Source organism: Streptomyces panacea, assembly GCF_040560175.1.
GTDB lineage: Bacteria > Actinomycetota > Actinomycetes > Streptomycetales > Streptomycetaceae > Streptomyces > Streptomyces panacea.
On record NZ_JARJHW010000017.1, the window covers coordinates 1 to 57,420 of the forward strand.

The 57,420-nt window shown below is 70.2% G+C and carries 51 protein-coding genes (1 of these 51 only partly in view); 25 read left to right on the top strand and 26 right to left on the bottom strand.

Annotated features, from left to right (window positions below):
• Positions 1–155: 155 nt before the first annotated feature.
• A complete protein-coding gene (hutH, locus tag P3L51_RS06680; RefSeq protein ID WP_354604179.1) occupies positions 156–1,697 on the top strand; it encodes a histidine ammonia-lyase in 1,542 nt (513 codons plus the stop codon).
• Positions 1,698–1,786: 89 nt separating this feature from the next.
• On the opposite strand, the gene P3L51_RS06685 is transcribed toward hutH, so the two are convergent.
• Positions 1,787–1,945, bottom strand: coding sequence for a hypothetical protein (locus P3L51_RS06685; RefSeq protein WP_354604129.1), 159 nt, complete (start codon positions 1,943–1,945; stop codon positions 1,787–1,789).
• Between the two features lie 108 nt (positions 1,946–2,053).
• Here P3L51_RS06685 and P3L51_RS06690 point away from each other — a divergent pair, with 108 nt between their 5' ends.
• From P3L51_RS06690 to P3L51_RS06700, 3 genes are all read left to right on the top strand, one after another.
• Positions 2,054–2,452 (top strand): hypothetical protein, encoded by a 399-nt coding sequence (locus tag P3L51_RS06690; RefSeq protein WP_354604130.1) that lies wholly within the window; start codon positions 2,054–2,056, stop codon positions 2,450–2,452.
• A 178-nt stretch (positions 2,453–2,630) separates the two neighbouring features.
• Positions 2,631–3,899: a L,D-transpeptidase gene (locus tag P3L51_RS06695; protein ID WP_354604131.1), complete on the top strand. Its 1,269-nt coding sequence runs from the start codon at positions 2,631–2,633 to the stop codon at positions 3,897–3,899.
• A 210-nt stretch (positions 3,900–4,109) separates the two neighbouring features.
• Positions 4,110–5,108 carry a GNAT family N-acetyltransferase gene (locus P3L51_RS06700; RefSeq protein ID WP_354604132.1) on the top strand — a complete coding sequence of 333 codons (999 nt, stop codon included), beginning with the start codon at positions 4,110–4,112 and terminating at the stop codon, positions 5,106–5,108.
• Positions 5,109–5,133: 25 nt separating this feature from the next.
• Here P3L51_RS06700 and abc-f read toward each other — a convergent pair whose 3' ends face one another.
• The 3 genes from abc-f to P3L51_RS06715 form a co-directional block, all read right to left on the bottom strand.
• Positions 5,134–6,753, bottom strand: coding sequence for a ribosomal protection-like ABC-F family protein (abc-f, locus tag P3L51_RS06705; protein ID WP_354604133.1), 1,620 nt, complete (start codon positions 6,751–6,753; stop codon positions 5,134–5,136).
• Between the two features lie 294 nt (positions 6,754–7,047).
• Positions 7,048–7,758 carry a phosphotransferase gene (locus P3L51_RS06710; RefSeq protein ID WP_354604134.1) on the bottom strand — a complete coding sequence of 237 codons (711 nt, stop codon included), beginning with the start codon at positions 7,756–7,758 and terminating at the stop codon, positions 7,048–7,050.
• Positions 7,759–7,790: 32 nt separating this feature from the next.
• Positions 7,791–8,885 carry a hypothetical protein gene (locus P3L51_RS06715; protein WP_354604135.1) on the bottom strand — a complete coding sequence of 365 codons (1,095 nt, stop codon included), beginning with the start codon at positions 8,883–8,885 and terminating at the stop codon, positions 7,791–7,793.
• Positions 8,886–9,216: 331 nt separating this feature from the next.
• Here P3L51_RS06715 and P3L51_RS06720 point away from each other — a divergent pair, with 331 nt between their 5' ends.
• Positions 9,217–9,468: a hypothetical protein gene (locus P3L51_RS06720; RefSeq protein ID WP_354604136.1), complete on the top strand. Its 252-nt coding sequence runs from the start codon at positions 9,217–9,219 to the stop codon at positions 9,466–9,468.
• A gap of 103 nt (positions 9,469–9,571) precedes the next feature.
• Here the strand turns inward: P3L51_RS06720 and P3L51_RS06725 are convergent, their stop codons facing one another.
• The 4 genes from P3L51_RS06725 to P3L51_RS06740 form a co-directional block, all read right to left on the bottom strand.
• Entirely contained in the window at positions 9,572–10,264 is a 693-nt protein-coding gene (locus P3L51_RS06725) for a hypothetical protein (RefSeq protein ID WP_354604137.1), read from the bottom strand.
• A complete protein-coding gene (locus tag P3L51_RS06730; RefSeq protein ID WP_354604138.1) occupies positions 10,261–13,275 on the bottom strand; it encodes a hypothetical protein in 3,015 nt (1,004 codons plus the stop codon). Before P3L51_RS06730 ends, P3L51_RS06725 begins: the two co-directional genes overlap by 4 nt.
• Positions 13,276–13,277: 2 nt before the next feature.
• Positions 13,278–13,937, bottom strand: coding sequence for a DUF2690 domain-containing protein (locus P3L51_RS06735; protein ID WP_354604139.1), 660 nt, complete (start codon positions 13,935–13,937; stop codon positions 13,278–13,280).
• Between the two features lie 173 nt (positions 13,938–14,110).
• Positions 14,111–15,214, bottom strand: coding sequence for a tetratricopeptide repeat protein (locus P3L51_RS06740; protein WP_354604140.1), 1,104 nt, complete (start codon positions 15,212–15,214; stop codon positions 14,111–14,113).
• Between the two features lie 66 nt (positions 15,215–15,280).
• Between P3L51_RS06740 and P3L51_RS06745 the strand changes: the two genes are divergently transcribed.
• The gene (locus P3L51_RS06745; protein ID WP_354604141.1) at positions 15,281–16,426 is read left to right on the top strand and encodes a cystathionine gamma-synthase; all 1,146 of its coding nucleotides are present in this window, start codon (positions 15,281–15,283) and stop codon (positions 16,424–16,426) included.
• A gap of 24 nt (positions 16,427–16,450) precedes the next feature.
• On the opposite strand, the gene P3L51_RS06750 is transcribed toward P3L51_RS06745, so the two are convergent.
• The 3 genes from P3L51_RS06750 to P3L51_RS06760 are packed head-to-tail and all read right to left on the bottom strand — an operon-like array spanning position 16,451 to position 17,886.
• Positions 16,451–16,702 (bottom strand): hypothetical protein, encoded by a 252-nt coding sequence (locus P3L51_RS06750; RefSeq protein WP_354604142.1) that lies wholly within the window; start codon positions 16,700–16,702, stop codon positions 16,451–16,453.
• A complete protein-coding gene (locus tag P3L51_RS06755; protein WP_354604143.1) occupies positions 16,699–17,208 on the bottom strand; it encodes a sigma factor-like helix-turn-helix DNA-binding protein in 510 nt (169 codons plus the stop codon). Before P3L51_RS06755 ends, P3L51_RS06750 begins: the two co-directional genes overlap by 4 nt.
• A gap of 30 nt (positions 17,209–17,238) precedes the next feature.
• Entirely contained in the window at positions 17,239–17,886 is a 648-nt protein-coding gene (locus tag P3L51_RS06760) for a MarR family winged helix-turn-helix transcriptional regulator (protein ID WP_435594391.1), read from the bottom strand.
• 311 nt (positions 17,887–18,197) lie between these two features.
• Between P3L51_RS06760 and ilvA the strand changes: the two genes are divergently transcribed.
• The 3 genes from ilvA to P3L51_RS06775 all read left to right on the top strand — a co-directional run bounded on the left by ilvA (position 18,198) and on the right by P3L51_RS06775 (position 21,572).
• A complete protein-coding gene (gene ilvA / locus P3L51_RS06765) occupies positions 18,198–19,361 on the top strand; it encodes a threonine ammonia-lyase (protein ID WP_354604180.1) in 1,164 nt (387 codons plus the stop codon).
• Between the two features lie 211 nt (positions 19,362–19,572).
• Positions 19,573–20,703, top strand: coding sequence for an ATP-binding cassette domain-containing protein (locus tag P3L51_RS06770; protein ID WP_354604145.1), 1,131 nt, complete (start codon positions 19,573–19,575; stop codon positions 20,701–20,703).
• Positions 20,700–21,572 carry an ABC transporter permease gene (locus tag P3L51_RS06775; protein ID WP_354604146.1) on the top strand — a complete coding sequence of 291 codons (873 nt, stop codon included), beginning with the start codon at positions 20,700–20,702 and terminating at the stop codon, positions 21,570–21,572. Before P3L51_RS06770 ends, P3L51_RS06775 begins: the two co-directional genes overlap by 4 nt.
• A 67-nt stretch (positions 21,573–21,639) precedes the next feature.
• Here the strand turns inward: P3L51_RS06775 and greA are convergent, their stop codons facing one another.
• Positions 21,640–22,137, bottom strand: coding sequence for a transcription elongation factor GreA (gene greA / locus P3L51_RS06780; protein WP_354604147.1), 498 nt, complete (start codon positions 22,135–22,137; stop codon positions 21,640–21,642).
• A gap of 217 nt (positions 22,138–22,354) precedes the next feature.
• The gene (locus tag P3L51_RS06785) at positions 22,355–22,765 is read right to left on the bottom strand and encodes a DUF4307 domain-containing protein (RefSeq protein WP_354604148.1); all 411 of its coding nucleotides are present in this window, start codon (positions 22,763–22,765) and stop codon (positions 22,355–22,357) included.
• Between the two features lie 84 nt (positions 22,766–22,849).
• Here P3L51_RS06785 and mca point away from each other — a divergent pair, with 84 nt between their 5' ends.
• Together mca and P3L51_RS06795 are read left to right on the top strand one after the other, a co-directional pair.
• The gene (gene mca / locus P3L51_RS06790) at positions 22,850–23,731 is read left to right on the top strand and encodes a mycothiol conjugate amidase Mca (protein WP_354604149.1); all 882 of its coding nucleotides are present in this window, start codon (positions 22,850–22,852) and stop codon (positions 23,729–23,731) included.
• A gap of 1 nt (position 23,732) precedes the next feature.
• Positions 23,733–23,963, top strand: a complete 231-nt coding sequence (locus P3L51_RS06795; RefSeq protein ID WP_354604150.1) for a hypothetical protein — start codon at positions 23,733–23,735, stop codon at positions 23,961–23,963.
• A 331-nt stretch (positions 23,964–24,294) separates the two neighbouring features.
• Here the strand turns inward: P3L51_RS06795 and P3L51_RS06800 are convergent, their stop codons facing one another.
• A complete protein-coding gene (locus P3L51_RS06800) occupies positions 24,295–27,507 on the bottom strand; it encodes a tetratricopeptide repeat protein (RefSeq protein ID WP_354604151.1) in 3,213 nt (1,070 codons plus the stop codon).
• Positions 27,508–27,816: 309 nt separating this feature from the next.
• On the opposite strand from P3L51_RS06800, the gene P3L51_RS06805 reads away from it, so the two are divergent.
• The gene (locus P3L51_RS06805; protein ID WP_354604152.1) at positions 27,817–28,254 is read left to right on the top strand and encodes a helix-turn-helix domain-containing protein; all 438 of its coding nucleotides are present in this window, start codon (positions 27,817–27,819) and stop codon (positions 28,252–28,254) included.
• Between the two features lie 111 nt (positions 28,255–28,365).
• On the opposite strand, the gene P3L51_RS06810 is transcribed toward P3L51_RS06805, so the two are convergent.
• Complete coding sequence (locus P3L51_RS06810) at positions 28,366–28,977, bottom strand: ATP-dependent Clp protease proteolytic subunit (protein ID WP_354604153.1); 612 nt, start codon at positions 28,975–28,977, stop codon at positions 28,366–28,368.
• A complete protein-coding gene (locus tag P3L51_RS06815; RefSeq protein WP_354604154.1) occupies positions 28,974–29,654 on the bottom strand; it encodes a ClpP family protease in 681 nt (226 codons plus the stop codon). Before P3L51_RS06815 ends, P3L51_RS06810 begins: the two co-directional genes overlap by 4 nt.
• Before the next feature lie 336 nt (positions 29,655–29,990).
• On the opposite strand from P3L51_RS06815, the gene P3L51_RS06820 reads away from it, so the two are divergent.
• Entirely contained in the window at positions 29,991–30,509 is a 519-nt protein-coding gene (locus P3L51_RS06820; protein WP_435594394.1) for a hypothetical protein, read from the top strand.
• A gap of 103 nt (positions 30,510–30,612) precedes the next feature.
• On the opposite strand, the gene P3L51_RS06825 is transcribed toward P3L51_RS06820, so the two are convergent.
• Positions 30,613–31,947 carry a UDP-glucose dehydrogenase family protein gene (locus P3L51_RS06825; RefSeq protein WP_354604155.1) on the bottom strand — a complete coding sequence of 445 codons (1,335 nt, stop codon included), beginning with the start codon at positions 31,945–31,947 and terminating at the stop codon, positions 30,613–30,615.
• Here P3L51_RS06825 and P3L51_RS36095 point away from each other — a divergent pair.
• Positions 31,892–32,623 (top strand): NsdA family TPR-like regulatory protein, encoded by a 732-nt coding sequence (locus tag P3L51_RS36095; RefSeq protein WP_494338537.1) that lies wholly within the window; start codon positions 31,892–31,894, stop codon positions 32,621–32,623. The genes P3L51_RS06825 and P3L51_RS36095 overlap by 56 nt on opposite strands.
• Positions 32,624–32,704: 81 nt before the next feature.
• Here P3L51_RS36095 and P3L51_RS06835 read toward each other — a convergent pair whose 3' ends face one another.
• Together P3L51_RS06835 and P3L51_RS06840 are read right to left on the bottom strand one after the other, a co-directional pair.
• On the bottom strand, positions 32,705–33,271 hold the full coding sequence (locus P3L51_RS06835) for a Uma2 family endonuclease (RefSeq protein WP_354604157.1): 567 nt from the start codon (positions 33,269–33,271) through the stop codon (positions 32,705–32,707).
• A gap of 26 nt (positions 33,272–33,297) precedes the next feature.
• A complete protein-coding gene (locus P3L51_RS06840) occupies positions 33,298–34,770 on the bottom strand; it encodes a restriction system modified-DNA reader domain-containing protein (RefSeq protein WP_354604158.1) in 1,473 nt (490 codons plus the stop codon).
• Positions 34,771–34,933: 163 nt separating this feature from the next.
• On the opposite strand from P3L51_RS06840, the gene P3L51_RS06845 reads away from it, so the two are divergent.
• From P3L51_RS06845 to P3L51_RS06870, 6 genes are all read left to right on the top strand, one after another.
• Positions 34,934–36,985, top strand: a complete 2,052-nt coding sequence (locus tag P3L51_RS06845; protein WP_354604159.1) for a thioredoxin domain-containing protein — start codon at positions 34,934–34,936, stop codon at positions 36,983–36,985.
• A gap of 226 nt (positions 36,986–37,211) precedes the next feature.
• Positions 37,212–38,468, top strand: a complete 1,257-nt coding sequence (locus P3L51_RS06850) for a glycosyltransferase (RefSeq protein ID WP_354604160.1) — start codon at positions 37,212–37,214, stop codon at positions 38,466–38,468.
• The gene (locus tag P3L51_RS06855) at positions 38,465–40,168 is read left to right on the top strand and encodes an ArnT family glycosyltransferase (RefSeq protein ID WP_435594392.1); all 1,704 of its coding nucleotides are present in this window, start codon (positions 38,465–38,467) and stop codon (positions 40,166–40,168) included. Before P3L51_RS06850 ends, P3L51_RS06855 begins: the two co-directional genes overlap by 4 nt.
• On the top strand, positions 40,165–41,427 hold the full coding sequence (locus P3L51_RS06860; RefSeq protein WP_354604161.1) for a glycosyltransferase: 1,263 nt from the start codon (positions 40,165–40,167) through the stop codon (positions 41,425–41,427). The genes P3L51_RS06855 and P3L51_RS06860 overlap by 4 nt, the downstream gene beginning before the upstream one ends.
• 62 nt (positions 41,428–41,489) lie before the next feature.
• A complete protein-coding gene (locus P3L51_RS06865; RefSeq protein ID WP_354604183.1) occupies positions 41,490–43,889 on the top strand; it encodes a galactose oxidase early set domain-containing protein in 2,400 nt (799 codons plus the stop codon).
• Between the two features lie 114 nt (positions 43,890–44,003).
• Entirely contained in the window at positions 44,004–44,150 is a 147-nt protein-coding gene (locus P3L51_RS06870) for a hypothetical protein (protein ID WP_354604162.1), read from the top strand.
• 131 nt (positions 44,151–44,281) lie between these two features.
• Here the strand turns inward: P3L51_RS06870 and trhA are convergent, their stop codons facing one another.
• Entirely contained in the window at positions 44,282–44,905 is a 624-nt protein-coding gene (trhA, locus tag P3L51_RS06875) for a PAQR family membrane homeostasis protein TrhA (protein WP_354604184.1), read from the bottom strand.
• A gap of 327 nt (positions 44,906–45,232) precedes the next feature.
• On the opposite strand from trhA, the gene P3L51_RS06880 reads away from it, so the two are divergent.
• Positions 45,233–47,095: a phosphoenolpyruvate carboxykinase (GTP) gene (locus P3L51_RS06880; protein WP_354604163.1), complete on the top strand. Its 1,863-nt coding sequence runs from the start codon at positions 45,233–45,235 to the stop codon at positions 47,093–47,095.
• Positions 47,096–47,176: 81 nt separating this feature from the next.
• Here P3L51_RS06880 and P3L51_RS06885 read toward each other — a convergent pair whose 3' ends face one another.
• A complete protein-coding gene (locus tag P3L51_RS06885) occupies positions 47,177–49,585 on the bottom strand; it encodes a DUF8508 domain-containing protein (RefSeq protein ID WP_435594395.1) in 2,409 nt (802 codons plus the stop codon).
• 299 nt (positions 49,586–49,884) lie between these two features.
• On the opposite strand from P3L51_RS06885, the gene P3L51_RS06890 reads away from it, so the two are divergent.
• Both P3L51_RS06890 and P3L51_RS06895 read left to right on the top strand, forming a co-directional pair.
• A complete protein-coding gene (locus P3L51_RS06890) occupies positions 49,885–50,019 on the top strand; it encodes a hypothetical protein (RefSeq protein ID WP_354604164.1) in 135 nt (44 codons plus the stop codon).
• Positions 50,020–50,086: 67 nt separating this feature from the next.
• Complete coding sequence (locus tag P3L51_RS06895; RefSeq protein WP_354604165.1) at positions 50,087–50,449, top strand: iron chaperone; 363 nt, start codon at positions 50,087–50,089, stop codon at positions 50,447–50,449.
• Between the two features lie 114 nt (positions 50,450–50,563).
• Here the strand turns inward: P3L51_RS06895 and P3L51_RS06900 are convergent, their stop codons facing one another.
• Positions 50,564–50,974 (bottom strand): SCO4983 family protein, encoded by a 411-nt coding sequence (locus P3L51_RS06900; RefSeq protein ID WP_354604166.1) that lies wholly within the window; start codon positions 50,972–50,974, stop codon positions 50,564–50,566.
• An 80-nt stretch (positions 50,975–51,054) separates the two neighbouring features.
• On the bottom strand, positions 51,055–52,266 hold the full coding sequence (locus P3L51_RS06905) for a pyridoxal phosphate-dependent aminotransferase (RefSeq protein ID WP_354604167.1): 1,212 nt from the start codon (positions 52,264–52,266) through the stop codon (positions 51,055–51,057).
• A 183-nt stretch (positions 52,267–52,449) separates the two neighbouring features.
• Between P3L51_RS06905 and P3L51_RS06910 the strand changes: the two genes are divergently transcribed.
• Complete coding sequence (locus P3L51_RS06910) at positions 52,450–54,090, top strand: choice-of-anchor I family protein (protein ID WP_354604168.1); 1,641 nt, start codon at positions 52,450–52,452, stop codon at positions 54,088–54,090.
• A 52-nt stretch (positions 54,091–54,142) separates the two neighbouring features.
• Here the strand turns inward: P3L51_RS06910 and P3L51_RS06915 are convergent, their stop codons facing one another.
• A complete protein-coding gene (locus P3L51_RS06915; protein ID WP_354604169.1) occupies positions 54,143–55,003 on the bottom strand; it encodes a helix-turn-helix domain-containing protein in 861 nt (286 codons plus the stop codon).
• A 151-nt stretch (positions 55,004–55,154) separates the two neighbouring features.
• Between P3L51_RS06915 and P3L51_RS06920 the strand changes: the two genes are divergently transcribed.
• Positions 55,155–55,502, top strand: coding sequence for a DoxX family protein (locus P3L51_RS06920; protein ID WP_354604170.1), 348 nt, complete (start codon positions 55,155–55,157; stop codon positions 55,500–55,502).
• A gap of 68 nt (positions 55,503–55,570) precedes the next feature.
• Here the strand turns inward: P3L51_RS06920 and P3L51_RS06925 are convergent, their stop codons facing one another.
• Both P3L51_RS06925 and P3L51_RS06930 read right to left on the bottom strand, forming a co-directional pair.
• A complete protein-coding gene (locus P3L51_RS06925) occupies positions 55,571–57,196 on the bottom strand; it encodes an N-acyl-D-amino-acid deacylase family protein (protein ID WP_354604171.1) in 1,626 nt (541 codons plus the stop codon).
• A gap of 21 nt (positions 57,197–57,217) precedes the next feature.
• Positions 57,218–57,420, bottom strand: the 3' end of a protein-coding gene (locus P3L51_RS06930) for an amino acid deaminase (protein ID WP_354604172.1). Its footprint extends 1,087 nt past the window's final position; only the last 203 of its 1,290 coding nucleotides appear in the window; its start codon lies off the right edge, out of view — the gene reads right to left on this strand; it ends in the stop codon at positions 57,218–57,220.

The following is a 57,420-nucleotide window of genomic DNA, read 5'->3' on the forward strand; positions in this document are numbered from 1 at the left end:
ACAGCCTCGGAGCGGCACCTGGCCACCACCGCAACCACCCCGCGCCGCAGGTACAGCGATGCCCGCCCGGCGACCCCGCCACCACCGCACTCGACCCCGCCCCGCCGTCCCTAGTGACACGTTGAGTTTCAATACGTACGCTCCTGAATATGGATATGCACACTGTCGTCGTGGGGACGTCCGGTACCACCGCCGAAGACGTCGTCGCCGTCGCCCGCGGCAACGCCCGCGTCGAGCTCTCCGCCGACGCCCTCTCCGCGCTCGCCGCGGCCCGCGAGATCGTCGACGCGCTCGCCGCCAAGCCCGAGCCCGTGTACGGCGTCTCCACCGGCTTCGGCGCGCTCGCCAGCCGTGCCATCGGCCCGGACCTGCGGGGGCGGCTCCAGCGCAACATCGTGCGGTCGCACGCCGCCGGTATGGGCCCGCGCGTCGAGCGTGAGGTCGTGCGGGCGCTGATGTTCCTGCGGCTCAAGACCCTCGCGTCCGGGCACACCGGCGTACGCCCGCACGTCGCGCAGACCATCGCGGACGTTCTGAACGCGGGGATCACGCCCGTCGTCCACGAGTACGGCTCCCTCGGCTGCTCCGGCGACCTCGCGCCGCTCTCCCACTGCGCGCTGACGCTGATGGGCGAGGGCGACGCCGAGGGCCCGGACGGTGTCCTGAAGCCCGCCGGCGAGCTGCTCGCCGCCCACGGCATCGCGCCCGTCGAGCTGCGGGAGAAGGAGGGCCTCGCGCTCCTCAACGGCACCGACGGGATGCTCGGCATGCTGGTCATGGCCCTCGCCGACCTCCAGCGGCTCTACACCTCCGCCGACATCACCGCCGCGCTGACCCTGGAAGCACTGCTCGGTACGGACAAGGTCCTCGCCCCCGAGCTGCACGCCATCCGCCCGCACCCCGGCCAGGGAGTCAGCGCCGACAACATGCTGCGGGTGCTCGCCGGGTCCGGGCTGACCGGGCACTTCCAGGAGGACGCGGCGCCCCGGGTGCAGGACGCCTACTCCGTGCGCTGCGCCCCGCAGGTCGCCGGCGCGGGCCGGGACACCCTCGCGTACGCCCGGATCGTGGCCGACCGCGAACTGGCCTCCTCCGTCGACAACCCGGTCGTGCTGCCGGACGGGCGCGTGGAGTCCAACGGCAACTTCCACGGCGCCCCCGTCGCGTACGTTCTGGACTTCCTCGCGATCGTCGCCGCCGACCTCGGCTCCATCGCCGAGCGACGCACGGACCGGCTGCTCGACAAGAACCGTTCGCACGGTCTGCCCGCCTTCCTCGCGGACGACCCCGGTGTCGACTCGGGCCTGATGATCGCCCAGTACACGCAGGCCGCCCTGGTCAGCGAGATGAAGCGGCTGGCCGTCCCGGCGTCCGTCGACTCGATCCCGTCGTCGGCGATGCAGGAGGACCACGTGTCGATGGGCTGGTCGGCGGCGCGCAAGCTCCGTACGGCCGTCGCGCATCTGACGCGCATCGTCGCCGTCGAGATGTACGCGGCGACCCGCGCGATCGAGCTGCGTACGGGCCTGGTGCCCGCGCCGGCCTCGCGGGCCGCGATCGAGGCGGTGCGGGCGGCGGGGATCGAGGGGCCGGGTCCCGACCGGTTCCTGGCGCCGGATCTCGCCGCGGCCGACGCGTTCGTGCACGACGGGCGGCTGGTGGCGGCGGTGGAGCCGGTGACCGGTCCGCTGGCCTGATCGACCAGACACCTCCTAGGGAGACGTACGCGGAGGGGGCCGCCCGGCAGCCGGGCGGCCCCCTCCGTACTGCTGCCGATTCAGGAGGACTACTCGGCCGAGTCCTTCTGGGCGGTTGCGGCGGACTGCTGCTGACCGGCGTTCTGCTCGTTCGTGGCGTTCGCCGAGGGGACGAACCACATGAGGCAGAGCAGGATCCCGGCGGCTATGGCCGTGAGCAGCGGTCGGCGTACGACGGACACGTACACGTAATCGATCTCCCTTGGGAAAACGCCGAATTGGCTGGGTGCGCTGATGCTAGTGAAAGCAGCGGGTCGCGGGAAAGTCACCCGGGGGAAGAGGCCTACTCTCCGGTTATGAGCACTCCTGAGACCTCCCGTTTTGTCCGGCTGCACGTTGAATTGGTGCTGGAGATCAGTGATCCGGAACAGCTGACCGCCGCCGCCCTGACCCGCATCGCGTCGGACGATTCGATGCCGGAAGAGGAACGTGACCACGCCCGCTCGGCGGTGCGCGAGGACGAGGCGGAGGCCCTCGCGTATCTCGTCGAGCCGTCGGAGCTGGTCAGCGACGTGCCCGGGGTGGAACTCGCCCAGGCGTCGTGGAGCAGCGAGCAGATCGACTACGACCCGGAAGCCGTGGAATGGAATATGGACGAGGAGGACGAGGAGGACGAGGCGGACAGCGCGGAGGCCGAAATCGAGGACCGGGACGGCGTCCGTAGCGGGGACCGCGGGCGGCCCGGCGTGGTTTAGCTCACGAGCGTGACACCCTTGGCCCCGGGACGCCGTCGAAAGCGACCCGGGGCTTACAAACGCGCTGCCCGTGTCCATCCCGGAGTGCGAGTGGCGTTGCCCACATCTTCGTCCCAGGTGGAACCGGACGAACCGGTATGGGTGTTCTTAAAGGTCAGTAGGCAGGGAATCGGCAACGATGGAGAAGCGTGTGATGACGAACGGCAAGCGGCGCAAGGGCCTGACGGCCGCGTCCGCACTGCTCGGCGGGGTGCTGGTGCTCTCGGCCTGCAGCAGTGGCGACGGTGGCAAGGACTCCGGAGCCGAGCGTTCGAAGGATTCGCAGGCGCAGGTGGACGAGGCCGCGGCGAAGGACACCTCCGAGGCCCAGATAGCCATCTCGCCCAAGAACGGCGCCGACAACGCGGGCATCAACAACGACGCGAAGGTCACCGTCACCAAGGGCACGCTCACCAAGGTCGACATGACCACCGCCGACGGGGCCGCCGTCAAGGGCACGCTGGCCGCCGACGCGAAGAGCTGGAAGCCGGACGGCCAGCTGGAGCGCTCCACGTCGTACAAGATCACCGCGACGGCGAAGGACTCCAAGGACCGCGAGGCCCACGAGAACTCGTCCTTCACCACCGTCTCGCCGAAGAACAGCTTCATCGGCAACTTCACGCCCGAGGACGGCTCGACCGTCGGCGTCGGCATGCCGGTCTCGCTCAACTTCGACAAGGGGATCACCAACAAGGCCGCCGTGCAGGGCGGGATCACCGTCACGTCGAGCAGCGGCCAGGAAGTCGTCGGCCACTGGTTCAACTCCCAGCGCCTCGACTTCCGCCCCGAGCAGTACTGGCAGGGCGGCTCCACCGTCACGCTGAAGCTGGCGCTCGACGGCGTCGAGGGCGCGAACGGCGTCTTCGGGGTCCAGCAGAAGACGATCACCTTCAAGGTCGGCCGTAACCAGGTCTCCACGGTCGACACCAAGGCCAAGACCATGACCGTCCAGCAGGACGGCAAGACGATCAAGACGATCCCGATCTCCGCCGGCTCCCCGGACAACCCGACGTACAACGGTCAGATGGTGATCTCCGAGAAGTTCAAGGAGACCCGGATGAACGGTGCGACGGTCGGCTTCACGGACGACGACGGCAAGGGTGAGTACGACATCAAGGACGTGCCGCACGCCATGCGGCTGTCCACGTCGGGCACCTTCATCCACGGCAACTACTGGGGCGACGACTCGATCTTCGGTTCGTCCAACACGAGCCACGGCTGTGTCGGTCTGAACGACGCCAAGGGCGCGAACGACCCCAACCAGCCGGGCGCCTGGTTCTTCGACAATTCGATCGTCGGTGACGTGGTCATCGTCAAGAACTCCCCGGACAAGACCATCCAGGCCGACAACGGCCTCAACGGATGGAACCTGAGCTGGGCGGACTGGCAGGCCACCTCCGCCGCCTGATCCTCCTCCGTCCCGCGTCACGTCCTGTTCGCCACTGCGGCGGCACCCCGGTCGGGTGCCGCCGCAGTGCGTTCACCGGGGCCGCTCACCGGGGCTGGTGAGGATTGGGTGGCTTCCCGCGGAACCGACGGCGCCCGAAGGCTGTCTCACTGTCCGGAAAGCCCGCACAACTCGGGGGCGCGAGGCGGGTAGTGAGCGTAGGTTCGGATCATGCTGATGACTCTGGGAACCCCGCCGTCCGAGGCGGAGACAGACGCCTGGCATGACGTGATCGCGGCTGCCCATCTCCGGGACGTGCCCGCCTCCGTACCGGAGCGGGGCCGCACCGAGACCGCGGGGAAGCTGCGTGTGCAGTCGCCCACCGCGCGGATGCTCCATCTGGTGTGGGCCGCCCCCGACGGGTCGTACGACGGCGTGGCCACGCTGCTTCTGTTCACCGAGAAGAGCAATCGGCACATGGCCTTCCTCGACGCCCTGGTGGTTCGCCCCGAGGCGAGACGGCGCGGCGTGGGCGCACAGCTGTGGGGTGCCATCCGGGCCGAACTGACCGCCGACGGGCGCAGTTCGGTCTCCGCGATGCTCGAACTGGGCGGCGCCGGTGAGGCGTTCGTCGACGGGCTCGGCTTCGCCAAGGTGCTGCCGCTCGCCTGGTACGTCCAGCGCGTTCCGGAGGCGAACGCCGAACTGCCCGAGCCACGACTGCCCGACGGCTACCGCTTCGCGAGCTGGGACGGCGTCGTGCCCGACGCCCTCGCGGACGAGTTCGCGCGGGCGCACGAGGTGACGCGGGACGCTCCCGGTACGGGCGTGGACGAGCGGACGCCGAGATGGGACGCGGAGCGGGTACGGGGCGCGGCCCGCCTCGTCGACGACCGGGGCGGTGTCATCCTCACCTCGGTGGTGCTCGCGGAGGCCGGGGGCGCGGGCAAGGGCGTCGACCGGGTCGCCGCGTACACGGCACTCGTCCTGCGCGACCCGTCGCACACCCGGGCGCTCCAGTACGACACGGTGGTCGTCCCGGAGCACCGCGGGCGCGGACTCGGCCAGGCGGTCAAACGCCATCTGCTGGGCACACTCGCCGAACGCCACCCCGGAGTACGGGAGATCAGCACCAGCGTCGCCGACGACAACGCGCCGATGCTCGCCGTGAACGCGGCGCTCGGCTACCGGCGTGAGCGGCCGGCCGGGATCTTCCAGGCCAAGCTGTAGGACCCCGACCGGTGTTGAGCCCGCGTCAGCTCCCCGGCATCACCCGCCCTGCCCGCAACTCCAGCCGGGCGCCCGTGAATTCGCTCCGGAAGCGGCGGTCGTGCGAGACCACGACCAGGGCGCCCTCGTAACTGGCGAGCGCCCGTTCCAGCTCCTCCACCAGGCTCAGCGCCACATGGTTCGTCGGCTCGTCCAGGATCAGCAGATCGGCGGGGCGGGTCAGCAGCCGGGCCAGTTCGAGCCGGCGCCGCTGCCCCACCGAGAGTCCGGCGACGGGCACGGCCAGATCCTCCTCACGGAACAGCCCGAGAGCCAGCAGCTCGTCGGTGTGCTCCTCGGGCAGCCCCCGGCGGCCCACCGCGAAAGCCCCCAGCAGCGAGAGCCGTGAGCCCGCTGTCACGGTGGCCGACTCCTGGGCCAGATAGCCGACTTCGGCCGTACGGCGGGCGGTGCCCGCGTCCGGTGCGAGATCCCCGGCCAGCACCCGCAGCAGCGTCGACTTGCCCGCGCCGTTGGGCCCGTCGACCAGCAGCCGCGTCCCGGACTTCACCTGGAGCGAATCCAGCCGCAGCCGGTCCCCGATCACGATGCCGGACAACTCGGCCAGCAGGCCGTCGGCCCCGGTGGTGGCCGGGGTGCCGGCGAAGGCGAGCGGCTCCGGCGGGGCGGGGACCGGCTCCCGTTCCAGCCGCTCCAGCCGTACCCGCGCCGCCCTGACCTGCCCGGACAGCTTCGCCTCGTGCGAGCGGCGGTGCTTGCCGAAGCCCTGCCCCGGGTCCTTCCCGGTGGCCGCGAGCCGCTGCCCGGCGGCGGCGACCAGCTCCCTCGTGCGGGCCAGGTCGGCCAGCCACTCCTCGTGGTCCTGTTCCCAGCGGCGGCGGGCGGCGGCCTTGGCCGTGCGGTAGCCGGTCCAGCCGTCGCCGTACCGCGTCACGGCGCGGGTGTCCCGGTCGACCTCCAGGATCGTCGTCGCGACGCGCTCCAGGAACGCGCGGTCGTGGGTGACGGCGACCACCGTGCCGCGGTGCGCCCGGAGTTGCTCCTCCAGGTAGGTGGTGGCCCGCCGGTCGAGATGGTTGGTCGGCTCGTCGAGCAGCAGCAGTTCCGGCGCGGACGCCAGGACGCAGGCCAGCGCCACCCGGGACCGCTCGCCGCCGGAGAGCGACCCGAGCGGGCGGTCGCGGCCGATGTGGGCGAGGCCGAGTCCGTGCAGGGCGGCGTCGACGCGGGCGTCCGCCGCGTAGCCGTCGCGCTCCTCGTAGGCGGTCAACAGATCGCCGTACGAGGTCAGTTCGGCCTCCGTGGCGTCCGCGAGTGTCGCCTCGGCGGCGCGGATCCGGCTTTCGAGCTCCCGCAGATCCGCGAGGGCCGCGTCGACGGCGGCCTGAACGGTCGAGTGGAGGTCGAGCCCGAGGGTCTGGGCGAGATGCCCGATCCCGCCGGGGAACAGGACGGTGACCTCCCCGCCGTCCGGTGCCTCGGCCCCGGCCAGCAGCCGGAGCAGGGTGGACTTCCCGGAGCCGTTCTCCCCGATGACACCGGCCTTCTCGCCGGGCCGGACGGAGAGTGACACCTGATCGAGGACGGTCCGGTCGCCGTACGACTTGGAGACGTCTTTCATCGACAATTGGGCGCGTTCGCGCATGTTCTTTCCCTGAGAGTGACAGGCCCGCGAAAAGCGCGCGCGTCGGCGCGCGGCGGGGCGAGTTACGTGCGACGGGCGGCGAGAAGGGGACGCCGGCGGTCCGGGACAGGACCTACGCCGGGGCGTCCGCGCCCGGAATCAGCGAAAGTAGTAGTACGAGTACGAACCCATGGCGCCGAGTCTACCGAGGGTCACGGGAGGGCGCCCGCGAATTACCGCCCCCGTCGAGGCCCGCGCCCGTCGTGGCGCCCGCGCCCGCTCGCCACGGCCCGCACGCCACGGCCCGGCCGGCGGCTACAGCTTCGCGGCCAGCTCGAAGGCGTGGGCCGACACCCACGTGTACGCGGCCCGCACGTCGTCCACCACGCCCCGCTCGCGCAGCGCGGTCATCGCCGGGTCGCCCAGGTCGGCGGCCTCGTCGATATCGCGCGCGCAGCGGTCCTGCCACCAGAGGATCGTGCGGACGATGCCGTCCCGGTCGTCCAGGCCGTACGCGTCGCAGACCAGGGTGATCCGGCGGGCCGCGTCGGCGACGTCGGGGATACGGGGGCCGAGGTCCAGATACCGCCAGCAGATATGGGCGACATCGTGGATACGGTCGCCGGGAGCGGCCAGGTCCCAGTCGATGAGGGCCACGGGCAGCCCGTCGGCGTAGACCGTGTTCCTGGGCGACAGGTCGTTGTGGCACACCACTTCGCGCCCGTCGGCGAGCGGCGATCCGGCCGTCAGGTCGTGGAACTCCCGTACGAGCGCCGCGACCCGCGCCAGACGCGCGTCCGACACGGGCAGATCGACCTCTCCCTCGATGTGACCGAGCACCTCGCGTCCCTGCTCGTCCACACCCCGGTACCGGGGCGCCCCGCCCCAGCCCCGCTCCGCGAACAGCCCCAGCAACTCCCGTGTGTACGCGGCGTGTCGCGCCGACGACGTGGAGGAGCGCCGCACGGTGTCACCGACACGTACGACCTGATTGACGAACCCGCCGGACAGAGGAGTCTCTTCCATGCCCCCCACGATGCCAGGCCCCGGCCCGCGCGTCAGACGCCCCGGCGGATGCGGGTGCGGGCCTCCGCGCCGCGGATCGCCTTCGTACGGGTCGCGAGGAAGAACTCCACCGGATCGCGGCGGGAGCGCCAGGGCAGGGCGTTCACATACCCGTCGACCAGGCGGAACTGGTCCAGGGCCTCCTCGTGCCTGCCCTGCCGCGTCAGGAAGTACGCCAGCAGGTGCCGCACCTCGGGCAGACGGGGGTGGTCCGGGTGCGCCGTCCCGGCGTCCGCCAGGGCCGCGTCGACCAGGGCCGTCAGGTGCGGGTCCGTGTAGTCGCGGGCCGTCGCCGCGGCGTCGTGGTGGTCGAACCAGGCGATCAGCGGGAACGCGGTCATCAACGTGCCCCCCGGCGCGTCGGCGGTCGCCTGCGCGGCGAACTCGCGCGCCAGCTCCGCCGAGCCGTGCCAGCGCGCGCCCCAGTACTGGATCGCGGCCTCGTGCGCCCCGTACAGCGGCGCCGACGTGGGATGCGGGGTGCGGGCGGTGATCTCCGCCCACAGCTCGCGCATCTGGTCCGGGCCGTAGCCGACGCCCAGCGCGGTACGGATCTCGACGATGTACGGCGACGGGTCGTCCGGGCCGAGCGCCGCCGCTCGCGCGGTGTCGGCGCGGGCGTCCGGCAGCAGCTCGTGGAAGCGGTCCGCCTGCTCGGGTGTGGTGTGTTTGGCGTACGGGGAGCCCCGCAGCAGCCACGCGCGCGCGACGGTGGCCGACGCCTGGACCAGCTCGGCGTCCGGGTCGTGGGAGCCGTCGGGGCGGGAGGCGCGCCACGCCCGCAGCCAGGAGTCCTCCCGGGCGGCGGCCTCGCCCAGTACACGCGCGTAGAGCGCACGCCGCTCCCAGTCCCGCTCCTTGCCGGTGACGGCCATCAACTCGGCCACCTCCTCCCACCGCCCCGCCCGCGCCTCCCCCAGGACACGCTCGAGAGCGGCGTCGGACCCGGCCAGCTCCACATTCTGCCGGTCCCGGGGAAGCAGCCCCAGCTCCGCCTCCGTACCGACGAGCGAGGACACGCTCCGGCGGGCCTTCAGCCAGAACCAGATGCCGAACGCGAAGAGGACGAAAGGCAGAACGCGTGCCATGGGACGGCCCCCAGGGGTACGGAGAACAGGTGAAGAGAAGGTGTGGGGGATCTGCGGAGTATGCACCACCGCAGGTCAGCGCGGCAACGGTGCCTGGATGGCGGGGGCGGGTCCGGGATCCGCCGACCGGCCTCGTCGTGCATTTCTCCCGGTACCCACGGGGAGCCTTCAAGATATCTCTGTTCGGGTAATTCGCGCGTGCGAGCGGTATGTTATTCCCCTGGCGATCCGCACGGAAGAGGACATTGTGAAGAAAGCGCATATATGTCTCGTGGTGGTGGCGTGCACTCTCATGGCCGCCTCATGCGGGGAAAGCGACGAGCCCGTTGACATGTCCCGTCTCACGGATCGGGAAAAGGAATGGGTCGAGTTCTCCTACGCACACGAGAAGAAAGACGAGATCAAACGGTCCTGGGAAGAACTGACCGCTGAAGGCGTCAAGTCCTATCTTGATCGGCAGCGTCCGGACCTGTGCGGCGACACGGCGTCACTGATGGAGAGCCTGAAGGAAGCGGGCTACGAGGCAGGCGAGATGCAGGACTACAAGAACAAGAGCGAAGAACTCATCTGCTCGGCCCCGTAGAGCGAATTGCCTGGTAGGCGTTCCACGGACGGAACACGCATGTGCGGAGCGAAGGTCCCCCGGAGACAGCGGGGACCTTCGCTCCGCGCGCCGACTGATCGCCCTACGCCACCGCGCCGCCGAGGATCCTCAGCGAGTACGTGCCATACGCTCGGTGCAGAATCATCGTCACCGGCCCCGAGGTGAACACCCCGCTGACAACGTATTCCTTCTTATTTCCCGTCTCGGCAATTTTCTTCGCGTACAGGGAATCGGTCTCCCTCTTCGCCTGCTTGAGCCACGAAGAGGCCTTGCTGTGGTCGACTCCCGCCACGTCGAGTCCGGTGCAGGCGGCGAGGAAACCAAAACCAGCGGGTTTCTTCGTGCTCGTTCTGCACAGAAGAGATGACATGAGCGTGTGATCGGCGTATCCGGCCGAAACCGTCACCCCGTTCCCGTCGCGCCCGTTGACGTACGTTCTCTTCTTCCCGTCGGGCATCTCCTGCTCCACGGGCTCGTCCAGCTTCAGCTTCCATTTCTTCGAGAGCCCGGTGAGGAAATCCTTCCCGGTGTATCCGGTGGCCATCGTGTCCGCCGCGCCGAAACTCGGCCGCTTGTCACTGGTTACCGCGTGCTCCGGCAGATCGACGGCACGTGGCGCGGTCCGTGTCTTGGACGGCTCAGGGTGGGCCGATGCGGCCTTCGGGCGGTCGGGCCCCGTCGTCGCGGGGCTGCTCCGGTTACAGGAGACGGCTCCCGCCGTGCCGATGACGACGGCCATCAGCACGGCGGGAACGCGGAAGGCGGCGCGCGTCACGAGCCACCGTCGTTGAGGTTGCACGGGCCGGGAGTGGCGTAGTTGAACGGAACGAAGGCCATCGCGTCGAACACCACGTTGTCGTCTCCGGTGCCGGCGTCGTGGAGGTTGTCCGCCTCGATCCGGCCGCCCTTCCAGAAGGTGAAGCTGCCCATCTCGAACCAGGTGTCCTGGCCCGCGCTACGGGTTCCCTGATTGACCCGGCAGTAGTCGGCCTTGGCACCGGCCGTGTTGTCGCCCGGGATGAAGTTGTACCGGACGATCGCCTCCGCGCCGTGGCTCGGCAGGTGGACGAAGACTTTGTAGCGCTGGCCGGGCTGGTCTCCGGAGGGGAGCTTGGCCTGGTTGACCTGCCACCGGCCCGTGATCTTGTGGAAGTAGTCGGTGTCCGGGTAGCTGTGCGTGAAGTAGACGTGGTGGTCGTACCCCGCGCCGAGCTGGTGAAGGTCGATGGGAGCGAGGTAGGGGGTCGCGCGGTAAGTGCCGTCGTCCCTCAGCGTGGTGATGTTGTCACCGGCCTGGAGGGTGAACTTGCCGTCGTCGGCCGCCTCGAAGTCCCCGCATCCATAGGTGTCCTCGTGCTGGCCGAGGTCATCGACGATGATGGCGTTGGTGTAGACGCCCGGTTGCTTGATGCACGGGCCGTGACCGTACTTGCTCTTGAGCTCGGGCTCTCCCGAGCCGAGCGAATAGCTGAGCTTCTCGGTGCTGGAGTTGCCGGTGCTCTGCGAGCCCATCCAGTCCGCGCCGCGGTCCCAGTAGCAGTTCGCGTCCCAGCTCGGGCACGGGTCGGCCGCGTCCGGGTTGCACGCGTTGACGGACGGGTCGCAGAACAGCTTGTGCGGCGCGGGCTTGACGATGCCGAACGGCATGTCCGGCTCGGAGTACGACTCTTCTCCATTCCAGGTCATCTGCGGGACTTCCGCCCAGCCCAAGATCTTCTCCGAGTAGTTCCACTCGCCGGGGCGGGAGGCGTCGTCATAGCTGTTGCGCAGGAACGGCTGCCGGTCGGCCGGGTAGCTCGGGTTGATCGGGTTGTTGAAGAAGCCCAGGCCGACGGAGCCGGAGGTGTAGACGCCGGAGTTGTAGCCCCACAGCGCCATGTACCAGTTCTCGATGTAGGCCGGGTTGCCGCTGTTGGCGTTCATGCCCAGCGCCTTGAGCTGGTCCCACTTCTCGGCCAGGATGCCCAGACCGGCGGCGATGTTCGCCGCGTAGTCGGTGGTGATGGCGCCGGCGCGCAAAGTGTCGAACTGCTCGGCGTGCTCCTCGGACATACCGGTCGTCACCTGGGCGATGCCGTAGCCGCAGTCGGCCTTCTCCCGCTTGGGGTAGCCGTGGATGCCGTTCTCGTTCCCGTACCAGTCGGATTTGGTGACGTTGCCCGAGTCGCCGTTCATGGAGTGCCAGGACGCCTGCTTGAAGTTGGACTCCTGGGCGAGGATGCCCAGCATGACCTGTGCGGGGATATTGCCTCCGCCGCTCAGCGACGGCTTGGGGAACAGGCCCTGCGGGGTGTAGGCGCCCAGGCCGGTGTCGTGCCAGTTCTGTGGGCGGGAGACGGTCAGTCTGCCGTGAACAGCCTGGTCGACCGCCCATTCGACCATGTTCGCGCTGGCCTGGAGCGCCTGGCGCTTGGGGTCGTTGCGCTTGACGATGCAGGGGCTCTCCATCCCCCCGATCTTGCCCCAGACGGCCGCACCGGATCCCGTCAGGCACTGCGATTCCGGCATGCCCTCACCGCACGTGGCCGGGTCGTCGTCATCGTCGGTTGGCCCGGCCGCGACGGTGAACGCGGCCGGGTCCATCGGCGGCGAGGAATCCGGCTTCGGTCGATCGCGGTCGGCGTCCACGAGTGTGGTGGCCTTCGCACCGGTCTTGAGCGCGGTCGCCTTGACCGTCAGCGTTCCGACGCCCTCGTTCGAGGGCGAGCCGATGCCGCTGGTGATGCCCTTCATCTGCTCGGAGAACACCGAGTTGGTCACCAGATGGCCTTGCCGGGAGATTCCCGTCACCCGGCCGTCCACCGAGTGCTTCGAAAGCCCCGGGGCGTCGGTGGTGTCGATTCCCTTCACGTCGCCGACGACCGCGTCGCCGTCGGCCACGCGGAGGAGCTTGACCTTCCCCTTCGGGGCGCGGCCCAGTTCGGTGAAGTCCTTGCCGTCGAAACGGGAGATGACACTGCTCTGGCCGTCGACCGTGCCGACGTCCACGGCGCCGTTCTCCGAGGCGGTCAGCGCGAACATCGGGCCGGGCACCGGGGCGAGCTTGCGGGCCGACAGTGTCTTGCCGTTGCCTTTCAGGTCGACGAGGTTGCCGCCGAGCACGCCCACGGTGCGCTTCTGCGTGGGCGTGACGTGCGTCAGATAGCCGTCGACCGTGCGGCGGGAGGAGACCGATCCGGTGGCCGCGTCGACCGATGTCACCGTCGTCGCGCCGGCGGACTTGTCGGTGGCCGAACTGGAGGTGAAAGCCACCTCGTCGCCCGTTCCGCAGCCCGGAGTGAAGTACGCGAGCTGCACCCGGCCGGGAACCTCGGTGACCTTGCCGTCGGAGAGACGGATCACTGCGGCGAACGCGCCGTTCCCGTACGCGCCGGGCTCGTTGGACCAGGCCGACGGAGCGTAGACCGCTGCCGCGTAGTTCCCTGATCCCGTAGTGCAGACGTAGCCCGTCCATGGGCCGACTTCGGAGAGTTCCTTGCGGTTCAGGCGGGCGATCTCGTAGAAGGAGAACCCGTCGGTCTCCCTCGCCGCGAGGATGTGCAGTCCCTCCGCGTCGCCGGTGGCCTGCACGATCGCGTCCGGCGACGAGGCGTAGCCGGTTCCCAGGTCCTTGCCGGGCGCGGAGAACAGATGGGGCGTGGGGGCGTCCGAGGCGGCAGGAGCCGCCTGCGCCGGGGTGTCCGGGGAACCCTGCGGGATCAGGGTGGCGGATGCCGCCACCACGCTCAGGGCTATCAGTGGATTGATGGAGAATAATCTCCCAAGACCGCTTCTGCGCATCGTCATCCTCACAGCCAGTCCGTACACGAACCGTGGGTGCTCGGGAGGCTTGTGTCGTTGTTGTTTTTGACGTATCTCAGCGGGACGGGGTCGTACTGGGCGTTGACATCGTTCCAGCACGCCTTCGCGGTCGTGGTCTTCCAGTTCCGCATCGCGGTGTAGGCGCCTGCCACGCCGTCGGTGAGACGGCCCGTGGTGTCGTAGTCCTGGATGCCGCCGTCGGGAGCGCCCGTCGTCCAGAGCGTCCCGTACACGTAGTCAGGGGACGTGTCGAGATCGCGCGAGAACTTCGCCCATACCCCCTGGCAGTCCGGTGACCACATCAGCCGCACCGCGACCGACCCGTCCGGCTCGGTCACCTGCTGAAGAATCTCGGCATCGTTGTCACACCCCATCTGAATGGGGTCCTTGCCCGAACAGCTGGCTCGCCAGCAGTCGGCCGCGGTTGCCGAGGACGCCTGAACTCCCTGTAAGACTCCGGCCAGCAGGGTCAGGGCAGCTGCCACAAGCGCCCATCTTCGTATGCCGTCCACACGCATCGCCTCAGATCTCTCTTCTTCACGCCGCGTCAAGCGGAGCGTGTCTCGCGCTTCGTGTACCGGTGTGATGCCGAGTTCGGTGCACGATGCACGCTGCACTCGGTCACAGGCCGTCCACAGAATGCCCATCAAGATCCGATGTGAACACTTGTCGCAGATAAAGAGTTGATCAAGTCGGCCGGTCCGCGCCGGCCGCGCGGTTGACGCCTCGGACACCTGAAGTGGCAGCGGGCGGGCCGAAGTCGGCGGCGCCGGACGGGTCGCACACGCGGCCCTTCCGGCGCTTGAGGACGAAAGCCCCGCTACCGCGGCAGTGTCGCCGGATTGCCGCCGTTCGCCTCGTAACCCGCCACCGCCAGGGCCCGGTACGTCGCGTACTGCGCCGCCGGGTCCTCGGCGACCGTCCAGGGCAGCGCGCCGATGTAGCCGTCCACCAGCACGAGCTGGTGCATCGCCTCCGACCAGCGCCCGCCGCCCACCAGGAAGTGGATCAGCAGATGCCGTACGTGCGCGAGCATCGGGTCGTCGGGGCGCGCCGCGTGGACCGCGTAGAGCGCGCCCTCCATCGCCTTCGACACCACCGCGCTGCCGTAGAAGTCCCGCACCAGCGCGACCTCCGGCAGGTGTTCGTACACCGCGAACAGCGGCAGCGCGGCCAGCAGCGAGCCCTTCGGCGCCCGTGCCGCCGACGCCGTCGCGAACCGGTCGGCCTCCTCGCGTGAGCCGTGCCACTTCTCGCACCAGTAGTGCAGCGCCGCGAGATGCGCGCCCATGTGGTCCGGCGCGCGGTCGATGACCTTCGCCCACAGCTGGTCGAACCGCTCGTGCGGATAGCCGAGCCCGCGGGCCACGGCCAGCTCGATGATGTACGGGACGGGGTCGCCGGGCGCCAGCAGCGCCGCGCCGTCGCAGACCGAGCGCGCCTCCTCCAGGATGATCCGGAACTCGTCCGTGCCCGCCGCCGACGAGCGCCATGCCTGTTGGACCAAGAATTCCGCGTGAACCTGCGCGCCGCCCGCGTCCTTCGGCGAGTCCGCGCGCCACGCCCGCAGCCACGCGCCGCCGACGCCGGGCCTCTGCTGGAGTTCCAGCGACGCGGCGCCCGCGAACGCCTGCACGCGCTGCCAGCGCACCTCGCTCTCCTTGGCCGTCCCGGCGAGCAGCTGCGCCGCCGCCCGCCAGTCCTGGGTGCGCTGTACGACGTCCAGTACGTCGAGAAGGTCCTGGTCGGGCCCCGGAAGCCGGAGGTCGAGGTCCTCCTGCCGTACGAACTCGTACGCGTCCGGGTCGGCGGCGTCGGGCGAGCCGGGCGCGACCTGGCGTATGCCACCGCGGCGGCGCCGCACGGCCGGGCCGACGACGGCCGCGACCAGGCCCATCGCGATCAGGAACCAGAGAATCTCCATACGTTCCATTGTCCCGGACGCGGAAGGCGCTCTCCGCCGTGCCCCGGCCCGCTACCCTCGGGGCTCATGAGCGACCAGCACAACTTCGAGACCATCGCCATCCACGCGGGGAACACACCTGATTCCCTCACCGGCGCGGTCGTACCCCCCATCTATCAGGTGTCCACGTACAAGCAGGACGGCGTGGGCGGACTGCGCGGCGGCTACGAGTACAGCCGCAGCGCCAACCCCACGCGCTCCGCGCTGGAGGAGAATCTGGCGGCCCTGGAGGGCGGCCGGCGCGGGCTCGCCTTCGCGTCGGGCCTCGCCGCCGAGGACTGCCTGCTCCGTACGCTGCTGTCGCCGGGCGATCATGTCGTGATCCCCAACGACGCGTACGGCGGCACCTTCCGGCTCTTCGCGAAGGTCGTCTCGCGCTGGGGCGTGGAGTGGTCGGTGGCCGACACCTCGGACCCGGCGTCGGTACGGGCGGCTCTCCGGCCCCGTACGAAGGCGATCTGGGTCGAGACCCCGTCGAACCCGCTCCTCGGCATCAGCGACATCGCGGCCCTCGCCGAGGTGGCACGCGGCGCCGGCGCGAAGCTCGTCGTGGACAACACCTTCGCGAGCCCCTACCTCCAGCAGCCGCTCGCCCTGGGCGCCGACGTCGTCGTGCACTCGACGACCAAGTACATGGGCGGTCACTCGGACGTCGTGGGCGGCGCGCTGATCACCGCGGACGACACGCTCGGCGACGAACTCGCCTACCACCAGAACGCGATGGGCGCGATCTCCGGTCCCTTCGACGCCTGGCTGGTGCTGCGGGGAGTGAAGACGCTCGCCGTCCGGATGGACCGGCACAGCGAGAACGCGACGCGCGTCGCCGAGATGCTGGTCCGGCACCCGAGGGTCTCGAAGGTCTACTACCCGGGCCTGCCCGACCACGCCGGGCACGAGACCGCCGCCAAGCAGATGAAGTCCTTCGGCGGCATGGTGTCCTTCCAGGTCACCGACGGCGAGCAGGCGGCGATCGAGGTCTGCGGCAAGGCGAAGGTCTTCACGCTGGGGGAGTCCCTCGGCGGTGTCGAGTCGCTGATCGAGCACCCGGGCCGGATGACGCACGCGTCGGCGGCGGGCTCCGCGCTGGAGGTGCCGGGCGACCTGGTCAGGCTGTCGGTCGGCATCGAGTCCGGTGACGATCTGCTGATGGACCTTCAGCAGGCGCTCGCCTGAGGACAGTTGGAGCCCGGCGGGCGCTCACCAGCCCTCCAGTGGCGGGGTCTTGTCGGACGGCGGGACCGTCCACGGCTCCGCCACCGACGCCCACACCGCGAAGGCGATCACGGCCATCGCGACGAGCGACCAGAGCAGCAGGCGCCGGGTGCGCCTGCGGTTCAGGAGACGGGTGCCACGAGCGGTCGCGCGGGCCGTCAGATCGACGGGGACCGGCGGATGCGGCAGGTCGAGCATCCGGCGGACCTCGTCCTCCTTACGGCTGTGGCCGCTCATGGCGCGGCCTGCCGGGAGTGCGACGAGAGCAGCGACAGCGGCCAGTGCGGCGCCGGCCGGCGGGGCGGCGCGGGCCGCCGCATCGCGGCGACCGCCCGCGCGCAGATCGCGCGCACCCGCTCGACCGGCAGCCCCATCAGCGCCGCCGTCTGCTCCTCGGCCACCCCCTCGTACAGGCGCAGCACCAGAATGAGCCGCTCCTGCGGGCTGAGCCGGCCGAGCAGGCCCTCACCCGTCCGGGGGTGCCGCCAGGCGCCCCGTGCGTAGCGGGCGGCCAGCTCCTGGCGTGCGCGGTCGTACGGGTCCGCGTCACGCAGCCGGTCCCAGTCCGCGTACGTACGGGCCAGGGCGGCCGTCAGCAGCTGTTCCGCGCGTGGTTTGGCGTCCGCGGGCTCACCCGTCAGCAGTGTGGCGGCGTGCAGCAGCCGGCCTGCCGCGCCCGCGACGAATGCCTCGAACTCCCGGGCACGACGGCGGTCCGTACTCGCCTGCCGTCGCTCTCGCACACCTCATATGAGGACAGACCCGGGCCCAGGTCAAGAGGCCGGCGGTGGCTCCGTGCCGGAGGGTTCGTCCACCGGGGCCCGGTGCGAAACCGGTTCGGCCGACGCGGGGCCCGACTGCCGTGCGGACAGGGCGGAGTTGAACCGGGTCAGAAGGGTGCGGAACGATTCCCGTTCCTCCTCCGTCCAGCCGTCCGTGACCTGTGACATCAGCTCACGGCGCGAGGACCGGACCTCTTCGAGGCGGCTGAGACCGCGTACGGAGAGTTCCAGGACGACGGCGCGGCCGTCCTCCGGGTGTGACGTGCGCTTGACCAGGCCGGTGTCGACCAGCGGCGCGACCTGGCGGGTGACGGTGGAGGAGTCGATCCCCATCCCCGCGGCCAGCGCCTTGACGCCCATCGGGCCTTCCAGATCAAGCCGGTTGAGCAGCAAGTAGGCGGCGCGGTCCATGGAGTTGCGCACCTGGCCGACGCCGCCGAGGCGGGTCTGTTCGGCCCGTCGGGCGAAGACGGCCACCTGGTGCTGAAGGGCGTCGAGCAGTGCGGCGTCGTCAGTCGCGGCGACGGATTCGGTACCGACGGAAGGTGCCGGTGCGGACTCTAAAGGTGCGGAGCCGGAGGGGTCGGAACCGGAGGATTCGGAGCCGGAGCCCGGGGAGGCCGACACAGCGGAAGTCATGTCCTGAGTAGGGGGCATGGCTGGGGCTCTCTCGTGCGGTGGTCGGATGGTGGGGGACAGAGTACGCGGACCTGCCCGTGGCCGTACCAGCCCCGCGTAAACCGGCGGACGCCCCCAGGGGCGGTCGTTTGGATCTTGTCGGGCCGATCCGGACGACCGGCCCCGGTTCCGGGCGGCCGACCCGTCGATGAGCTGCGAGACTGGCGGTCATGACCTTCGGTACGTCTCGTCCCTCCGGATCATTCACTTCCGCCTCACCGCGTGGCTCCGCGCCCGCGCTGATCCTCGACGACATCCGCGGGGCGCAGAAGATGCTCACCGGTGTGGCCCGGATGACCGCGATGGAGGGCAGCAGGCATCTGACGCACCTGGTCGGCGCACCCGTCCACCTCAAGTGCGAGAACCTTCAGCGGACGGGGTCGTTCAAGCTGCGCGGCGCGTACGTGCGGATCGCCGGGCTCTCCCCCGAGGAGCGCGCGGCCGGTGTCGTCGCCGCCAGCGCCGGAAACCACGCGCAGGGCGTCGCGCTCGCGTCGACCCTGCTCGGTGTGCGCTCGACCGTGTTCATGCCGGTCGGGGCGCCACTGCCCAAGATCGCGGCGACCCGCGAGTACGGCGCGGAGGTACGGCTGCACGGCCATGTCGTCGACGAGACCCTGGCCGCCGCGCAGGAGTACGCGCGGGAGACCGGCGCGGTCTTCATCCACCCCTTCGACCACCTGGACATCATCGCCGGACAGGGCACGGTGGGCCTGGAGATCCTGGAGCAGTGCCCCGAGGTACGGACGATCCTCGTCGGTCTCGGCGGCGGCGGCCTCGCCGCGGGCATCGCCCTCGCGGTGAAGGCGGTGCGCCCGGACATCAAGGTGATCGGCGTACAGGCGGAGGGCGCCGCCGCGTATCCGCCGTCGCTGCGGGCCGGGCGGCCGATGTCGATCGACCAGCAGCAGACGATGGCGGACGGCATCAAGGTGGGCCGGCCGGGCGAGATCACGTTCCCGATGATCAGGGACCTGGTCGACGAGGTGCGTACGGTCTCCGAGGACGAGCTGTCCAGCGCGCTGCTGCTCTGTCTGGAGCGGGCGAAGCTGGTCGTGGAGCCGGCCGGGGCGAGCCCGGTTGCCGCGCTGCTGAGCACGCCCGAGGCGTTCCGCGGGCCGGTGGTCGCGGTGCTGTCGGGCGGCAATGTGGACCCCCTGCTGATGCAGCGGATCCTGCGCCACGGGATGGCGGCGGCCGGGCGCTACCTGGGGCTGCGGCTGCGGATCACCGACCGGCCGGGGGCGCTCGCCACGCTGCTCGGGGTGCTGTCCGTGGCCGACGCCAACGTGCTGGACGTGAGTCACGTACGGACCGATCCCCGGCTCGGACTGACCGAGGCGGACGTGGAGCTGCATCTGGAGACCAAGGGTCCGGAGCACTGCGTGGACGTGGCGACGGCGCTGCGCGAGGCGGGCTACACGATCCTCGGCTGAGGCTCCCGGCCGGCCCGTCCGCCGGGCCCTCCGCGGGCCGCCCGCTCGCGCACGGCCACCTTCCGATCCTCTTTACATAGAGCTTACTTAAATACCTTGCCTGTCGCGATGTATCGCGTTAGCGTCAGGGCCTGCTTCCGTCGGCCTAAGCTCTCCGTTGGCACGGATCGCACCATTTGACCGCATCTGACACAACTCTGGGAGTACCCCTATGCCAGGCGCCATCTATGCCGAAGGCCTGGTCAAGACGTTCGGCGACGTACGAGCACTGGACGGCGTCGATCTCGATGTCCCCGAAGGCACGGTCCTGGGTCTGCTCGGCCCCAACGGAGCGGGCAAGACCACCGCGGTCCGTGTGCTGACCACCCTGCTCCAGCCCGACAGCGGCAAGGCCGTCGTCGCCGGCATCGACGTGCTCAAGCACCCCAACGAGGTACGCAGGAACATCGGCCTCTCCGGCCAGTTCGCCGCGGTCGACGAGTATCTGACGGGCCGCGAGAACCTTCAGATGGTCGGCCAGCTCTACCAGCAGAGCGCCCGCGCCGCGAAGGCACGGGCCGTCGAACTCCTCGACCGCTTCAACCTCACCGACGCCGCCGACCGCACCACCAAGACGTACTCCGGCGGTATGCGCAGGCGCCTCGACCTCGCGGCGGCGCTCGTCGTCTCCCCGCCGGTGATGTTCATGGACGAGCCGACGACCGGCCTCGACCCGCGCAACCGCCAGCAGTTGTGGGGAATCATCGAGGAACTGGTCGCGGGCGGTACGACGTTGCTGCTCACCACCCAGTATCTGGAAGAGGCCGACCACCTCGCCCACGACATCTGCGTCATCGACCACGGCAGGGTCATCGCGCGCGGCACCGCCGACGAACTCAAGGCCCGCACGGGCGGCGAGCGCGTCGAGGTCGTCGTCCACGAACGCGAGCAGATCGCCCCGACCCACGACGTGCTGGCCGGCTTCGGCAAGGGCGAGGTGATGGTCGCCCAGCACACCCGCAAGCTCACCGTCCCGGTCACCGGCGGAGCGAAACTGCTCGCCGAGATCATCAGGGAACTCGACGCCCGCGGCGTCGAGATCGACGACATCGGCCTGCGCCGCCCCACCCTCGACGACGTCTTCATCTCGCTCACCGGCCACGCGGCCGAGGAGGGCCGGGGGAACGGCGACGGCACGGCGGACGGCACGACGCCGGGCAGGACACCGGACAAGGCACCCGGCGCGACACCGGACACGGCGACACAGGGCACGGCCCCGGAGGACGCGGCGCTTGGCGCCAACGCGGCGGAGCCGTCCGACACCACCGAGACGATCACGGACCCGAAGGAGAGCGCCAAGTGAGCGCCGTAACCGAGGCCTCGCCCAAGGCCCTCGCGCCGCGCCCGCGCGGCGGCATCGTCCAGTCCGTCCGCGACTCGCTCGTGGTGGCCAAGCGCAATCTGATCCGGATGGTGCGCATCCCGGAGATGATCATCTTCGGGCTGATCCAGCCCATCATGTTCGTGGTGCTCTTCACCTACGTCTTCGGCGGCTCCATCAACATTCCCGGCGCCCCCGCCGGCAGTGCCCAGGCCTACCGCGAGTTCCTGATGGCGGGCATCTTCGCGCAGACCGTCACCTTCGCCACGGCGGGCGCGGGCGCCGGCATCGCCGACGACATGCACAAGGGGCTCATCGACCGGTTCCGCTCACTGCCCATGGCGCGCGGCGCGGTCCTCACCGGACGTACGCTCGCCGACCTCGTACAGACCGCCCTGACGCTCGTCGTCCTCGCGGCCGTCGCCCTGATCATCGGCTGGCGCACACACGAGAACATCGGCAGTGTGCTCGCCGGATTCGGGCTGCTGCTCTTCCTCGGGTACGCGTTCTCCTGGATCGGCGCGCTGATCGGGCTCATCGTCCGTACGCCGGAGGCCGCCACGTCCGGCGGGCTGATCTGGCTGTTCCCGCTGACCTTCATCTCCAACGCCTTCGTGCCGGTCAACGGCATGCCCGCGTTCCTTCAGCACGTCGCGGAGTGGAATCCGTTCAGCGCGACCGTGCAGGCGGCGCGTGAGCTGTTCGGCAACACGATCCCGGGCCGGGAGGCCTCGGTGACCGGCGCCTGGCCGATGGAGCATCCGGTCTGGGCCTCGCTGATCTGGTCCGTCCTGATCATCGTGGTGTTCCGCACGCTGGCGGTACGGCGCTACCGCTCGGCCACCGCGTAACGACCCGCATCGCCGGACCGGCCGCCGATGCGGCCCGTCCGGCGATCGAGGAGTGACCGGGGTCCGCTCAGCCCTGATACGGCTTCGCGGCCAGGATCTTCACCGCGGCCTTCTTGCCGTTCGGCAGCTCGTACTCCGCGTCATCGCCGACCTTCTTGCCGTTCACACCCGCGCCGAGCGGCGACTGCGGTGAGTACGTCTCGATGTCGCTGCTCGCGTACTCGCGGGAGGCCATGAGGAACGTGAGGGTGTCGTCCACGTCGCCGTCGAACGCGATCGTCACGACCATGCCCGGCTCGACGATCCCGTCGTCGGCCGGAGCCTCGCCCACCTTCGCGTTCTGCAGGAGCTGGGTGAGCTGGCGCACCCGCAGTTCCTGCTTGCCCTGCTCCTCCTTGGCCGCGTGGTACCCGCCGTTCTCCTTCAGGTCCCCCTCCTCGCGGGCGGCCTCGATCTTCTGGGCGATCTCGACGCGCGCGGCACCAGACAGGTAGTCCAGCTCGGCCTTGAGCTGGTTGTACGACGCCTGGGTGAGCCAGGTGACGTTCTCGCTGGTCTGGGTCACAGGTGCTCCTCGTAGGTACTGGGAATACAAAGCAACGCCCTACTCAGAAGGATGTGCCTTCTCGGGTGGGCGAAACCACGAGCCTAACAATTCCGTGGCGTCAGGACAGGACGAAAGGCATCAGAATTACATCGTCGCAGGTCAGCGACGTGAACCGGGAGGGATGCCGGGGAGGGTCAGATCCGGAAAGGGCATGGGCGGACGTGAACCACGCCTGTCAGCCGCCGTCGGCCGTACAGCCGACCAGCTCCGCGCTCGTCGCGCTCGCGGTCGTACGGACGGTGACGACCCGGTCGATCCGCGTCTCGGGACCGTCGAAGCGGACGTCCTTGCGGCCCACCTCGGCACCGTCCTCGGCGCGCGAACGGAGCGTGCACGTGCCGGCCGCGTCCTTGTCCTTGCGGACCTCGAGATGCACCTCGACCGCGGTGGCCGATACCCGCTTGAATTTGATGAGCTCGCCCGAGACACTCTGGCCTGCCACATAGTCGTAACCGAACCAGCCGACGAGCGCGAGCAGGCCGACGCCGAGCACCGAGCCGACGATCTTGAGCTTGCGGTCCGCACGCTCGTCCGACGAGCGGCCGTAGCGGCCCTCGGGAAGAACCGGTGGGCGTACCGCCGTCATGATCATTCCTCTCCGGAATTTTCCGTCCCTCGATTCCGTCACTATAGAAGCCGCCCGATGCGACAAATCACTGAGGACCGAGTCTTGACTGACCAGCTGCGATTGATGGCCGTGCACGCCCACCCCGACGACGAGTCGAGCAAGGGCGCGGCCACCATGGCCAAGTACGTATCCGAGGGGGTGGACGTGCTGGTCGTGACCTGCACGGGAGGCGAGCGCGGCTCGATCCTCAACCCCAAGCTCCAGGGGGACACCTATATCGAGGAGCACATCCACGAGGTGCGCAAGAAGGAGATGGACGAGGCTCGGGAGATCCTCGGCATCAGACAGGCGTGGCTCGGATACGTGGACTCGGGCCTGCCCGAGGGCGACCCCCTGCCGCCGCTCCCCGAGGGCTGCTTCGCCCTGGAGGACGTCGACGCGGCGGCCGGCCGGCTCGTGCGGATGATCCGCGAGCAGCGCCCGCAGGTCGTCACGACGTACGACGAGAACGGCGGCTATCCGCACCCCGACCACATCATGACCCACAAGATCTCGATGGTGGCCTTCGAGGCGGCGGCCGACGCGGAGAAGTACCCCGAGGCCGAGTTCGGGCCGGTGTGGCAGCCGCGGAAGCTCTACTTCAACCAGGGCTTCAACCGCCCCCGTACGGTCGCGCTGCACGAGGCCCTGCTGGCGCGCGGGCTCGAATCCCCCTACGGCGAATGGCTGGAGCGGTGGAAGGAGTTCGCGCGTGAGGAGCGGACACTGACCACGCACGTGCCGTGCGCCGACTTCTACGAGATCCGCGACAAGGCGCTCATCGCGCACGCCACACAGATCGACCCCGACGGCGGCTGGTTCCGCGTTCCGATGGACATCCAGCGGGAGGTCTGGCCGACGGAGGAGTACGAGCTGGTGAAGTCGCTCGTCGATACCTCCCTCCCCGAGGACGACCTCTTCGCGGGCATCCGCGACAATGCCTGATATGTATGCGACCCAGGCAGTGACGCAGCTCGTCCCGCTCGCGAAGGAGCTGGACGAGAACAAGGTGACGCCCGGCGTCCTCGGCTTCGTCGTCTTCGCCGTGATGGCGTGCGCCGTATGGCTCTTGATGAAGTCGATGAACCGCCACATGGGCAAGGTCGACTTCGAGGAGAAGCCGGCCGACGGGGCGGAGGCGCCCGCGGCGACGGTGGGCGAGCGGCAGACGACGTAAGGCTCGGGCGCCTTCACGGGTACGTGCCTTTGCGGGCAGGCGCTTGGCGGGTAGGTGCCTTCGCGGGTGCGCGCCTTCATGGGTACGTGCCTTCATGGATGCGCGCCTTTGCGGGTCGTGCCGTCCTCGTGGCACGCGTTCTCGTGGCGCGCGCCCCGGTGGCACGTGCCTTCGTGCTCCCGCCGGCCGCCCTCCGGGGCACGCGGTCAGCGGGAGTGTTCGGCTTCCCCGACGAGGGTGGCGCCGGGGGCGGCCACCCACGGCGCCGTGCGGCCCGTACGAGACGGCGACCGGCCCGCCCGCCGACGTGGCGATGCGGGTGGTCGCGGATTCAGGCCCCGACCGGCTCCACCGGTACGCCCATCACCTCGCGCGCGTGCCGGCTCGGCACCATCCCGAGACGCCACGCCTGCCAGCCGTCCTCCAGCGCGACGCCGCGCTCCAGCATCACCGCGAACGTCTCCGCGCACTCCTCCACCTTGCCGTCGCGTGACGGGTGTCGCGCGGCCACCAGCTCGGCCAGCTCCTGCTCCGCCACCACGGACCCGACCTCGACGCCGCCCGCCGAGCCGTAGGGCAGCAGCGTGCAGCGCAGGAAACGGGCCCAGTCGGCGCCGCGATGGTCGCCGTACGAGGTGAACAGCGCCGTCGCCTCGTCGCACAGGGCCAGCGCCTGGGCCGCCTTGCTGTTGCCCGCGTCGATGATCGCCAGCTCCAGACAGGTCCAGGCCTCGCCGTGCGCGACGCCGATCCGGCGGAAGTCCGCGCGGGCGTCGACGAGCAGTTGCCGCGCGAAGCCGGAATTGCGCAGATTGCCGGTCTGGGCGGCCCGCTGGTCGCGGGTGACCCGGCCCGAGTGGTGCCGGGCGCAGGCCAGCCCGTACACGTCGCGCATCCGGGAGAACATCGAGCGCGCCCGCTCCAGTTCGCGTACGGCCTGGGCGGCGTCCCCGCACTCCTCCAGCGCCTGGCCCAGGTAGTACAGGGTCCACGCCTCGCCGCGCGCGTCCTCGTTGTCCCGGTGTCTGGCCAGGGCCTGGCGGAACTGGTCGGCCGCCGACTCCGGTTCACTGTCCACCAGCCGGGCGCGGGCCAGCTGGGTCAGCGCCCAGGCCTCCCCGCGGCCGTCGCGGGTGCGGCCGTACAGATCCATCGCCTGGCTCAACTCCCGCTCGGCACGCGGGACATCACCCATCCGCAGACAGACCTGCCCGAGCTGGAAGTGCGTCCACGCCTCGCCGTGCAGCGACTCGCCCTCACGGTGCAGGACGAGCGCCGTCGACAGCAGCACGAGGGCCTCGGTGAGATTCGCGCGGTCGCGTTCGACGGCCGCCAGCGCGTGCATCGTCCAGGCGCGGTCGGCGCCGAGCTCGGCCGGGGCCTGGAGATCGAGCGCCTCGCGCAGCTTCGCCGACGCCTCGGTGAGATTGCCCTGGTGGTGCAGCGTGATGCCCAGCGAGCAGAGCGCGCGGGCGACGCCCGCGTCGTGGTGCGCCTCGCGGTAGAGGTCGACCACGGACGTCAGGGTCGTCTTTGCCTTGTCCAGCTCGCCGAGCTGCCGGGCCGCGATACCGGTACGCCACTGCACCGAGCGGGCCAGCAGCCCCTGGTCGACAGCCTGCGTCAACTCGCTGATCTCACCGAGCCGGTAGAGGTCCCCGCGCAGCAGGCAGTAGTCGCAGAGCGCGCCCAGCAGGCTCAGCACGGCCGCCTGGTTGACACCCTCCGCGTGCCGCAGCGCGGCGGTGATGAAGCTCGACTCGTCGTCCAGCCAGCGCAGCGCGGCGTCGAGCGAGGAGAAGCCGTGCCCGCCGAACTGGTCGGCGCGCGTGGACGTCTTGCCGTCGACCAGCCGGATCACCGAGTCGGCCAGCTCCGAGTAGTTCTGGATCAGCCGTTCCTGCGCGGCCGTACGGTCGGTGGCCTCCTCCTCGTCCTGCAGCCGGGCGAGCGCGAAGTTCCGTACGACGTCGTGGAGTCGGTAGCGGCTGGCGCGTACGTGGTCGATCAGGCCCGCGCGGGACAGCACGGTCAGCAGCCGCTCGGCCTCCTGCTCGTCCGTGGCGAGCAGCGCGGCGGCGGCAGCGGCGCCGAGCGAGGCACGCCCGGCCAGCGCGAGACGCCGCAGCAGCCGGCGCGCCTGGTCGCTCTGGTCGGTGTAGCGCAGCCACATCGCCCGCTCGGCCGGGTCGACCGGGCCGTACGCCTCCAGGTCCGTGGCCAGCCGCTGCGACGTACGCGAACCGAGCGAGGAGCCCGCTATACGCAGCGCCAGCGGCAGACCGCCGCACAACTCGCCGATCCTGTCGATGGTCTGGGCGTCGTAGGGCCCGCCCACCGGCTCCTCCCCGGCGGCCCGCAGCAACTCCTCGCAGCCCGCGCCGTCCAGCGCCTCCACCGGCAGCTGGTGCACCCACGCCGGGGTGTCGGGCGCCAGCTCGACGGGCTGACGGGTCGTCACCAGCACCAGACTGTCGGAGCGTTCGGGGACCAGAGTGCGGATCTGCTCCGCGTCGGAGGCGTCGTCGAGCACGATCGTGACCGGCAGACCGGTCAGATGCTGGTGGTACAGCTCGCTCAGCCGCCGTACCTGCTGTTCGGGCGACGACCGCTCACGGAACAGCAGTTGCTCGCGGGGCGCGCCGAGCCGGTTCAGCAAATGCAGCAGCGCGTCCCTGGTCGACAGCGGCGCCTCTCCCGCGTCGCCGCCCCGCAGGTCCACGACGCACGCTCCGCGGAACTGGTCCCTGAGCTGGTGCGTCGCCCGCACGGCGAGCGTGGTCCGGCCGGAGCCCGGCGCGCCGTACAGCACGACGACGGTCGGCTTGGTCTCCGTCGACGCGCGGGCCGCGTGCACCCAGCGCGCGATCTGGCCTATCGCCTCCCGCCGGCCCGCGAACGGACCGTGGGACGAGGGGAGATGGCCGAAGGACTGCTCAAGGACGCTGCGTCTGCGCGCGGCGGCGCTGCGGTCGGATCCGCGCAACTGCGGTACGACGGTGGGCTTCTTGGTCGTACGCCGGGTCGCCTGGGTCAGGACGCGCTGCTGGTCCAGGTACGGGCGGATACCGCGTACCTCCAGCGCCGTCAGCCACTGAAGCCGCGACTGCTCGACGTCACGTGCCCGGCCCGCTGCCCCGGCACGTCCGGCCGGACGCCCCGCCGAGGCCACCTTGGCGACGCCCGTCGCCGTACCGACGACCGCGACGATCACGCCCGTGCCGACGGCCGTGCCGGTACCGGTGCCGAGCCCGACATCGGCGGCGACGGCGGAGGCGGCGGCAACGCCCGCCACCAGCAGGGGTGTTCGCAGCGCGCCCCCGCCCAGCCGCTCGCCCAGGGTCCGCCGCTCGGCGTCGGACTGGTCGAGCGCCGCCTCGTACAGCGCGTACTCGTCCTTGGCGGACTCCGCGATGGTCTCCAACGCGCCCCGCCCGCGCGCCAGAAGGACATTCCCGTCGATCCGCCCGCCCGCGCGCCGCACCTCTTCCTCGACGGCGCGTACCAACAGCCTCTCGGCCTCGCCCCGATGGCTGTCCCGCATATGTTTCCCCCTCCGAGAGCATCCGGTGCTTCGGCGTGCCCCGCGCCAGTGTGCTGCGTGGGGCACGCGAGCGCGAGGCGGCCTGCCGGGCCCGCGGCGGCCGATGTCGCCGCTCCGCGCCGGGCGCCTGCGCGCGACTGATGCGTACGTGTGCCCGTACGTCTTGCCCGCGCGGGGCCCCTGTTACGCCCGCGGCGGAAAGAGCGGCGTCGGCGGTCCGCCGCGTGGCCCGGGGGAGGGGCCCCGGCTTAGGCTCGGGACGGCGGGCGTCCGTGCCACGGTGCCGGTCCACAGCTGACGGAGGAAACCATGAGTGAAGGCGTCCTGCGTGCCGTTCCCGGTCCGGACCGGGACGACAGGTCCGGCGACAAGCCCGGTGGCAACGGGCCCGAGCCGCTGATGCGGGATCTCGTGGGGGCCGCGCTGCGGAGGGCGCGGCTGCGTCAGGGGCGGACGTTGCGCGACGTCGCCGATCAGGCGCAGGTCTCGCTGCCGTATCTGTCGGAGATCGAGCGCGGGCGCAAGGAGCCGTCGTCCGAGGTGCTGGCGGCCGTCTGCCGTGCGCTCGGGCTGCGCCTCGCGGACCTGGTGGGCGCCCTGCACATCGACCTCATCTCGACGACGACGGTGACGGTCTCCGTCACGGCCAGGTCCCCGGCCACGGCGCACTGGGGGCACCCGCGCCGCGACACCGGCCGCCGGGGCGGGCGCGGCGGGCACGTCATGGGCGGACTGCTCGCGGCGTAGGGCTTCGCGCGGTGTAGGACGTCGCACGGCGTAGCACTTCGCGCGGCGTCGGACGTCGCGCGTACGGTGCGGGGCCCGGACCCCCGTGCCGGGCCCCGCACCGTACGCGGCTCAGCGCCCGCGTTCCGCCAGTTCGCGGGTCGTGATCACACCGTCCACCAGGCCGTACTCCTTCGCCTGCGCCGACGTGAAGTACTTGTCCCGGTCGGTGTCCTCCCGCAGCCGCTCCACGCTCTGGCCCGTGTGGTGCGACAGGATGGACTCGATCTCGGCCCTCGTCCGCAGCACCTCCGCCGCCTGGATCTCCAGGTCCGCCGCCTCGCCCTGCCCCTGGGTGGACGGCTGGTGAAGCAGCACCCGTGAGTGCTGGAGCGCCGTCCGCTTGCCGGGCGCACCCGCCGCGAGGAGTACGGCGGCGCCCGAGCCCGCCTGGCCGAGACAGACGGTCGCGACGTCCGCCCGGACGAACTGCATCGTGTCGTAGATCGCGGTCAGCCCGGTGGCCGCGCCGCCGGGGGAGTTGATGTAGAGGTGGATGTCCAGGTCGCTGCTCTCGTGGTCGAGATGGAGCATCTGCGCCATGATCACGTTCGCGACGCCGTCGTCGATCGACGTGCCGAGGAAGATGATCCGCTCGGAGAGCAGCCGGCTGAAGACGTCGTAGGAGCGTTCGCCGTTCGGAGTCCGCTCGACGACCACGGGGACGGTGTACTGCCCGCTCATACCGCCGCCCCCTCGCCCGTCGCGGCGCCCGCCGTTTCGAAGCCGAAGCCGAAGCCGCTCGCCGCGTCCCCGCCCAGCTCCGCCACGCTCCGCACGATGCGGTCCACGAAGCCGTACTCCTTCGCCTGCTCCGCCGTGAACCACCGGTCCCGCCGCTGGTCGGCCGCGACCGTCTCCAGGCTCTGGCCGCAGTGCTCCGCGATCAGCTTCTGCATGGTCAGCTTGGTGTACGCGAGGTTCTCGGCCTGTACGGCGATGTCGGCCGCCGTTCCGGCGATCCCGCCGGACGGCTGGTGCATCATGATCCGCGCGTTCGGCAGGGCGTAGCGCTTGCCGGGCGCGCCCGCGCAGAGCAGGAACTGGCCCATGCTGGCCGCGAAGCCCATCGCCAGCGTGGCGACATCGTTCGGGATGAACCGCATGGTGTCGTAGACGGCCATCCCGGCGAGGACGGAACCACCCGGGCTGTTCACGATCAGGACGATGTCGCTCCTGGGGTCCTCCTGCGACAGGAGCAGCAGTTGGGCGCAGATCCTGTTGGCGATTCCGTCGTCCACCTGTTCGCCGAGCACCACGATCCTGCCGTGCTGCAGGCGCCCGGCGATCTGGTCGTCGAACGGCACCGCGCCGGACTCGGCCCGCGCCGTCGTCGTGCGCCGTGGAACGGTCGAGAGCATGTTTCCTCCATGACCCGGCCCCCCACGGCGGGCGCTCGCCCACCTCGGCCGGTCCACTCCACCCTGCGGACCCGGCGCCGGCGGAAGCGAGGGATTCTGCCGTGCGGAGATCTCCTGTCGGCAGAGCTGCGGGGCCGGGGCTAAAGGCCAACCGGTAACTTGCTGCACCGTCTTACGCATCGCGCGTAGATGTGCAATCTTGTCTGCATGACCGGCAGCACCGCACGCACGAGCCTCAACTGACGCTCAGTCAGGGTGAGTTGGGGATTCGTGCGGATGGGCGCAACCGGCGATGCTACGCGCGTAGTTGACCTCCCCGCCCCCACCGAAGAGGAAATTACAGTGAACAAGACCCTCAGAAGCACCGCGATCGGCGCCGCCGCCCTCGCCCTGGCGTTCTTCTCGTCCCCCGCGCTCGCCCAGGCCGCCCCCGCCGACGCCAAGGCTCCCGCCGGAGTGCTCGCCAAGCTGAGCCACGGCACCGCCGCCGCCCAGCTCAGCAGCGCCGGCATCGGCATCAGCTCCAGCGGTGGCTGTACGAACCGCAACAACCCGACCTGTACCTCCCTCGACCAGGTCAACTCCGCCACCATCCAGGGCGCGATCACCCTGAAGAACGCCAGCGGCTGCGGCCTGACCGTCACCGGCGGCACCGAGACCGGCCACGCCTCGGGCACCTACAGCCACTGGAACGGCTACAAGCTCGACTTCTCCATGACGAGCTGCCTGACCAACTACGTCACCCGCACGTTCACCTCCATCGGCGGCAGCAAGTGGCAGTCGGGCGCCGGCAACATCTACTACAACGAGGTCAACCACTGGGACGTGACCTTCTACAACTGCGGCGGCTGCTGACCCCTCCCGCCCCCGACGTACGGAACCCCGCAGGGTGCTCCCTCGACACGGGGGCGAGGGAGCACCCGGCGAGGCCCACGCGTGCGGTGCCCATGTGGAAGGGTCACTGCTCGGGGCGCTGGACGGGTCGGCCGAGCTGCCAGACCTCCCAGCCCGCCGCGACCCAGACATCCGGGTCGACGGCAGTACGGACATCGACAAGGACCTTGTTCCGAACGGCTTCTCCTGCGGACGAGGGGAACTTGGTGTCCTTGGTGAACTGCGGCCATTCGGTGGCCAGTACGACAATGTCGGCTCCCTCAAGGGCCGTCGCCGCGTCATCCGCGTACGTGTAATGCGGCCGCAGGTTCCGGGCGGCATCAGTGGACTCGGGATCGTAGATGACGGCGCGAGCACCGGCATCGTGCAGTCGTCCCGCCAGTCGGAGCGCCGGTGAGTTACGCACATCGCTCGTGCCCGCTTTGAACGATGCCCCCAGGACGGCGATGCGGGCACCGTCAACCGGGCTCCCGAGCGCGCGTTCGACGAGGGCGATGGCAGCGTCCATTCGGGAGTGATTGACTCCCTCGACAGCCTGGAGCAGGGCGTGGGCGTGGGTGGCCCCCAGATCCCCCACTCGCCAGGTGAACGCGCCGGTGTCCTTCGGTAGACAGCCCCCGCCGTAGCCGATACCGGGGCGCATTCCGCCATGCCCGATCCGGGGGTCGATGCCGAGACCGTATGCGACCGTGCTCACGTCCGCGCCGACGATCTCGCACACCTCAGCCATGGCGTTGATGTAGGAGATCTTCGTGGCGAGGAACGCGTTGGCGGCGGACTTCAGCACCTCTGCGGTCGGCGGGTCGGTGACGATCAGTGTCACATCGTTCCGGGCCAGGATCGGTGCGTAGACCTCCTCAATGGCTTTCTGCGCCTCGGGTGAGGTGAGACCGGCGACGATACGGTCCGGGTACAGGGTGTCCTCGACGGCGTGACCTTCGCGTAGAAACTCGGGGTTCCACACCAGCTCGACACCGTCAGGGGCCTGGGCCGCGACGATCTCTTGGAGACGGGCGACGGTGCCGACCGTCACCGTGGACTTTCCCACGATCGTGCACGGCCGCTTCAGCAGAGGGGCCAGCGAACTCACCGATCCGACAACCTGTTCCACGTCGTAGCCGCGCCCGTCCTCGCGAAGCGGCGTACCGACCGCGAGGAAGTGGAGGTCGGCCCACTCGGCGGCTTCCGCCAAATCGCTCGTGAAGCGAAGCCGACCGGTGGGAACGTGCTTGGCCAGCAGCTCATCTAACCCCTTCTCGTAGAAGGCGCCACGTCCGCTTCGCAGTACCCGGCATGTCTCCGGGTTCAGTTCGACTCCGACAACTTCGTGCCCGAGTTCCGCCATGGCAGCGGCATGGGGAGCGCCGAGATGGCCGCAGCCGATCACCGAAACGCGCATTGCTGTTCTGTCCTTTGGTTCGTGGGGCGCACTTGCCCGTGCGCGCCACGACGCTACAGCGCCACGAACTCCGCCTCACCCAGACGCTGTTACTCGCTCATACGTTCAAGAGTTCACGCAGACGCTTCAGGGCCGGAATCGCCTCCTGGCGAACCACGACATCGCCCTCCCGCGCGCTTCGATCTTCCGAGTCGTCCACGCCCACACGCTCGCCAAGTCCGGCTTGCGGCAGGCGGCCCTCGCGGAGGCGCGGCAGGCGCGCGTCCTGCTGGATGCCGGTCCTGGTGACGAAGTGCCCTTCTGGGCTCTGGCTTGGGGGCCGCCAGCGGCGTCCGTCCACTCGCGCACCGCGAAGGTGTACGAGACGCTTGGCGACCACCGGGCAGCAGCCGAGCAGTACGCCCGCGCAGCCTCCAGCCGTCCTGCGGGAACCTACGCGCGGATCGTGGCGCTCGACCTCGTCGCCGGTGCCGAGATGCAACTCAAGCGCGGCAACATCGAGCAGGCCTGCGCCACTTGGGGCCGGGCAATGGACCACATGGACGGCGTGCGCTCCGCCCGTACCCGCAAGGCGGTCACCGCGATGCGCACGGACCTCGCACGCTTCCGCACGCGCGGCGTGCGCTGCGCGACCGAACTCGACGCACGGGCCATCGACTTCCTGGCAAGAACCTGATGCTTCGTATGGAACGCATCGGGATGGGGCCGGTTCGCGCGTTCTCCCGGGGCGGACGGGATCCGTAACCCAGAAGCGCTGTCAGGCAGTTCCCAGGTCAACGGTGACGGAGAAGGGCGCGGCGGCCTTGATCACGCCGGTGAACATCCCGCCGTCCCTGTAGGCCTTGGTGGCAGGGTCGAGAACATAGGTGCCGATGATGGGGACACCGGTGGCGGCCCGTTCAATGCGCCAGTAGAAGGCGATGCCGGCCTTGGCGTACTGGTCCACCTTCACGATCCGGTCGGTGGTCTCCGAGCCGGGCGATACGACCTCGACGACCAGGAGCACATGTTCGGGGCGAGTGGGCGTGAGGTCGATGGCGTCCGCTCGGTAGACGACGACGTCCGGACGGCGGTTGGTGAGCGGAACGTCCTGTAGGCGGACATCGAAGCCGGTGTCGGCGTTCCAGTCCGGGCCTGCGGCGGCGTCCAGGGCATTGGCCAGGATCCGGGCCAGTCGGCTGGGCCGCTTGCACGCGCTCGGGCTAACGGCGACAAGCCCGTCCACGATCTCGATGCCGGCACACTGCTCCTCGGACCAGGAGTCGTACGGTTCCGCGCTGAGCTGCGTATGCATCCACGCGGGCGCCACCATCTCGGCGGTCATGGTGTACCTCCTTCGTGAAGCGTGCGTCAGCCTCCGTACTCGCGCAGCAGCTCGATCATGTTGCGGAGCATCGGGATCGCCGCGTCGCCGGCCTTGTCCTTGTCGTTGAAGTGCATCAGCTCGTTGCGGACCTCGCGCAGTGCGTTGAGGCGGTCCTTGAAGGCCTTGCGGTCCAGCGGCCAGCCCAGCCTGTCCCACTGCCGCTGATTGCTCAGGACCTGCTGGTAGTCACCATAGGACAGCTGGTCGAGGGAAGTGAGCTTGCGGATTCCCTCCGGGTCACAGAGAGCGATCACTTCCACGAGATCGAGTCCTTCTGAGATGACCCGGCGCAGTTGCCGGTCGAGGACGCCGATGAGCAGGAACGGCCGGGCAGTGGCGCCGTATTCGGCGGCCACATCGGCGACGGTGATGATTCCGGCGATCCGATTCGTCTGGTCCTTGACGAGGAGGAAGCCGAACTGTTCGAGAAAGGGCAGGACGTCGATCAGGTGATCGGCGTAGCTGACGGCGTGAGCTTTGACGATGGCTCGCGAGAAGGGGGCATCAGCGTCCGTGTGGCGAGCCAGCGCGATGGATTCCCAGGTGACGGCCCCTTGGAGGTTGCGAGGTCCGTTCAGCACCGGTAGCTGTGAGTACTGGTTGAGTCGCATTCTGGTGAACGCCTCCTCGAAGCTCGCCGAGGAGGTCACCGATTCCACGCCCCTCAGTGCCGAGGGCAGGTTGCCGACCGTCTGCCCCTGGATCGGCTCGACCTCGTCGTCTTCCGCTTCCTTGCCGGAGGTGACGGGCCCCGGCGCGCCGGTCATCCTCATCTCCTCCTGTTCCGTCGCCGCCTCTTGTTCCGCCCCTGCCCCCAGCTCGGACGTCGTCTCCTGCTCGTCCTCGGTGTCCGCGGACGGTCCGGTCAGGGCGACCCGGTCGTCGAGCCCCACGGCCGCGAAGTCCGGCACGCTGGACAGGCCGTGGTTGGCCAGCTCGGCCGAGACCTGGGCGGTGGCCAGGTAACCGCGCCGGGACAGCCCCCACATGTCCAGCAGATCCCGGACAGTGAGGGTGATCGGAGTGCCTGCGTCCGCTTGCTTCCGGGCGACCTTCAACCAGGTGTGCCGGGCGGCGGATCCCTCCGACACCAAGCCGCCGGAGGGCGGCTGCTCCGCCACCGTGTCCAGCAGCTTCTGTCGCAGAACGTCCAGCAGAGTGCCGTCGTCAAGTGCCCAGGCGGTCCAGCCGTCGAAGGGACCTCGTCCCGAGGCTGCGGCGGCTGCCGTGGAGGGGGACTTGAACCGTCGGCCATCGCTTAGCTCGATTCTGGCGTCCCCGGTCACCAGGGCGGTGTGCGCCATCCCCGATCGCTTACGCCGGAAGGTGAGCCGTGTCCCCATGGCCAGCAGCCCGGCGTCGAGCAGGTCGGAAAGCCTTACCCGCCGTCCCTCGATCAGATAGGACGCCCGCCCGGGAGGTTCCTCCGCTCCGTCGCCCATCGTGTAATCCGTCACCGAAGTCTCCCCCTCGAAACCGTTCCCACCCCGGAAGGATCCGATCATCACAGAGATCCTCCTGTGCCACCGAGGATTTGGGGCGGTCCGCTCCGAGCGGGCCCGGGTCGGCGCGGCTGAGCCACCGACAGGTTCCGTCGCCGTCGTGAGCGAGGATGGTCGTATGTCGAACCGCCTCGCTGACGCCACGTCCCCGTATCTGCTCCAGCACGCAGACAATCCTGTCGACTGGTGGCCCTGGGCGCCGGAAGCCTTCGCGGAGGCCCGGCGCCGGGATGTGCCCGTTCTGCTGTCCGTCGGGTACTCCGCCTGCCACTGGTGCCATGTCATGGCCCACGAGTCCTTCGAGGACGAGGCGACGGCGGCGTACCTCAACGCGCACTTCGTCAGCGTCAAGGTCGACCGCGAGGAGCGGCCCGACGTCGACGCCGTGTACATGGAGGCCGTGCAGGCGGCGACCGGGCAGGGCGGGTGGCCCATGACGGTCTTCCTCAACGCGGAGGGGGAGCCGTTCTACTTCGGTACGTACTTCCCGCCCGCGCCCCGCAACGGCATGCCGTCCTTCCGGCAGGTACTCGAAGGCGTCAACTCCGCCTGGACCGACCGGCGTGAGGAGGTCGGCGCGGTCGCCGGACGGATCGTGGCGGAGCTCGCGGGGCGGTCGCTCGCGCACGGGGGCGGGGGCACGCCCGGCGAGGAGGAGTCGGCCCGGGCGCTGCTCGGGCTGACGCGGGACTACGACGAGAAGTACGGCGGGTTCGGCGGCGCGCCCAAGTTCCCGGCGAGCATGGTCGTGGAGTTCCTGCTCCGCCACCACGCGCGTACGGGGGCCGAGGGCGCGCTCCAGATGGCGTCCGACACGTGCGAGGCGATGGCGCGCGGCGGCATCTACGACCAGCTCGGCGGTGGGTTCGCCCGCTACTCGGTGGACCGCGAGTGGGTGGTCCCGCACTTCGAGAAGATGCTCTACGACAACGCCCTGCTCTGCCGCACCTACGCGCGGCTGTGGCGCGCCACCGGATCCGACCTGGCGCGCCGCGTGGCGCTGGAGACCGCCGACTTCATGGTGCGTGAACTGCGCACCGCCGAGGGCGGGTTCGCCTCCGCGCTCGACGCGGACAGCGACGACGGGACAGGGAAGCACGTCGAGGGCGCGTACTACGCCTGGACGCCCGCGCAGCTCAGCGACGTACTCGGCGAGGCGGACGCGGAGTTCGCCGCCCGCTACTACGGCGTGACCGAGGAAGGCACCTTCGAGGAGGGGGCCTCCGTCCTCCAACTCCCGCAGGGCGAAGGGGTGGTGGATGCCGCCCGGGTCGAGTCCGTACGGCAGCGGCTGCTCGCGGCCCGTGACACCCGGCCGCGCCCGGAGCGGGACGACAAGATCGTCGCCGCCTGGAACGGCCTCGCGATCGCCGCGCTCGCCGAGACCGGCGCCTACTTCGAACGGCCGGATCTCGTCGAACGGGCTACCGAGGCCGCGGACCTGCTGGTGCGGGTGCACATGGATGAGACGGCACGCCTGGCCCGTACGTCGAAGGACGGTCGCGTCGGCGCCAACGCCGGTGTGCTGGAGGACTACGGCGACGTCGCCGAGGGCTTCCTGGCGCTGGCCGCGGTGAGCGGCGAGGGCGTGTGGCTGGACTTCGCCGGATTCCTGCTCGACACCGTCCTGGCTCAGTTCACCGGCGAGGGCGGCGCGCTGTACGACACGGCCCACGACGCCGAGCCGCTGATCCGCAGGCCCCAGGACCCGACCGACAACGCCACACCGTCGGGGTGGACCTCGGCCGCCGGGGCGCTGCTCTCGTACGCCGCCCACACCGGTTCCGCGGCCCACCGCACCGCCGCCGAGGGCGCTCTCGGCGTCGTCAAGGCGCTCGGTCCGCGCGCGCCGCGCTTCATCGGCTGGGGGCTCGCCGTCGCCGAGGCACTGCTCGACGGTCCCCGCGAGGTCGCCGTGGTGGGGCCGCGCGGCGACGCGGCGACCGCCGAGCTGCACCGTACGGCGCTGCTCGGGACGGCGCCCGGAGCCGTTGTCGCGGTCGGCGAGCCGACCGGTCAAGAGGCACCCGGTGAAGCGGAGTTCCCCCTGCTCGCGGGGCGACCGCTGGTGGCGGGGCGGGCCGCCGCGTACGTCTGCCGCGCCTTCGTCTGCTCCGCCCCCACGACCGAAGTGGACGTCCTGAAGCAGGAGTTGACCGTACGCGTGTAGCAACGGCCCCCCGCAAGCACAGTTCCGGCCCGCTGTGAAGCATGCAAAATCGGACTTAAATAGAGAGTTCATCGAATTGGACCCTCTGTCGTCACACTTCCCCCCTATCTTCATCACGAAGGACATGCAACAAGTGCGCATGGGGGGCATGCGTACAGGGTGAAACCGGGGGGACCGGCGGCCAGGGGGGCCTTGCCGCGGTTCACCCTTGGCCGAGGGGGGCCATGTGGTCACGTCCATATTCATCGCTGCCGTCTCACTGGCGCTGTTCTGGATGGCAGCGTTCACGTTGTGGTGGCAGATGCACGCCTGGCGGACGCCGGAGACGCTGGCGGCGACACGATTCGACCGGCCCGACGGGGGGCCGGCACGCTCGTTCTCGCTGCTCCTGCCCGCCCGTCACGAACAGGCCGTTCTCGAGCACACGATCGAGCGGCTGCTGCGGTCCAGCCACACCCGCTTCGAGATCATCGTCATCGTCGGGCACGACGACCCCGAGACCGCGGAGGTCGCCGAACGGGCCGCCGCCCGCGACCCCGCCCGGGTCCGTGTCGTCGTCGACACCCACCTTTCGAAGAACAAGCCCAAGGCGCTGAACACGGCGCTGCCTTACTGCACCGGCGAGGTGGTCGGGGTCTTCGACGCCGAGGACCAGGTCCACCCCGAACTGCTCACCCATGTCGACCACGCCTTCCGCTCCACCGGCGCCGACGTCGTGCAGGGCGGCGTCCAGCTGATCAACTTCCACTCCAGCTGGTACAGCCTGCGCAACTGCCTGGAGTACTTCTTCTGGTTCCGCAGCCGGCTGCACCTGCACGCGCAGAAGGGCTTCATCCCGCTGGGCGGCAACACCGTCTTCGTACGGACCGACGTGCTGCGCGACGCGGGCGGCTGGGACCCGGACTGCCTCGCCGAGGACTGCGACCTGGGCGTACGGCTCTCCAGCATCGGCAAGAAGGTCGTCGTCGCCTACGACTCCGACATGGTCACCCGCGAGGAGACGCCCGGCTCGCTGGTGTCGCTGCTCAAGCAGCGCACCCGCTGGAACCAGGGCTTCCTCCAGGTCTACCGGAAGAACGACTGGCGCCGACTGGCCACGCGCGGCCAGCGGCTGCTCGCCCGCTACACGCTGATGACACCCTTCTTCCAGGCCATCACCGGCGTCGTCATCCCGCTCAACGTGGCCATCGCGCTCTTCCTCGACGTGCCCGTCGGGATCGCCTTCATCACCTTCCTGCCGGCCGTCACCGCGCTGGTCACCTTCGTGTTCGAGCTCGTCGGGCTCCACGACTTCGGCAGGCAGTACGGACTCAAGGTCCGTCTCACGCACTATCTCAAGCTCGTCGTCGGCGGCCCCTTCTACCAGGTGCTCCTCGCCGGCGCGGCCGTCCGTGCCGTGTGGCGCGAGCAGCGTGGCCGCCGTGACTGGGAGCTGACCAGTCATGTCGGCGCGCATCTCACCCGAGAGGACATCCACGCGTGACCTCGACCCTCCCCGTGGAGGCGACGGAACCGGCCACCGGCCGAACCACCGAAATCGCCCCCGCGAAGCTCAGTCCTGCCCCGAGGCCGGTCGCCGACGATGTGCGACGGCGCCTCGACAAGCGGCAGTTGCTGATACGACCCGTCGTCCGCTTCCGCACCTCGCGCGCCGATCTGCTCCTCTGCGCGGCCCTGCTCCTGGTGATCATGGCCGTCCAGGGCTGGAACATCCAGCACTACCCGACCCTCAGCGACGACGAGGGCACCTATCTCGCCCAGGCGTGGGCCGTCCAGCAGGGTGACGGACTCGCCCACTACACCTACTGGTACGACCACCCGCCGCTCGGCTGGATCCAGATAGCCGCGCTCACCTGGCTGCCCTCGCTGATCGCGCCCGAATCGATGACCGTCGGCGCGATGCGCTTCGCGATGCTGCTGGTCAGCGCCGCGAGCGCCGTACTGCTCTACGTGCTCGCCCGGCGCCTGTGGCTGCCGCGCTGGGCCGCCGGACTCGCGATGGGGCTGTTCGGGCTCTCCCCGCTCTCGGTCGTGCTGCAACGGGAGATCTTCCTCGACAACATCGCCGTGATGTGGATGCTCCTCGCCTTCTGCCTCGCGGCGTCGCCCAACCGGCACCTGTGGCACCACTTCGCCGCCGGACTCGCCGCCGCCGTCGGCGTGCTGACGAAAGAGACGATGCTCATCGTCCTGCCGGCCGTGCTGGTCACGATGTGGCGCAACGGGCACCCCGACACCCGCAAGTTCGCGGTCACCGGAGCCATCACCGCCTGCGCGGTCATCGGCCTCTCGTATCCTCTCTTCGCCCTGCTCAAGGGCGAGTTGCTGCCCGGTGACGGACATGTGTCGCTGTGGGACGGCGTCACGTACCAGATGAGCAGGCCCGGCTCCGGCTTCATACTCGACACCGGCTCCGGCTCGCACGGCGTCTTCCAGTCGTGGCTCTACTACGACAAGGTCCTGCTGTTCGGCGGCATGGCCGGCGCGCTCTGGCTGCTCCTCACCATCCGCTGGTCCGTCACCGCGCGGGCGCTCGCCGGACCCGCGCTGGCCGTCGCGATACTCACCGCCATGGCGCTGCGCCCCTCCGGCTACCTCCCGGCGATGTACGTCATCCAGGGACTGCCGTTCCTGGCCCTGATGCTGGCGGGCGGCGCGGCGAGCGTCGCGCACGCGCTGCTGCGCAGAGGACGCCGGCCGGACGAACGACGGGGGCCGACCGCCGTACGGTGGACGGCCGTCGTCGTGCTGGTGGCGGCCTCCGTCGCGTACGTCGCGCCCCGCTGGTACGACGGCAACCGCACCGCGCTGACCGCCGACGCCAACGCCCCCTACCGGGCGGCCGTTTCATGGATGGCGACCGAGGTGCCCGACCCGGCCGGCGCCAGGGTCCTCGTGGACGACGCGATGTGGCTGGACCTGGTGCACGCCGGATATCAGCCGGGGCTCGGCGCCATCTGGTTCTACAAGGTCGACCTCGACCCCGCCGTGACGAAGACGCTGCCCGGCGGCTGGCGCGACATCGACTACGTCGTGGCGTCGCCGACCGTCCGGCGCGACGCCGCTGACCTGCCAAGAGTGCGCGACGCGCTCAACCATTCCAAGGCCGTTGCCGTCTTCGGGAGCGGTGAGGACCGGATCGAGATCCGGCGGATCGTGAACGCCGTGGGAGGCGAACGATGAGCATTCTTCCTGTCCCTCCCCGAGGGACCGGCGAACTCGGCGACCCGGACCTGGAGTCGACCGCGGTCGCCGAGCCCGGCGCCGTCACCGTCATCATCCCGACCTTCAACGAGGCAGCGAACGTACGGGAGTTGCTGCGGCAGCTGACGGAGTCCGTACCGTCCAGGCTGCCGTGCGAGGTCCTGTTCGTGGACGACTCGACGGACGGCACCCCGGAGGCCATCGCCGAGGCCGCGCAGGACTGCCCGTTCCCCGTCGCCGTCATCCACCGGGACGAACCGGTCGGCGGCCTCGGTGGCGCGGTCGTCGAGGGGCTGCGCGCCGCCGGGTCCGAATGGATCGTCGTCATGGACGCCGATCTCCAGCATCCGCCCTCCCTGGTACCGGAGTTGGTCGCCGCCGGTGAGCGCTCGACCGCCGATCTCGTGGTCGCCAGCCGGTATGTCGACGGTGGCAGCAGGGCCGGACTCGCGGGCGGCTACCGCATCGCCGTCTCCCGCGCGGCCACCTGGCTGACCAAGGGCCTGTTCCCGCGCAGGCTGCGCGGCATCAGCGACCCGATGAGCGGCTTCTTCGCCATCCGGCGCAGCGCGGTCACGGCGGACGCGCTGCGCCCGCTGGGCTACAAGATCCTGCTGGAACTGGCCGTACGGTGCCGGCCGCAGCAGGTCGCGGAGGTGCCGTTCGTCTTCCGCGACCGCTTCGCGGGCGAGTCCAAGTCGACCGCCAGGGAAGGGATGCGGTTCCTGCGGCATCTCGTCGAGCTGCGTACGGCGTCGCCGCCGGCCCGGATGGTGGCCTTCGGGCTGATCGGGCTGACGGGCTTCGTACCGAATCTGCTGGCGCTGTACGGGCTGACGGGCGCCGGGATGCACTACCTCCCGGCCGAGATCGTCGCCAACCAGTTCGGGGTGGCGTGGAACTTCGTCCTCATCGAGCTGCTGCTGTTCCGCAGCAGGCGGGCCCACCGGCACTGGGCGGACCGGGTGGGGCGCTTCGCGGTCCTCGCCAACGCCGATCTGCTGCTGCGGATACCGCTGATCGCGCTGTTCGTCGCCGAGTTCGGGATGGAGGTCATGCCCGCGACGGTGCTGGCGATGCTCGGGACGTTCGTACTGCGGTTCGCGGGGACCGAGACGCTGGTGTATCTGCCGAAGGGGAGGTGGGGGCGGGCACGTGGCGCAGCGGACCGTACGGCTCACGCGACGCACCCGGCGCACCCGGCCGACCCGGCGCGGAGCGAGAGGACCGGCCGGTGACCCCTTTCCGCAGACCACCGGCCCGGCGCAGCCGCCGTACCGCGCTGCTCGCCGTCACGGCGCTGACCGCCGGGCTGCTGCTCAGCGTCGGCGTCCAGCAGCCCGCCACCGCGGGCCCCAACCTCGTCAAGAACCCCGGCTTCGAAACCCCCGGCGCCGGGGGCGGCGCCGCGATGCCGGACTGCTGGTCGCAGTCCGGCTGGGGCGACAACGACTTCACCTTCGCCACCGTCGCCGATGCGCACAGCGGCACCAAGGCGCTCAGGGTCGAGCTGACCCGGCGGGTCGACGGCGACCGCAAGGCGCTGGTCACCGAGTCGGCGGCGTGCGCCCCCGCCGTACAGCCGGCGAAGCAGTACGACCTCTCCCTCTGGTACAAGTCGACGACCCCGGACACGGCGATCACGCTGTTCCGGCACGACACGACGGTCGGCTGGCAGTACTGGACCGACCTCAAGACCCTTGATCTGAGCGCCGGTTACCAGCGCGCGGAGGTCCGTACCCCCGTCGTACCGCCCGGCACCGACCGGATCAGCTGGGGCGTCTCCGTCTTCGGCACCGGCAGCGCCACGACGGACGACTACGGCATGGAGGAGGTCACCGTTCCCGCCCCCGACCCGGAGTGCACGGGTACGGCCGCCGACTGCGCCGACGGCCGCTGGGAGGTGCTGGAGACGGAGAACCCGGTGCGTTCCATGCACTCGGTGGTCCTCAACAACGGCAAGGTGCTGCTGATCGCCGGGTCCGGCAACGACCCGGAGCGGTTCGAGGCGGGCACCTTCACCTCGGCGGTGTACGACCCCGAGGACGGGACGTACGAGACGATCCCCACGCCCGACGACATGTTCTGCTCGGGGCACGTCCAACTCTCCGACGGCCGCGTGCTGGTGATGAGCGGCAACAAGGGCTATCCGTCGGCGGACGGCACCGTCGGCTACCAGGGCTACAAGGACTCGTACCTCTTCGACCCGGCCACCGAGACGTACAGCAGGATTAATGACATGAACGACGGCCACTGGTACCCGTCCGCCACGATCATGGGCAACGGCGATGTGCTGTCCTTCGGCGGGCTGCGCGAGGACTCGTCCGGCTCGGTGACCGCCGAGCGGTGGTCGGCCGCCGAGGAGGAGTGGCTGCCGCTCGGAGAGGTCAACCAGACCTGGTCGTACTGGGGCCTGTACCCGGCGATGGTGCTGATGCAGGACGGCCGCCTCTTCTACACGGGCAGCCACAGCTTCGGCAACGGCACGCCCGGCACCGGCGCCTCGGTCTACGACTACGACGCCAACACCGTCACGGACGTGCCCGGTCTGCGGAACAAGGACGAGCGCGACCAGTCGGCGAGCGTGCTGCTGCCCCCGGCCCAGGACCAGAAGGTGCTGACCATCGGCGGCGGGAACATCAACTCCAACCCCGAGGCCAACCGGCTCACCGACATCATCGACCTCAAGGAGCCGGACCCGCGGTACCGGGCGGGGCCGCCGCTGCCGCAGGGCACCGTGGACCTGGGCGCCCCCGGCGGGCCGCAGCCGCAGACCGGCGCGCAGGGCAAGATGTACGGCGCCGCGGTGCTGCTGCCGGACGGCAAGGTGCTGGAGACGGGCGGCGCGCTGCACAACCGGGCCGATCCGGTCTTCTCGACCTCGGTCTTCGACCCGGTGACGGAGACGTACGACAAGGTGGCCACCGACCCGGAGGCGCGCGGCTACCACTCGTCGGCGTTCCTGCTCCCCGACGGCCGGGTGATGACGACGGGCGACAACCCGGGCAACGGCTCCTGGAACCACCAGGTGTCGCTCTACACACCGTCGTATCTCTTCAAGGGGCCGCGGCCGGAGATCACTTCGCTGATCGACCCGGAGTGGAACTACGGCGACACGCAGCGGATCACCGTCGACCGGCCCATCGCCAAGGCCGAGTTGATCCGGCCTGCGGCGGTGACGCACTCGTCGGACCCCAACCAGCGTTTCGTGGACCTGCCGTTGACGGTCGACGGGAACAACGTCGACCTGAATGTGACGAGCAATCCCAATCTCGCGCCGCCGGGCTGGTACATGCTCTTCGCGGTCGACGCGAACGGGGTTCCGTCGGTGGCCGAGTGGGTGAAGCTGGGCGGCCCGGCGGCACTGGCGGACAGGTCGGCCGGCGCGCACAACGGCCACGGCGCCCATGTGCAGGACTTCGCGGGCGAGTTGGGCAAGCCGGCCAAGAAGCCCGCGAAGAAGCGGAGTTCGGCGCCGGTGAGCCCGCAGATCTCGGGCTGCGACCGGCACTACGGGTCGGGAGGCGTCTGCGTGCCGACGGTCTTCCCGGAGACGGTGAAGGCGACGAAGAAGAAGACGGTGACGCGGGCGCGCTGCGACTGGCTCGCCGCCAACGGCTACGGGCCGCTGAAGGTCAACGGAAAGGACGATCCGCTGAGGCTTGACCCGGACGGGAACGGGCGGGCGTGCGCGAGCTGAGGGCTGTCCCGTGACCGGAGGGGTTTGACCGGGTCCGTCGGGTGGCCTGTCCGTCCGGTGGCCGGTTGGCCCATCACGTCCGAGCCGGTGCCGGTGCCGGTGTCTTCCTCGGTGATGCCGATCGCGACCATCGGGATGTCGCGTACGACGATCGACCCCCACCAGAAGTGGTCGCGCGGCCGGCCGCCGACGATCGGCCCGAGCGGCAGCCCGGCCGCGCCCGCCGTGGCGACGGCGGTACGGCGCGGGCGAGCGGCATGACGAGCGCGGCCCCGACACCCGTCAACGCCCCTGCGCCGACGACCAGTTGAACGCTGTCGGCGAGGGCGCCCGGCACCGAACCGGTCAGGAGGACGATGAGGCCGGCGTGGGCACTCGGCCGGCCTCCGGCGTCAGGAGTGCTTGTACGCCACCAGCGAGATCCCGACGTAGTGCACGACGAACGCGGCGAGCGTGAGCGAGTGGAAGACCTCGTGGAAACCGAACCACCGCGGTGACGGGTTGGGGCGCTTGAGCCCGTAGATCACGCCGCCCGCGCTGTAGAGCAGCCCGCCGACGACGATCAGGACGAGGACGACGATCCCGCCCGTACGCATGAAGTCGGGCAGGAAGAAGACGGCCGCCCAGCCCATGGCGATGTAGCAGGGGGTGTAGAGCCAGCGCGGGGCGCCGACCCAGAAGACCCGGAAAGCGATGCCCGCCACCGCGGCGCCCCAGACCGCCCAGAGCAGCGTCCGGCCGGTCGAGTCGGGGAGCAGCAGCATGGTCAGCGGGGTGTACGTGCCCGCGATGATCAGAAAGATGTTGGCGTGGTCGAGCCGGCGCAGTACGGCTTCGCCCCGCGGGCCCCAATTGCCGCGGTGGTAGACGCCGCTGACGCCGAAGAGCAGACAGGCCGTGACGGCGAAGATCGCACAGGCCACCCGCGCCTTGGTGGAGTCGGCCATGACGATCAGCACGATTCCCGCGATCACGACGGCCGGGAACATCCCCATGTGCAACCAGCCGCGCATCATCGGCTTGGCAGGGGTCGGCAGGTGGATCTCGGTCGGTCCCCCTTCGGGTTGTCGAGGGTTCGCGAGCGAGTCGGACGCGGGAGAAGTCATGCGCTCATGCTACCTACGGGACCGTAGGTAGCGGATAGGTATGGCTGCTTACGCGGCCCGCGCACCGGCAGGAGACGGGTGGGAGTGGTGATGCTCACGTGGGCGGCCCTCTGGACAGATGGGCGCGAGGGTCGGATGATCAAATGAGTGCGGTCGGCACCGGATGAGCGGTAACGAAGCGTCCGGGTCGCAGCCCCCACGGGGCATACACCTATAAACCCTCATCAAGGAGTAACCGTGGCGCGCGACGCAGAGCTTTCCAGCGGAGATCCCCTCAATCCCGAAGCTCCCACCGCCCCGACCGGTCACCAGGAGTTGGTGACCTGGGTCGACGAGATCGCGGCCCTGACCCAGCCGGACCGGGTGGTCTGGTGCGACGGCTCGGAGGCTGAGTACGAGCGCCTGTGCGGGGAGCTCGTGGCGAAGGGCACGTTCACGAAGCTCGACCCGATCAAGCGCCCGAACTCGTACTACGCGGCCTCCGACCCCACCGACGTGGCGCGTGTCGAGGACCGCACGTTCATCTGCTCCGAGAAGGAGGAGGACGCGGGCCCCACGAACAAGTGGAAGGCTCCGGCGGAGATGCGCGACATCTTCACCGGTGAGCAGGGCGCCTTCCGCGGCTCGATGCGCGGCCGGACGATGTACGTCGTCCCGTTCTGCATGGGCCCGGTCGGCTCACCGCTCTCCGCGATCGGCGTCGAGATCACCGACTCCGCGTACGTCGCCGTCTCCATGCGCACCATGACCCGCATGGGACAGCCCGTCCTCGACGAACTCGGCGACGACGGCTTCTTCGTCAAGGCCGTCCACACCCTGGGCGCGCCCCTTGAGGCGGGGCAGGCCGACGTGCCGTGGCCGTGCAACTCCACCAAGTACATCTCGCACTTCCCCGAGGACCGCGAGATCTGGTCGTACGGCTCCGGATACGGCGGCAACGCGCTGCTGGGCAAGAAGTGTTACGCGCTGCGCATCGCCTCCGTCATGGCGCGCGACGAGGGCTGGCTCGCCGAGCACATGCTGATCCTCAAGCTCACACCGCCGCGCGGCGAGTCCAAGTACGTCGCCGCGGCCTTCCCTTCGGCCTGCGGCAAGACCAACCTCGCGATGCTGGAGCCCACCATCTCCGGGTGGACCGTCGAGACGATCGGCGACGACATCGCGTGGATGCGGTTCGGCGAGGACGGCAGGCTGTACGCGATCAACCCGGAGGCGGGCTTCTTCGGCGTCGCGCCCGGCACCGGTGAGCACACCAACGCCAATGCCATGAAGACGATGTGGGGCAACTCCGTCTTCACGAACGTCGCGCTCACCGACGACGGTGACGTGTGGTGGGAGGGCATGACCGAGGAGCCGCCCGCGCACCTCACGGACTGGAAGGGCGACGACTGGACCCCGGAGTCCACGACCCCGGCCGCCCACCCCAACGCCCGCTTCACCGTGCCCGCAGGCCAGTGCCCGATCATCGCGCCCGAGTGGGAGGACCCCAAGGGCGTCCCGATCTCGGCGATCCTCTTCGGCGGGCGGCGCGCCTCCGCCGTACCTCTGGTGACGGAGTCGTTCAACTGGCAGCACGGCGTCTTCCTCGGCGCGAACGTCGCCTCCGAGAAGACCGCCGCCGCCGAGGGCAAGGTGGGCGAGCTGCGCCGCGACCCGTTCGCGATGCTGCCGTTCTGCGGCTACAACATGGGCGACTACATGGCCCACTGGGTCAAGATCGGCGCCACGGCGACGGCGAAGGGCGACGAGTCCAAGCTGCCGAAGATCTACTACGTGAACTGGTTCCGCAAGAACGAGGCCGGCAAGTTCGTCTGGCCCGGCTTCGGTGAGAACGGCCGCGTACTGAAGTGGATCGTGGAGCGCCTGGAGGGCAAGGGCGAGGGCGTCGACTCCCCGATCGGCGTCCTCCCGGCGAAGGGCGCCCTGGACACGGCCGGCCTCGACCTCTCGGACGCGGACCTGGACTTCCTGCTCACGGTCGACAAGGAGGTCTGGCGCGAGGAGGCCTCCCTGGTCCCGGCCCACCTGAACACCTTCGGCACGCACACGCCGCCGGAACTGTGGGACGAGTACAACGCGTTGGTGAACCGCCTCGCCTGACGGCTGCCCCTGACCACCCTCCGAGAACGGCCCCCGGAGCCCATCCCTCACGGCTCCGGGGGCCTCTCGGCGGTCGGGGTCCTACTTGATGCGGACGACCTGCGGGTCGTGGTCGCTCGCCTGGTCGGCGAACTCCGCGTTGATGTGCACCACGTCGTACTCCGGCTTCTTGACACCGGGGCTGACCAGGATGTGGTCCAGGGTCTGCGAGTTGCCGTCGTAGACGTAGCTGTAGCGCTCGTTCTTCGGCAGCTTGTCCATCAGGTCGGTCAGGATTCCGCCACGGGTGAGCGTGGTGATCGGCTTGGAGAACTGGAAGTCGTTCAGGTCGCCGAGGACGACGACCTTGGCCTTCTTGTCCTTGGCGAGCAGACCGGCGACGAAGTCGTGGACCTCCTGCGCCTGGGTCAGCCGCTGCGTCTCGGAGCCGAGCGTCGGCGGCTGGAAGACGCCGTGCGTGGGCTGGTCGCCGCCCTTGGAGTTGAAGTGGTTGCCGATCACGAAGACCTGCTCGCCGCGGAAGGTGAACTCGCCGACCAGCGGCTTGCGACTGCTCTTCCAGGCGTCCGAGGCGGGGTTGATCCGGCCCGGGGACACGGACAGCGTGATGTCCTTGCCGTGCTTGCCGGTGGTGACGACCTTGGTGGCGGTGGCGGCGTCGCCACCGGGCCGGTCCACGAAGCCGACGCGCTTGGTGTTGAAGAGCAGGACGTTACGGATGTTGCCGCCCGGCTCACCGCCGTCGGTCTTGTCCGCCGGGTCGACGGAGCGCCAGTCGTACGCCGGGCCGCCGGCCGCCTGGATCGCGGCGACGAACCGCGCGAGGGTCTGGTCCGCGGCGACCGTGCCGTCGTCCTTGGCACCGTTGTTGTCCTGGATCTCCTCCAGGCTCACGATGTCCGGCGTGGCGAGGTTCTTGACGACGCCCTCGGCCAGCCGGTCGAACTTGGCCTGCGGGTCGGTCGGGTCGAGGTTCTCGACGTTGTACGTGGCGACCGACAGCTCGTCGGACTTGCCCTTCTTCGCCACCTCGGGCTTGAGGCCGCCCGATTTGACGGTGCCCAGGGTGGTCGCCTGGAGGCTGTACCCACCGAAGTTGCCGTAGTCCAGCGGGCCGGTGGTCGTACCGGCGAGGGTGTCGCCCACATTGGCCGTGACTTTGTCGCCGGTCAGCGAACCGAGCAGCAGACGGCCCGAGTTCAGCTGGTCGTACGAGGGGTAGACGGTGCCGCCGCGCGGGGTCGGATTCTGCTTGGGCTTGGTGGTGACCCACGTCTCGCCGTACGCGTTGGAGGCACCCACCACGCGGCTGTCGCCGATCTGGAGGAGCATGCCCTCACGGGACTCGAACCAGTCCAGCGCGTAGCTGGAGGGCTTCAGCGCGAGCGGCTCGATGCTGAGCCCCTTCGCGTCCGGCGCGTAGCTCTCGGGCACCGACGTGGCGTCGATCGTCTCCGCCTGCGGCAGCGGGTTGCCGGCGGAGAGGACGACGGTCGTCGGGGCGGTCAGCTCGGTGAGCGACTGCGAGCCGGAACTCTGGCCGCCCGGGTAGTACTCGGTGACCTTGGCACTGACCAGGACCGAGTCGCCGACCTTCACCTGCGGGGCGGCCGAACCGGTGAAGACGAACACGCCCTCGCTGGTGGCCGGGTCGCCGTCCGGCTCGGTGTCCTGGATCCAGAAGCCGCGCGAGCCGCTCACGCGGACCGCGGTGACCACACCCGGCACGTTGGTGACGGACTTTCCGGCCTGCGGGGAGATCCGGGTGGTGCCCTGGATGTCGTGGATCCGCAGCTCACCGGGGGTGGTGTCGGTGGGCGAGGGGGTGGGGGTCGGCTCGCCGCCGCCGTCACCCGCGCCCGCGCTGTTGCGCGGCGAGGGCGTCGCGCCGCTGAAGTCGGCGGAGTTGTTGTCCGTGTCGGTCAGCGCCGCGTCACGGGCCACCGAGTGGGTGTTGTCGGTGCCGGTCGCGGGCGTGTTCTCCCGGACGGTGGCGGTGCCGAAGCCGACCAGGTCCTTGATGTTCGTGTCGGCCGCGCAGTCGGCGGCGGTCACACACGTCAGCGGAGTGGTCGAGCGGACGAGCGCGACGGTGCCGCTGCTCGCCGACATGGGAATGGTGCCGGCCGCGTCGGGGGCGGGCAGCGGGGTGTCGCCGCCGGCGCCCTTGGCCTCCTCGACGAGATAGCTGCCACCCGCGGGGATGGCGCCCCTGATCTCGGTGACCTGCCACTTGGACGTGGGGCCGGGTGAGCCGCTCAGGTACTGGACGGACCAGCCGGTGAGGTCGAAGGGACCGTCGCCGGCGTTGCCCAGCTCGATGAAGTCGTTGGTGAGAGTGGCACCGGAGTTTCCGCCTCCGCCGAACACCTCGGAGATGACGGCGTCGGGTGACGGCGTCGCCTGCGCGGTGAACGGCAGCGCGATGAGCGATGCGGCCAGGCCGACGGGGAGTGCCACGGCGATCGCCTTGGCACGCCGGCCACGCAGGGCCGGGGGTATGGATGGGGACACGGTGAGCTCTTTCTTGCGGCTGCGACGGGGAGGTACACGTGCCAGTCGTATGACATGTGCACGAATTGTGAGGACCCTGGAAATCGGCTCAAGATACGCGCGTAGATAGAACGGCAACAAGAGGTCGCGGGCAGTAAACGCCAACTGTTTCCCGGCTGTTCGCCGGATTTAACTTGGTTGTCCGGTAAGGCGTCCCGGCGAAGGCCTCCCGGTTGAACGCCCGGGCGCGGCGGGCCGCGACCACCGCTGAACGGCCCGGTGCGGTGAGCACGTCCGTGGCGTTCAGGTCCGTGCCGGTGCCCATCGTCGGTGTGGGGCTCGTCACGAGCGGCAGTGAGGACAGCCGGATGAGCTCCCACGCCGAGGGGATGCGCGACCTGGGCAAGCTCCCCGACACCCGGGGTACGTGAGGTCGGCTGAACCCTTGTTCCGGGCGGAATATTGATAAGGGCTTCGAATCCGGCATAACCTCACGGCATGCGGAGCGAGGCGAGCGATGTCGACGGCTACCTGACCGAGGTTCCTCAGGGGCGCGGGGCCGCGCTGGCCCGGATGCGGCAGCTGTGCCGGGAGGAGCTGGTGGGCTTCGACGAGGTCATGGCGTACGGGATGCCCGCCTACGAGCGGAACGGCGCCTGCGAGATCGCGTTCGCCTCTCAGAAGCAGTACGTCTCCTTCTACCTCATGCGCAGTGACGTCCGCGAGGCGTTCGAGGAACGGCTCGCCGGCCAGGACATGGGCAAGGGCTGCCTGCGGTTCCGCAAGCCGGAGACCATCGACTTCGACCTGCTGCGCGACCTGCTCAGGGCCACGGCGACCCACCCCGGCAAGATCTGCTGACACCGGCGGGCCGGCACCGCGGAATCGACCCCGCGACGCTCTCCGACCGGAGTGGGACGTGTCCACCGGTTCGCAGGCCCGAGCGACGCCCGACCGGCGACGTCACGCGGACCGTCAGTGGGCGGTGGCGAGTGGCTGGTCGGGCTGCGGCTCCGGGGCCCGGAGCGCCGCCGTGTGGGCGTCCATTCGTTGTGCCGCGAGGATCGCCGCCGCCGTGTCCGCCCGTGACGCCGCGACGACCAGCGCCCGGCCCGCCAGGGCGAGCGCGCGGCGGTGCAGGGCCGCGGGGGAGTCGGCGGACGCGGGGGTGCGCGGCGGCGGGGTGCCGCGCAGGCGGGTCACCTGCTGGGCGATCAGGGTGGCCGCGCGGTCGAGCCCGAGGTCGTCGGTGACGGCCAGCAGCGCCGCGAGATGCCCGGCGAGCTGGATGTCCAGCTCCTCCTCGCGGCTGAGGTGCGGGAAGTCGCTGTCCGTGGCGGCGTCGGTCGTCGAGTGGACCGACTTGGTGCGGATCGGCTCGTACATGAGGGTGGTCTCCCGGCGTCGTCAGGAGACCACCCTACATTGGAATCAGTCTAAAGTTGAGTCGAGTCGAGCTTTCGGTTCTACGGCTGCGAGTAGCCGTCCAGGAAGTTCCCGATCCGCGTCACCGCGTCCGCCAGTTCCGGCGCCGCCGGGAGCGTCACGATGCGGAAGTGGTCCGGCTCCGGCCAGTTGAAGCCCGTCCCGTGCACGACCATGATCTTCTCGCGTGCCAGCAGGTCGAGGACCATCTGCCGGTCGTCCTTGATCTTGTAGACCTTCGGATCGAGACGCGGGAAGAGATACAGCGCGCCCTTGGGCTTCACGCACGTGACACCGGGGATCTGCGTCAGCAGGTCGTACGCCGTGTTCCGCTGCTCCAGGATGCGCCCGCCCGGCAGGACCAGGTCCTGGATCGACTGCCGGCCGCCCAGCGCCGTCGCCACCGCGTGCTGCGAGGGCATGTTGGCGCACAGCCGCATGTTGGCCAGGATCGTCAGGCCCTCGATGTACGAGGACGCGTGCGTCTTGGGGCCGCAGACCGCCAGCCAGCCGGAGCGGAAGCCCGCAACGCGGTAGTTCTTCGACAGGCCGTTGAAGGTGAGGGTCAGCAGATCGGGGGCGATGGCGGCGGTCGGGGTGTGGGTCGCGCCGTCGTACAGGATGCGGTCGTAGATCTCGTCGGAGCAGACGATCAGGCCGTTCCTGCGGGCGATCTCCGTGAGGCCGCGCAGCATCTCGTCGCTGTAGACCGCGCCGGTCGGGTTGTTCGGGTTGATGATCACGATCGCCTTGGTGCGGTCGGTGATCTTGCGCTCGACGTCGGCCAGGTCCGGCATCCACTCCGCCTGCTCGTCGCAGCGGTAGTGCACGGCGGTGCCGCCGGCCAGCGAGACGGACGCGGTCCAGAGCGGATAGTCCGGCGCCGGTACGAGGACCTCGTCGCCGTCGTCGAGCAGCGCCTGCATCGACATCTGGATCAGCTCGGACACGCCGTTGCCGAGGTAGATGTCCTCGACGTCGAGTTCGATGTTCTTGGTCTGGTAGTGCTGCATCACCGCGCGCCGCGCGGACAGCAGACCCTTCGCGTCGCCGTAACCGTGCGCGTCGCCGAGGTTGCGGAGGACGTCCTCCAGGATCTCGGGCGGACACTCGAAGCCGAAGGCCGCCGGATTCCCGGTGTTGAGCTTGAGGATGCGGTGGCCTGCTGCCTCCAGCCGCATCGCCTCGTCGAGGACGGGACCCCGGATCTCGTAACAGACATTGGCGAGCTTGGTTGACTGGATGACCTGCATGACGGCGAGCTTACGACCGGGTTTCGCGAGGCGCCTGGTGTTTTTGACCACGTCGGTCCGGAGTGTGAGACGGGCCCGCCGGGGAGACGCCCGGCGGGCCCCGCATTTTGTTGAGGCAGTGTTCACCCGGGAGGTCCGGGCAGTTCACCCGGGCAGCGGGGGGTCGCACAACGCTGGGCGCTCATGAAGAAGCGCAGCTCACTCCTCGCCCTGGCCACCGTCACGGTCATGGCCGCCACCACCGCACTGCTGCCGTCGGCGCAGGCCACCGGCCCGCACACGAAGCCCGGCCACGGCGACAGCCACGGCGGCAAGCTCGACCTCACGCTCCTCGGCCGCTACGAGAGCGGCAAGTACGACGAGGGCGGCGCGGAGATCACCGCGTACGACGCCCGGACCCGCCGGGTCTTCACGATCAACGCGCAGGCCGGCACCGTCGACATCCTCGACATCCGGAACCCCGCCGAGCCCCGCAAGACCGGCGAGCTGGCCACGCCCGGCGCCAACAGCGTCAGCGTCCACGACGGCCTGGTCGCCGTCGCCCAGCAGGGCGAGGCCAAGACCGACCGGGGCACGGTCGCGTTCTTCCGCGCCTCCGACGGCCGCAAGCTGAAAGAGGTACGCGTCGGCGCCCTGCCCGACATGGTGACGTTCACCCCGAAGGGTGACCGCGTCGTCGTCGCGAACGAGGGCGAGCCCGACTCGTACTGCCCGCCCGGCGGCACCGAGCCCGCCGGCACCGACCCCGTCGGCTCGATCAGCGTCATCGACCTGGACCGGGGCCGCGACGGCGACCTGAACCGCGCCACCGCGCGCACCGCCGGCTTCGAGAAGTGGGACCGCAAGAAGAAGGAGCTGACCCGGGACGGCGTACTGATCTACGGCCCGAACGCCTCCGTCAGCCAGGACATCGAGCCCGAGTACGTGGCGGTGTCCGAGGACGGCCGCACCGCTTGGGTCACGCTCCAGGAGAACAACGCCCTCGCGCTCGTCGATCTGCGCCGCGCCGAGGTCGAGAAGATCGTCCCGCTCGGGAAGAAGGACCACTCCAAGCCGGGCAACGGCCTCGACGCCTCCGACAAGGACGGCGGCGTCAACATCCGCACCTGGCCGGTCAAGGGCCTCTACAAGCCCGACGGGATCCACGCGTTCACCGCGCGCGGCGGCGAGTACACCGTCAGCGCCAATGAGGGCGACGCCCGCGACTGGGACTGCTTCTCCGAGGAGGTGCGGGTCAAGGACGTCGAGCTGAACCCGAAGGCGTTCCCGGACGCCGCCGCCCTCCAGAAGGACGACGCGCTCGGCCGCCTCAACATCACCACCGCCTCGCCCACGGACAGCCAGGGCCGGGTCACCGAGCTGAACTCACTGGGCGGTCGCTCGATCTCCGTACGCGACGAGCGCGGCCAACTCGTCTGGGACTCCGGGGACGACCTGGAGCGGCTGACGGCCAAGGCGTTTCCGGAGAACTTCAACACCGACCACGCCGAGAACGCCCCCGACAGCCGCAGCGACAACAAGGGCCCGGAGCCGGAGGGCATCACCACCGGATCGGTGCGCGGTACGACGTACGCCTTCGTCGGTCTGGAGCGGATCGGCGGCATCGCCGCGTACGACCTGAGCGACCCGCGCGCTCCGAAGGCCGCCGGATACGTCAACTCCCGTGATTTCACGGGCGACCCGGAGGCCGGTACGGCCGGGGACCTGGGCCCGGAGGGCGTGCTGTTCGTCCCGGCGAAGGACAGCCCGACGGGTCAGGCGCTGCTGGTGGTCGGCAACGAGGTGAGCGGTACGACGGCGATCTACCGGATCGGCACCAAGTAGATCCACCGGATCGCTGCCGCGTAGTTGGTCCGGATCGCTGCCGCGTGAGTGATCACCCGGCGACAGCGCGCAGCGCGCCCGGCCTGCGGCCCGCGAGCGCGTCGAGCGCCGCGGCCGTGGCGCCGTCGGCCGGCAGGTGCACGACGAGGCGGAAACCCTGCCCGTCGGGCAGCTCCAGCGTCTCGTCCGCCAGCCGCAGCTCGCCCGCACCGGGGTGCGTCAGCCGATGCACCCCGGTGTGTTCGGGGGCGCGCAGGGGCTGCTCCCAGCGCTCGGTGAACTCGGGGCCCGCCACCAGGGTCAGCTCCTCGACGAGCGAGACCAGATGCGGGTCGTCGGGCAGGGAGTCGGTTCTGACGCGGGCGATCTGTTCGTCGGCGGCGCGCTCCCACTGCGGGAACGCGGCGCGGGCCCGGGGGTCGGCGAACAGGAACCGCGGCAGGCTCGGCACGGGCGCGTCGAGCAGGCCGACGGGCCCGAAGAGGCGTTCGTAACCGCCGGTGCGGGCGACCACCTCGCCCAGCCGGTTCAGCAACACGGCCGGTGCGGGGTCCAGTTGGTCGAGCAGGGCGCGCAGCGTGGGCCGCACTTCCCGGTCCGGCGGACGGGTGGAGCCGAGGCAGAGCTTGATCGAGCCGTTCGTCACCTTGAAGGCGTGCATCAGCTCGCCGCGTGCCTCGACGGACAGCCGCAGCGCGTCGGCGAGAGCCGCCAGGATCTGCGGGGAGGGGTGCCGGTCCCGGCCCTGCTCCAGCCGGGCGAGGTATTCGACGCTGATCCCGGCGAGCATGGCCAGCTCCGACCTGCGCAGTCCGGGTGTACGGCGGCGGCTGCCTGCCGGGAGCCCCACGTCGGCGGGGGTGACGCTCTCACGTCGCGTCCGGAGGAACCGGCCAAGCTCGCTGTCGCTCACACCAGGCAATGTACGCCCGCGCGCGGAGCGGATCGTAGCCCTCGCGGTACCAGCCTGGGCCCGGCCTTCCTCCGGGCGGCCGGTGCGCACAGGGTGGGGGTGACCGGACCCGTCCGGTCACCCCCCCTGGTACGTCTTCCGAGAGGCCCCCGTGTTCATCGCCTATGCCGTCGTCGGCATCCTGCTCGCCGCCGCTCTCAGCGTCTCGGCGTTCGCCATGGCCAGTCGCCACGAGACCATCGTCGCCTCGATGACGAAGCTCGGTCTGCCGGACTCCTGGCTGCCGCGTCTCGCCTCGCTCAAGGCGGCGGGCGCGCTCGGGCTGCTCGTCGGACTGTGGGTGCCGTTCCTCGGAGCGGCTGCGGCGGTCGGCGTCGCCCTCTACTTCGCCGGCGCCGTGATCTACCACGTCAAGGCGAAGGACTACGCGGTCGCCCCGGCCGTGGTCTTCATCGTGCTGGCCGCCGCCGCGCTGGTCCTGCGGATCGCCACCGCCTGAGAGCCTGTCCCGCCGGGGCCCCGCCGGGGCCGCACGTCCCCGCCGTACCGAGGTGTCCCGGCGGAGCCTCACGCCCCGCGCCGTACCGACCGCCCCGCCAGCACGTCCGTGCGCCGCCCGTCCTCGATGACGAAGCGGCCGTCGATCAGCACGTGCGGGATCCCCACCGGCAGGGTGCGCGGCGACGCGAAGGTCGAGCCCGCCGCCACCGTCTCCGGGTCGAGGAGCACCAGGTCCGCGCGGTAGCCCTCGCGGATCAGGCCGCGGTCCGCGAGGCGGAGGCGCGCCGCCGGGCGGGAGGTCAGATGGGCCACGCACTCCTCCAGCGACAGGACGCCCAACTCGCGTACGTACCGCCCCAGATACTGCGGGAACGTGCCGTACGCGCGCGGGTGCGGCTTCGCACCCTGGAGGATGCCGTCGCTGCCGCCCGTGTGTACGCGGTGGCGCATGATCTCCCGCACGTTCTCCTCGTGCCCGACGTGCTGGAGGATCGTCGAGCCGAGCCGGTCGTCGATCAGCAGCCTGCGGGCGGTCAGCCAGCCGCTCTCGCCGCGCAGCCGCGCGGTCTCGGCGATCGTCCGGCCGACATGCGCCGTGAGCGCCGGGTCGGAGACACCGGAGATCTCGATGGTGTCCCACTCGATGGGCACACCGTGGCAGCCGTCCGCGCCGATCTCCTCCATGTGGTGCCGGATCTTCTCCGCCGTCGACGCGTCCCGCAGCCGCTCCAGGATCGCGTCCTGGCCGCCCGCGCTCGCCCAGCTGGGCAGCATCGCCACGAGCGTCGTACAGCCCGGCGTGTAGGGATAGGTGTCGAGCGAGATGTCGGCCCCACCGTCCAGCGCCTTGTCCAACAGGGCGATCAGATCAGGTGCCTTGCCCTTGTTCACACCGAAGTTCATGGTGGCGTGGGCCAGATGGAGCGCGCAGCCGGCCGTACGGGTGAGGTCGACCATCTCCTCGTACGCGCGCAGGGCGCCCGCGCCGTAACTGCGGTGGTGCGGGCAGTAGTAGCCGTCGTAGCGGGCCACCACCCGGCACAGCTCGGTGAGTTCGGCGTCGTCCGCGTACATGCCCGGCGTGTACGTCAGCCCGGACGACATCCCGACGGCGCCCTGCTCCAGGGACTCCGCGACCAGCTGCCGCATCCGGTCCAGCTCGGCGGCGGTCGCCGGACGGTCGTCCTGGCCGACCGCGTACATCCGGACCGTGCCCTGCGGCACGAGATAGGCCGCGTTGACGGCGATGCCCCGGCCGTCGAAGCCGTGGTCGAGCCGGTCCAGGTACTCGCCCACCGTCCGCCAGTCGAAGTCGACCGACGTGTCGCCGGGCGCGCCGCCGTTCCAGCCGGTGATGGCCCTGCGGACCTCGGCGAGCGTGGCGTCGTCGACGGGGGCGTACGACAGCCCGTCCTGGCCGATCACCTCCAGGGTCACGCCCTGCGCGGCCTTCGCCGAGTGGTCGGGGTCGCGCAGCAGCGCGAGGTCGCTGTGCGCGTGCATGTCGATGAAGCCGGGGGCGAGGACGAGACCCGCGGCGTCCAGGACGCGGGCGGCGGAGAGCGGCGCGCCCGCGCCGGACCCGTGCCGCCGGATCTCGGCGATTCGGCCGTCGGTGACACCGACGTCCGCCCGGTAGGAGTCCTGCCCCGTGCCGTCGACGACACGTACGTCCCGTATGACGAGATCCATGACCCAGCAGCTCCCGAGCTCCTAGAAGAACGTACGGACGAAGTCGGTGACCGTGCCGTCGGCGTCGGCCACCGGGATCAGCTGCCACTTGTCGAACGACGTGCACGGATGCGACAGACCGAAGCCCACCCAGTCGCCGACCTCGATCACCGCGTCGGGCGACGTGTGCAGCTTGCCGTGCTGGTCGGACAGGCCGGTGACCGTGATGCCGCGCGCCGGACGGA

Coding starts and splice junctions, on each gene's coding strand:
- P3L51_RS06700 (WP_354604132.1), top strand. CDS start 4,110: ATGCTGATGACTCTGGGAACCCCGCCGTCCGAGGCGGAGACAGACGCC.
- P3L51_RS36095 (WP_494338537.1), top strand. CDS start 31,892: ATGGCAGCGGCATGGGGAGCGCCGAGATGGCCGCAGCCGATCACCGAA.
- P3L51_RS06695 (WP_354604131.1), top strand. CDS start 2,631: ATGGAGAAGCGTGTGATGACGAACGGCAAGCGGCGCAAGGGCCTGACG.
- P3L51_RS06715 (WP_354604135.1), bottom strand. CDS start 8,885: ATGGCACGCGTTCTGCCTTTCGTCCTCTTCGCGTTCGGCATCTGGTTC.
- P3L51_RS06720 (WP_354604136.1), top strand. CDS start 9,217: ATGTCCCGTCTCACGGATCGGGAAAAGGAATGGGTCGAGTTCTCCTAC.
- P3L51_RS06860 (WP_354604161.1), top strand. CDS start 40,165: ATGAGCATTCTTCCTGTCCCTCCCCGAGGGACCGGCGAACTCGGCGAC.
- P3L51_RS06810 (WP_354604153.1), bottom strand. CDS start 28,977: ATGAGCGGGCAGTACACCGTCCCCGTGGTCGTCGAGCGGACTCCGAAC.
- P3L51_RS06870 (WP_354604162.1), top strand. CDS start 44,004: ATGCCGATCGCGACCATCGGGATGTCGCGTACGACGATCGACCCCCAC.
- P3L51_RS06770 (WP_354604145.1), top strand. CDS start 19,573: ATGCCAGGCGCCATCTATGCCGAAGGCCTGGTCAAGACGTTCGGCGAC.
- P3L51_RS06895 (WP_354604165.1), top strand. CDS start 50,087: ATGCGGAGCGAGGCGAGCGATGTCGACGGCTACCTGACCGAGGTTCCT.
- P3L51_RS06750 (WP_354604142.1), bottom strand. CDS start 16,702: ATGAGCGGCCACAGCCGTAAGGAGGACGAGGTCCGCCGGATGCTCGAC.
- P3L51_RS06825 (WP_354604155.1), bottom strand. CDS start 31,947: ATGCGCGTTTCGGTGATCGGCTGCGGCCATCTCGGCGCTCCCCATGCC.
- P3L51_RS06910 (WP_354604168.1), top strand. CDS start 52,450: ATGAAGAAGCGCAGCTCACTCCTCGCCCTGGCCACCGTCACGGTCATG.
- P3L51_RS06710 (WP_354604134.1), bottom strand. CDS start 7,758: ATGGAAGAGACTCCTCTGTCCGGCGGGTTCGTCAATCAGGTCGTACGT.
- P3L51_RS06690 (WP_354604130.1), top strand. CDS start 2,054: ATGAGCACTCCTGAGACCTCCCGTTTTGTCCGGCTGCACGTTGAATTG.
- ilvA (WP_354604180.1), top strand. CDS start 18,198: ATGCTCACCGGTGTGGCCCGGATGACCGCGATGGAGGGCAGCAGGCAT.
- P3L51_RS06785 (WP_354604148.1), bottom strand. CDS start 22,765: ATGACGGCGGTACGCCCACCGGTTCTTCCCGAGGGCCGCTACGGCCGC.
- P3L51_RS06805 (WP_354604152.1), top strand. CDS start 27,817: ATGAGTGAAGGCGTCCTGCGTGCCGTTCCCGGTCCGGACCGGGACGAC.
- P3L51_RS06900 (WP_354604166.1), bottom strand. CDS start 50,974: ATGTACGAGCCGATCCGCACCAAGTCGGTCCACTCGACGACCGACGCC.
- P3L51_RS06925 (WP_354604171.1), bottom strand. CDS start 57,196: ATGGATCTCGTCATACGGGACGTACGTGTCGTCGACGGCACGGGGCAG.
- trhA (WP_354604184.1), bottom strand. CDS start 44,905: ATGATGCGCGGCTGGTTGCACATGGGGATGTTCCCGGCCGTCGTGATC.
- P3L51_RS06795 (WP_354604150.1), top strand. CDS start 23,733: ATGTATGCGACCCAGGCAGTGACGCAGCTCGTCCCGCTCGCGAAGGAG.
- P3L51_RS06740 (WP_354604140.1), bottom strand. CDS start 15,214: ATGGAGATTCTCTGGTTCCTGATCGCGATGGGCCTGGTCGCGGCCGTC.
- P3L51_RS06905 (WP_354604167.1), bottom strand. CDS start 52,266: ATGCAGGTCATCCAGTCAACCAAGCTCGCCAATGTCTGTTACGAGATC.
- P3L51_RS06800 (WP_354604151.1), bottom strand. CDS start 27,507: ATGCGGGACAGCCATCGGGGCGAGGCCGAGAGGCTGTTGGTACGCGCC.
- P3L51_RS06835 (WP_354604157.1), bottom strand. CDS start 33,271: ATGACCGCCGAGATGGTGGCGCCCGCGTGGATGCATACGCAGCTCAGC.
- hutH (WP_354604179.1), top strand. CDS start 156: ATGCACACTGTCGTCGTGGGGACGTCCGGTACCACCGCCGAAGACGTC.
- P3L51_RS06745 (WP_354604141.1), top strand. CDS start 15,281: ATGAGCGACCAGCACAACTTCGAGACCATCGCCATCCACGCGGGGAAC.
- P3L51_RS06845 (WP_354604159.1), top strand. CDS start 34,934: ATGTCGAACCGCCTCGCTGACGCCACGTCCCCGTATCTGCTCCAGCAC.
- abc-f (WP_354604133.1), bottom strand. CDS start 6,753: ATGCGCGAACGCGCCCAATTGTCGATGAAAGACGTCTCCAAGTCGTAC.
- P3L51_RS06730 (WP_354604138.1), bottom strand. CDS start 13,275: ATGACGATGCGCAGAAGCGGTCTTGGGAGATTATTCTCCATCAATCCA.
- P3L51_RS06815 (WP_354604154.1), bottom strand. CDS start 29,654: ATGCTCTCGACCGTTCCACGGCGCACGACGACGGCGCGGGCCGAGTCC.
- P3L51_RS06760 (WP_435594391.1), bottom strand. CDS start 17,886: ATGACTTCCGCTGTGTCGGCCTCCCCGGGCTCCGGCTCCGAATCCTCC.
- P3L51_RS06735 (WP_354604139.1), bottom strand. CDS start 13,937: ATGGGCATTCTGTGGACGGCCTGTGACCGAGTGCAGCGTGCATCGTGC.